The organism is Hydrogenophaga palleronii NBRC 102513 (assembly GCF_001571225.1).
Lineage (GTDB): Bacteria > Pseudomonadota > Gammaproteobacteria > Burkholderiales > Burkholderiaceae_C > Hydrogenophaga > Hydrogenophaga palleronii.
Genome location: NZ_BCTJ01000015.1, coordinates 54529 through 111015, shown reverse-complemented (window position 1 = coordinate 111015; position 56487 = coordinate 54529). Strand labels below are relative to the sequence as shown.

General features: G+C 67.3%; 50 protein-coding genes and 1 tRNA gene (2 of these 51 cut by a window edge). 33 read left to right on the top strand and 18 right to left on the bottom strand.

All coding sequences use genetic code 11. The features are described from left to right. Positions 1-1964 carry part of the coding region annotated (locus tag HPA01S_RS23355; RefSeq protein ID WP_245638637.1) for a YDG domain-containing protein on the top strand (this coding region is incomplete at its 5' end). 714 nt of the annotated region lie to the left of the window's left edge, so 1964 of the 2678 annotated nt are shown. Positions 1965-2179: 215 nt separating this feature from the next. On the opposite strand, the gene HPA01S_RS12570 is transcribed toward HPA01S_RS23355, so the two are convergent. From HPA01S_RS12570 to HPA01S_RS12510, 13 genes are all read right to left on the bottom strand, one after another. Next, positions 2180-2626, bottom strand: a complete 447-nt coding sequence (locus tag HPA01S_RS12570; protein WP_066270422.1) for a GatB/YqeY domain-containing protein — start codon at positions 2624-2626, stop codon at positions 2180-2182. 101 nt (positions 2627-2727) lie between these two features. Next, positions 2728-2940, bottom strand: coding sequence for a 30S ribosomal protein S21 (gene rpsU, locus HPA01S_RS12565; protein ID WP_056273869.1), 213 nt, complete (start codon positions 2938-2940; stop codon positions 2728-2730). A 187-nt stretch (positions 2941-3127) separates the two neighbouring features. Then, a complete protein-coding gene (locus HPA01S_RS12560; protein ID WP_066270420.1) occupies positions 3128-4330 on the bottom strand; it encodes a BaiN/RdsA family NAD(P)/FAD-dependent oxidoreductase in 1203 nt (400 codons plus the stop codon). Between the two features lie 55 nt (positions 4331-4385). Then, the gene (locus HPA01S_RS12555; RefSeq protein ID WP_066270419.1) at positions 4386-5513 is read right to left on the bottom strand and encodes a sterol desaturase family protein; all 1128 of its coding nucleotides are present in this window, start codon (positions 5511-5513) and stop codon (positions 4386-4388) included. A gap of 56 nt (positions 5514-5569) precedes the next feature. After that, positions 5570-6358, bottom strand: coding sequence for a uroporphyrinogen-III C-methyltransferase (gene cobA, locus HPA01S_RS12550; RefSeq protein WP_066270418.1), 789 nt, complete (start codon positions 6356-6358; stop codon positions 5570-5572). Next, positions 6342-7274, bottom strand: a complete 933-nt coding sequence (gene ybiB, locus HPA01S_RS12545; RefSeq protein ID WP_066270417.1) for a DNA-binding protein YbiB — start codon at positions 7272-7274, stop codon at positions 6342-6344. Before ybiB ends, cobA begins: the two co-directional genes overlap by 17 nt. A gap of 66 nt (positions 7275-7340) precedes the next feature. Next, positions 7341-10208, bottom strand: coding sequence for a nitrate reductase (locus tag HPA01S_RS12540; protein ID WP_066270415.1), 2868 nt, complete (start codon positions 10206-10208; stop codon positions 7341-7343). Between the two features lie 22 nt (positions 10209-10230). Then, the gene (gene nirD / locus HPA01S_RS12535) at positions 10231-10644 is read right to left on the bottom strand and encodes a nitrite reductase small subunit NirD (RefSeq protein WP_066270412.1); all 414 of its coding nucleotides are present in this window, start codon (positions 10642-10644) and stop codon (positions 10231-10233) included. Continuing rightward, complete coding sequence (gene nirB, locus HPA01S_RS12530; RefSeq protein ID WP_066270410.1) at positions 10641-13130, bottom strand: nitrite reductase large subunit NirB; 2490 nt, start codon at positions 13128-13130, stop codon at positions 10641-10643. Before nirB ends, nirD begins: the two co-directional genes overlap by 4 nt. Position 13131: 1 nt before the next feature. Then, positions 13132-13938, bottom strand: a complete 807-nt coding sequence (locus HPA01S_RS12525; protein WP_066270409.1) for an ABC transporter ATP-binding protein — start codon at positions 13936-13938, stop codon at positions 13132-13134. Beyond that, complete coding sequence (gene ntrB, locus HPA01S_RS12520; protein WP_066270407.1) at positions 13935-14870, bottom strand: nitrate ABC transporter permease; 936 nt, start codon at positions 14868-14870, stop codon at positions 13935-13937. Before ntrB ends, HPA01S_RS12525 begins: the two co-directional genes overlap by 4 nt. A 26-nt stretch (positions 14871-14896) precedes the next feature. Continuing rightward, positions 14897-16198 (bottom strand): CmpA/NrtA family ABC transporter substrate-binding protein, encoded by a 1302-nt coding sequence (locus HPA01S_RS12515; RefSeq protein ID WP_084360654.1) that lies wholly within the window; start codon positions 16196-16198, stop codon positions 14897-14899. Positions 16199-16549: 351 nt separating this feature from the next. Next, complete coding sequence (locus HPA01S_RS12510) at positions 16550-17830, bottom strand: nitrate regulatory protein (protein ID WP_066270405.1); 1281 nt, start codon at positions 17828-17830, stop codon at positions 16550-16552. Positions 17831-17897: 67 nt separating this feature from the next. Here HPA01S_RS12510 and tsaD point away from each other — a divergent pair, with 67 nt between their 5' ends. The 28 genes from tsaD to HPA01S_RS12370 all read left to right on the top strand — a co-directional run bounded on the left by tsaD (position 17898) and on the right by HPA01S_RS12370 (position 44121). Beyond that, positions 17898-18998 (top strand): tRNA (adenosine(37)-N6)-threonylcarbamoyltransferase complex transferase subunit TsaD, encoded by a 1101-nt coding sequence (gene tsaD / locus HPA01S_RS12505; RefSeq protein WP_066270458.1) that lies wholly within the window; start codon positions 17898-17900, stop codon positions 18996-18998. A 132-nt stretch (positions 18999-19130) separates the two neighbouring features. Continuing rightward, the gene (locus tag HPA01S_RS12500; protein ID WP_066270403.1) at positions 19131-20441 is read left to right on the top strand and encodes a branched-chain amino acid ABC transporter substrate-binding protein; all 1311 of its coding nucleotides are present in this window, start codon (positions 19131-19133) and stop codon (positions 20439-20441) included. A gap of 22 nt (positions 20442-20463) precedes the next feature. After that, the gene (locus HPA01S_RS12495; RefSeq protein ID WP_066270401.1) at positions 20464-21666 is read left to right on the top strand and encodes a pyridoxal phosphate-dependent aminotransferase; all 1203 of its coding nucleotides are present in this window, start codon (positions 20464-20466) and stop codon (positions 21664-21666) included. 148 nt (positions 21667-21814) lie between these two features. After that, positions 21815-22081 carry a 30S ribosomal protein S15 gene (gene rpsO / locus HPA01S_RS12490; RefSeq protein ID WP_066270399.1) on the top strand — a complete coding sequence of 89 codons (267 nt, stop codon included), beginning with the start codon at positions 21815-21817 and terminating at the stop codon, positions 22079-22081. Positions 22082-22339: 258 nt separating this feature from the next. Beyond that, positions 22340-24472, top strand: coding sequence for a polyribonucleotide nucleotidyltransferase (pnp, locus tag HPA01S_RS12485; protein WP_066270397.1), 2133 nt, complete (start codon positions 22340-22342; stop codon positions 24470-24472). Between the two features lie 20 nt (positions 24473-24492). Next, the gene (locus HPA01S_RS12480) at positions 24493-25482 is read left to right on the top strand and encodes an NAD(P)H-quinone oxidoreductase (protein ID WP_066270395.1); all 990 of its coding nucleotides are present in this window, start codon (positions 24493-24495) and stop codon (positions 25480-25482) included. 21 nt (positions 25483-25503) lie between these two features. Continuing rightward, positions 25504-26250: a triose-phosphate isomerase gene (tpiA, locus tag HPA01S_RS12475; protein ID WP_066270393.1), complete on the top strand. Its 747-nt coding sequence runs from the start codon at positions 25504-25506 to the stop codon at positions 26248-26250. A 55-nt stretch (positions 26251-26305) separates the two neighbouring features. After that, on the top strand, positions 26306-26743 hold the full coding sequence (secG, locus tag HPA01S_RS12470; protein ID WP_066270391.1) for a preprotein translocase subunit SecG: 438 nt from the start codon (positions 26306-26308) through the stop codon (positions 26741-26743). A 183-nt stretch (positions 26744-26926) separates the two neighbouring features. Beyond that, positions 26927-27011, top strand: a tRNA-Leu gene (locus HPA01S_RS12465). A gap of 46 nt (positions 27012-27057) precedes the next feature. Further along, positions 27058-27417 (top strand): NADH-quinone oxidoreductase subunit A, encoded by a 360-nt coding sequence (locus HPA01S_RS12460; RefSeq protein ID WP_066270390.1) that lies wholly within the window; start codon positions 27058-27060, stop codon positions 27415-27417. Positions 27418-27453: 36 nt separating this feature from the next. Next, positions 27454-27933 (top strand): NuoB/complex I 20 kDa subunit family protein, encoded by a 480-nt coding sequence (locus HPA01S_RS12455; RefSeq protein ID WP_066270388.1) that lies wholly within the window; start codon positions 27454-27456, stop codon positions 27931-27933. Between the two features lie 52 nt (positions 27934-27985). Then, positions 27986-28609, top strand: coding sequence for an NADH-quinone oxidoreductase subunit C (locus HPA01S_RS12450; protein WP_066270456.1), 624 nt, complete (start codon positions 27986-27988; stop codon positions 28607-28609). Positions 28610-28635: 26 nt separating this feature from the next. Next, positions 28636-29889 (top strand): NADH-quinone oxidoreductase subunit D, encoded by a 1254-nt coding sequence (locus tag HPA01S_RS12445; RefSeq protein ID WP_066270386.1) that lies wholly within the window; start codon positions 28636-28638, stop codon positions 29887-29889. Beyond that, positions 29886-30410 carry an NADH-quinone oxidoreductase subunit NuoE gene (gene nuoE, locus HPA01S_RS12440; protein ID WP_066270384.1) on the top strand — a complete coding sequence of 175 codons (525 nt, stop codon included), beginning with the start codon at positions 29886-29888 and terminating at the stop codon, positions 30408-30410. The genes HPA01S_RS12445 and nuoE overlap by 4 nt, the downstream gene beginning before the upstream one ends. Beyond that, positions 30407-31780, top strand: a complete 1374-nt coding sequence (nuoF, locus tag HPA01S_RS12435; RefSeq protein WP_066270383.1) for an NADH-quinone oxidoreductase subunit NuoF — start codon at positions 30407-30409, stop codon at positions 31778-31780. The genes nuoE and nuoF overlap by 4 nt, the downstream gene beginning before the upstream one ends. A 14-nt stretch (positions 31781-31794) precedes the next feature. Further along, on the top strand, positions 31795-33942 hold the full coding sequence (gene nuoG / locus HPA01S_RS12430) for an NADH-quinone oxidoreductase subunit NuoG (RefSeq protein WP_066270382.1): 2148 nt from the start codon (positions 31795-31797) through the stop codon (positions 33940-33942). Continuing rightward, on the top strand, positions 33939-35015 hold the full coding sequence (nuoH, locus tag HPA01S_RS12425) for an NADH-quinone oxidoreductase subunit NuoH (protein ID WP_066270380.1): 1077 nt from the start codon (positions 33939-33941) through the stop codon (positions 35013-35015). Before nuoG ends, nuoH begins: the two co-directional genes overlap by 4 nt. A 15-nt stretch (positions 35016-35030) precedes the next feature. Next, complete coding sequence (gene nuoI, locus HPA01S_RS12420; protein ID WP_066270378.1) at positions 35031-35567, top strand: NADH-quinone oxidoreductase subunit NuoI; 537 nt, start codon at positions 35031-35033, stop codon at positions 35565-35567. A gap of 51 nt (positions 35568-35618) precedes the next feature. Then, complete coding sequence (locus HPA01S_RS12415) at positions 35619-36281, top strand: NADH-quinone oxidoreductase subunit J (protein WP_066270377.1); 663 nt, start codon at positions 35619-35621, stop codon at positions 36279-36281. Further along, positions 36278-36586, top strand: coding sequence for an NADH-quinone oxidoreductase subunit NuoK (gene nuoK, locus HPA01S_RS12410; RefSeq protein WP_066270376.1), 309 nt, complete (start codon positions 36278-36280; stop codon positions 36584-36586). The genes HPA01S_RS12415 and nuoK overlap by 4 nt, the downstream gene beginning before the upstream one ends. A gap of 40 nt (positions 36587-36626) precedes the next feature. Continuing rightward, entirely contained in the window at positions 36627-38660 is a 2034-nt protein-coding gene (nuoL, locus tag HPA01S_RS12405; RefSeq protein WP_066270374.1) for an NADH-quinone oxidoreductase subunit L, read from the top strand. A gap of 16 nt (positions 38661-38676) precedes the next feature. Then, on the top strand, positions 38677-40152 hold the full coding sequence (locus tag HPA01S_RS12400) for an NADH-quinone oxidoreductase subunit M (protein ID WP_066270372.1): 1476 nt from the start codon (positions 38677-38679) through the stop codon (positions 40150-40152). A gap of 40 nt (positions 40153-40192) precedes the next feature. Further along, positions 40193-41701: an NADH-quinone oxidoreductase subunit NuoN gene (gene nuoN / locus HPA01S_RS12395; protein ID WP_066270370.1), complete on the top strand. Its 1509-nt coding sequence runs from the start codon at positions 40193-40195 to the stop codon at positions 41699-41701. A 55-nt stretch (positions 41702-41756) separates the two neighbouring features. Then, on the top strand, positions 41757-42059 hold the full coding sequence (locus HPA01S_RS12390) for a DUF2818 family protein (RefSeq protein WP_066270368.1): 303 nt from the start codon (positions 41757-41759) through the stop codon (positions 42057-42059). A 7-nt stretch (positions 42060-42066) separates the two neighbouring features. Next, positions 42067-42675, top strand: a complete 609-nt coding sequence (locus tag HPA01S_RS12385) for an NUDIX domain-containing protein (protein WP_066270366.1) — start codon at positions 42067-42069, stop codon at positions 42673-42675. After that, a complete protein-coding gene (locus HPA01S_RS12380; RefSeq protein WP_066270364.1) occupies positions 42672-43160 on the top strand; it encodes a DUF1178 family protein in 489 nt (162 codons plus the stop codon). The genes HPA01S_RS12385 and HPA01S_RS12380 overlap by 4 nt, the downstream gene beginning before the upstream one ends. A gap of 168 nt (positions 43161-43328) precedes the next feature. Next, complete coding sequence (locus HPA01S_RS12375; RefSeq protein WP_066270363.1) at positions 43329-43790, top strand: MerR family transcriptional regulator; 462 nt, start codon at positions 43329-43331, stop codon at positions 43788-43790. Next, entirely contained in the window at positions 43732-44121 is a 390-nt protein-coding gene (locus HPA01S_RS12370; protein WP_066270362.1) for a carboxymuconolactone decarboxylase family protein, read from the top strand. The genes HPA01S_RS12375 and HPA01S_RS12370 overlap by 59 nt, the downstream gene beginning before the upstream one ends. Positions 44122-44217: 96 nt before the next feature. Here HPA01S_RS12370 and HPA01S_RS12365 read toward each other — a convergent pair whose 3' ends face one another. Next, entirely contained in the window at positions 44218-45549 is a 1332-nt protein-coding gene (locus HPA01S_RS12365) for a Glu/Leu/Phe/Val family dehydrogenase (protein ID WP_066270361.1), read from the bottom strand. Between the two features lie 274 nt (positions 45550-45823). Continuing rightward, on the bottom strand, positions 45824-47614 hold the full coding sequence (locus HPA01S_RS12360; RefSeq protein ID WP_066270359.1) for an ABC transporter transmembrane domain-containing protein: 1791 nt from the start codon (positions 47612-47614) through the stop codon (positions 45824-45826). A gap of 91 nt (positions 47615-47705) precedes the next feature. Here HPA01S_RS12360 and HPA01S_RS12355 point away from each other — a divergent pair, with 91 nt between their 5' ends. Together HPA01S_RS12355 and HPA01S_RS12350 are read left to right on the top strand one after the other, a co-directional pair. Then, positions 47706-48926, top strand: coding sequence for a YjgN family protein (locus HPA01S_RS12355; protein ID WP_066270357.1), 1221 nt, complete (start codon positions 47706-47708; stop codon positions 48924-48926). Then, complete coding sequence (locus HPA01S_RS12350; protein ID WP_066270356.1) at positions 48926-50059, top strand: M48 family metallopeptidase; 1134 nt, start codon at positions 48926-48928, stop codon at positions 50057-50059. Before HPA01S_RS12355 ends, HPA01S_RS12350 begins: the two co-directional genes overlap by 1 nt. Before the next feature lie 3 nt (positions 50060-50062). Here the strand turns inward: HPA01S_RS12350 and HPA01S_RS12345 are convergent, their stop codons facing one another. Genes HPA01S_RS12345 through HPA01S_RS12335 form a run of 3 tightly spaced genes read right to left on the bottom strand, consistent with a single transcriptional unit; the run spans position 50063 to position 54892 of the window. Continuing rightward, entirely contained in the window at positions 50063-51211 is a 1149-nt protein-coding gene (locus tag HPA01S_RS12345) for a lipocalin-like domain-containing protein (RefSeq protein ID WP_084360653.1), read from the bottom strand. 7 nt (positions 51212-51218) lie between these two features. Next, on the bottom strand, positions 51219-52277 hold the full coding sequence (locus HPA01S_RS12340; RefSeq protein ID WP_066270354.1) for a PLP-dependent cysteine synthase family protein: 1059 nt from the start codon (positions 52275-52277) through the stop codon (positions 51219-51221). A 53-nt stretch (positions 52278-52330) separates the two neighbouring features. Continuing rightward, positions 52331-54892 carry an ABC transporter permease gene (locus HPA01S_RS12335; RefSeq protein WP_066270353.1) on the bottom strand — a complete coding sequence of 854 codons (2562 nt, stop codon included), beginning with the start codon at positions 54890-54892 and terminating at the stop codon, positions 52331-52333. Between the two features lie 189 nt (positions 54893-55081). On the opposite strand from HPA01S_RS12335, the gene HPA01S_RS12330 reads away from it, so the two are divergent. Both HPA01S_RS12330 and HPA01S_RS12325 read left to right on the top strand, forming a co-directional pair. Continuing rightward, complete coding sequence (locus HPA01S_RS12330; protein ID WP_066270349.1) at positions 55082-55963, top strand: transglutaminase-like domain-containing protein; 882 nt, start codon at positions 55082-55084, stop codon at positions 55961-55963. 293 nt (positions 55964-56256) lie between these two features. Then, positions 56257-56487: the start of a VOC family protein gene (locus HPA01S_RS12325; protein ID WP_066270347.1), read on the top strand. It continues 744 nt past the right edge of the window; 231 of the gene's 975 nt are visible here — the first part of the coding sequence; its start codon is at positions 56257-56259; the stop codon falls past the right edge of the window.

Genomic DNA, 56487 nt, shown 5'->3' with positions numbered 1-56487 from the left:
AGTCGGTCTATGGCAGCGCCGCCGGCTACGCCATCGCCAGTGCCGAGTACCTTGCCAGCGACGGCAGCACCATCGTCACGCTCTCGCCGACCAGCCTGGGCGCCAATCGCTTCTCTCTCAGCGACGGCGCGGGCGGCACGGCCAGCTTCACGCTGGACACCACCGGCGCGGCCACCAGCAGCGCCGGCCATCTGGTGACCGGGCTCCACACCATGGGTGCCACCCAGGTCAACCAGGTCGGCAGCAACTTCAGCGACCAGTTCGTGGTGGTGGGCCAGCACACGGTGACGCCCAAGGCCCTGACCGCCAGCGCCAGCGGTGGCATCAGCAAGGTGTACGACGGCACCACGGCCATGAATGGCGTGACGCTGAGCCTGGCGGGCCTTGAAGCCGGGGACCATGTGGCGGTGGATGGTGCGGGCAGCTTCGCCAGCCGTAACGCCGGCAACAACGTGGCTTACACCATCAGCGGGCTGCTGCTCTCCGGCAGCGACGCCGCCAACTACCAGTTGCCCGCGGGCAGCAGCTTCACCGGGACGGACGGCCAGATCACGCCGCGCGCGCTGCAGGTGGGCTACACCGGTGTGAACAAGACCTACGACGGCAACACGGTGGCCACCGTGACCACCAGCGACAACCGCATCGGCGGCGACACGCTGGTCGTGACATGGGGCTCGGCCAGCTTCGCGGACAAGAACGTGGGTACCGGCAAGACCGTGACGCTGAGCGGCGTCACCCTGGATGGCGCCGACGCAGCCAACTACAGCGTGGCCGCCAGCGGCACCACCAGCGCGGACATCACCCGGCGCGACACCGCCACCTGGATCGGCGGCAGCGACGGCAACTGGTTCGACCCCGCCAACTGGGCCGACGGCGCCATTCCCGACCTGGCCAACGTGGCCCACGTCATCATCCCCAACGGTGTCACCGTGCGCTTCGACACCACGGGCGCCGTCGCACCCGCGGAGGCCTCAGCCCCGGTGGTGATCGACAGCCTGGGCCAGGGCGGCCACCTGGTGCAGGCCGATGGCACGCTGAACGTCGGTCCTGGTGGTGTGCGGCTGGACAGCCTCACGCAGAACGGCGGCCGCCTGGACAGCCAGGGCGGCATCGATCTTGGAAGCTTCACCCAGACCGGCGGCGACACCCGCACCGATGGCGACTTCACGGTCAGCGATGGCTACAGCCAGGGCGGCAGCGGAAGCGTGAGCGCTGGCGGCAACGTCAGCATCACCGACACCACCGGCGGCATCACCCTGGGCAACCTCCAGGCCGGCGGCGATCTGCATGTGGTCAGCACGGGCGGCGACGTCACCCAGGCCGCAGGCACGGCCATCCACGCGAGTGGACAAACCCATGTGAACGCGGGGGGCAGCAACATCCTGCTGAACAACGGGGGCAACCAGTTTGCAGGCCCCTTCAGCGCCAGCGGGCACGACATCCAGGTGGCCAGCAACGGCGTGCTCACACTCGGCCAGGTGCAAGCCAGCGGTCAGGCCAGGTTCAGTGGCATCGTGATCGACCCGGTGTCCAGCGTGCTGCGGGCGATGCCGCTTGCGCAGCCATCCCTGGTGCTGCCCGTGCGCGAAGCGGCGCTGGCGACGCAAGTCCGGACTGGTTCTTCCGAGCGCACGGCGGACGGCATTGTCGTCGCGCTGCTCAGGGTGCCGACCGAGGGAAGCGAAGGGCAATTCAACGTGTGGGTGCCCGAGGAGATGGCGGCCAGCGGCTTCCAGGTTGCGCTGTCGCCGGCCCTCACCGAAGGCCTGGTGCGCGAAACACCCATCACCGCCACCTTGCCGAACGGCGCACCGCTGCCGGCGTGGCTGCGCTTCCTGCCCGAGACACGCTCCTTCGTGGCCTCGGCCATGCCACCCGCGGCCTTGCCATTGGATGTGATCGTGACCATTGGCGCGCAGCGCACGCGCGTCCGCATCATTCCGGGGAGCCTGTCTCGTTCATGATCCGGCCCCGGTCGTGATGCGCCTTCAAGCCCTGGGGGCGGCGCTGGTCTTCTGCCGATACGGTGCTCGGCGGTGCCGGTGCCGGTGCCGGTGCCGGTGCCGGTGCCGGTGCCGCCACGCCGCTGACGCCGGTTGGCCTGCGCGCTCTGCGGTTTCAGGGCGTGCAGCGCTTCCGGGTGCTTGGCCCAAGCGGAGGGCAGCGCTGGCGTTGAGCCTCAGCCTGCCAGAGCGGCCTTCACGGCGGCCGAGACCTGGCCCATGTCGGCCTTGCCGGCCAGGCGGGCTTTCACCGCGCCCATGACCTTGCCCATGTCGCCCGGGCCCTTGGCACCCAGCTCGGCGACGATGGCTTTGACTTCGGCCGTCACCTCGTCGGCCGACAGGCGCGCCGGCAGGTAGGGCTGCAGGATGGCGATCTCGGCCGCTTCCTGGGCCGCCAGATCGGCGCGGTTGCCTTGCTCGAAGGCCGCGATCGAGTCCTTGCGCTGCTTGAGCATCTTGTCGAGCACCGCGATCACCGCCGCGTCGTCGAGCTCGATGCGCTCGTCCACTTCCTTCTGCTTCACGGCGGCCTGCAGCAGGCGCAGGGTGTCGCGGCGCGGCGCGTCCTTGGCCAGCATGGCGGCTTTGATGTCCTGGGCGATCTGTTCTTTGATCGACATGGCGGGAGTCCTTGTGAAATGGGGAATCGGAAATCAAAAAAGCCCGCTTGAGCGTCCTCCAGCGGGCTTTGGCGCGACCGGGACGGGCCCGGTGGCTACGCTCAGTACAGCTTCTTCGGCAGCTGCATCGAACGCACACGCTTGTAGTGGCGTTTGACGGCGGCGGCCTTCTTGCGCTTGCGCTCGGCGGTCGGCTTTTCGTAGAACTCGCGGGCGCGCAGGTCGGTCAGCAGGCCGAGCTTTTCGATGGTGCGCTTGAAACGGCGCAGAGCGACGTCAAAGGGTTCGTTGTCTTTTACACGGATGGTCGTCATTGGCGAAAGATATCCAGAATGCGCGGAAAGAGGATGTACGGGAAGATCGGGCCCGGGCGTCGTTTCCGCAAAATGTCCCGTCATTAACTAGTATTGGCAGACGGGGATTTGCCAGCAAAGCCAGGGATTATAGCCATTTCCCCGCGCACAGCCACCGTTTTTGCAGCCACAGCGGTGCGCGGGAGGCTCAAAGCGCCTGGGCGCAGGCGTGGGCGCTGGCCCAGGCCCACTGGAAGTTATAGCCGCCCAGCCAGCCGGTCACGTCGACCACCTCACCGATGAAATACAGGCCGGGCTGTTTCGATTCCAGGGTCTGCGAGGAGAGTTCTCGCGTGTCCACCCCACCCAGGGTGACCTCGGCTTTTTTGTAGCCCTCGGTGCCGGTGGGGGCGATCTCCCAGCGCGACAGGCGCTCGGCCAGCCGGGCCAGCGCCTTGTCGGTGGTGTCCGCCACCGGGCGCTGCCAGTCGGCGTCCTGCTGCACCCAGGCGTCGGCCAGGCGGCTGGGCACCAGGGCGGCGAGTTCGTTGGCCAGCAGCTTGCGTGAGCTGGCCTTGGCGCGTGCCAGCGCGGTGGGCAGTTCGGTGTCGGGGGCCAGGTTGAGCCGGATCGGGGTGCCTTCGCGCCAGTAGCTGGAGATCTGCAGCACCGCCGGGCCGGACAGGCCGCGGTGGGTGAACAGCAGGTCTTCCAGAAACGCCATGCGGTTTTTCTTGTCGCCGGTCTCGATGCGCACCGGCAGCGCCAGCCCGGCCAGGCCGGCGTAGGGCGCCCAGCCGTCGCCGTCGAAGGTGAGTGGCACCAGCCCTGGTTGCCGCTCCACCAGGCGCAGGCCGAACTGGCTGGCGATGCGGTAACCGAAATCGCTGGCGCCGATTTTCGGAATCGACAGGCCGCCGGTGGCCACCACCAGCTTGCGGCCACGCACCGGGCCGCGTTCGGTGTCGAGTTCGTAGAGTCCGTCACCGCCCTGGCGCACCGCTTTCACGCCGCAGGGCTGCCAGCGCTGCACGCCGCCGGCATCGCATTCGCGCAGCAGCATCTGGATCAGGTCGTCGGCCGAGTGGTCGCAGAACAGCTGGCCCTTGTGCTTCTCGTGGAAAGGGATGCCGTGGCGCTGCACCAGCGCGATGAAGTCGGCCGGCGTGTAGCGCGACAGTGCCGAGCGGCAGAAGTGCGGGTTGGCGCTCAGGAAGTGCTTGTGCGGCGCTTGCGGATCGAGTTCGCGGTTGGTGAAGTTGGCGCGGCCGCCGCCCGAGATACGGATTTTCTCGGCGACCTTCTCGCTGTGGTCCAGCACCAGCACGCGCTGGCCGCGCTGTCCTGCGACACCGGCACAGAACAGACCGGCCGCGCCGGCGCCGATGACGATGGCGTCAAATTCTTGCATGGCGCGCAGTGTAGGCGCACCGGGGAACCGGGCTGCTGTGCTTGGCGCGCGAGCCTCAGCCTTTCCAGGTGAAAGGGAAGGCGAGTTGCTTCAGAAAACCCTTGGGCACGTAGTCGCCCAGCACGCCGTAGCGCTCGGGCCACATCCGCGGGCTGTTGACCGCGGTGCCGAAGAGGTGGTCGAGGAAAGCGTAGTGCGCGGCGTAGTTCCTGTCCAGCGCTTCCTGGTCCTGGCTGTGGTGCCAGTGGTGGAAGTTGGGCGTGACGATGAGGTAACGCAGCGGCCCCAGGCGCACGCTCACGTTGGCGTGGTTGAACACCGCCTGGAAGCCGACCACGATGATGTAGGCGTCGATCACTTCCTTGGAAAAGCCCAGCAGGTAGATCGGGCCCAGCACCAGGGTGCGCGTGATGATGGTCTCCAGGATGTGCTGGCGCGAGCCGGCCATCCAGTCCATGTGTTTGGTGCTGTGGTGCACCGCGTGCAGGCGCCAGAGCAGCGGCACCTCGTGGTAGGCGCGGTGCGTCCAGTACTGGGCCAGGTCGGCCACCAGGATGATGAGCGGCAGCGCGGCCCAGAACGGCAGGGTGGCGATCCAGCCGCGCACGCCATCCACCGGCACCCAGCCGAAGATGTTGTGCACCAGCAGGTTGGTGGCCAGCAGCATGAAGCCGATCACCATGTGGTTGACGATGAAGTGGTGGAAGTCGGTCTGCCACTCGGGCCGGAACACCGGCTGGTCCTTGCGCAGGGCGAACAGCTTCTCGATGAAGATGAAGATCAGCGACGAACCCAGCAGGTCGAGGATGAACCAGTCCATGCCGATGTAGGGCGTGTGGTCGGGGAAGTTCGGGTCCACCTCCACCTGGTGCCCGCCCAGCAGCGCGCCGAGCACCACCAGCCCGAAGGCGAAGGCCGAGAGCCAGCGCGCGCGGTTGAACAGCACGTTCACCAGGCTCAGGCCGCCGGCCACCACCATCGCGACGAACAACAGCTGGCGCATCAGCGCCACGTCGTACTGCTTGCGCAGCTCGGGCGTGGTGAGGTACTGCGGGAAATGAAAGGCCATCACGCCCAGGAAACACAGGATGGCCAGCGTGAGCGCAATGACACCGGTGACCAGGCCGCGCCCCGGGCGCAGCGCACCGTGGCTTTCGGTGAATTGATTGAGTTTTTTCAGCATGTTTTCCCCCTCTTTGCATGCGCCCATGGGCGCCCCGGGCGGGAGTGTAGCGGCGCTCAGGCGCTGCGGGGGACGGCCTGCGGGGCCTGCTGCATGGCGGCGATGCCGCTCACCACATCACCGACCACGATCACGGCCGGGCTGCCCAGGCCCTCGGATTCGATGGTGGCGTGCAGCTGCGCCAGCGTGGTCACCGCATGGCGTTGCTGCGGCAGGCTGGCGTGCTGGATCACCGCCAGCGGCGTGTGTGCCGGCAGGCCGGTCAGCAGGTCTTGCTGGATCTGCGCCGCGCTGGACACGCCCATGTAGATCACCAGCGTGAGCTTGGCGTCGCGCGCGGTGGCGGCGAGGGCCTGCCAGTCGGTGCCGCTGTCACCCGGCTTGGCGTGGCCGGTGACGAAGACCACGCCGTGCGCGTGCTCGCGGTGCGTGAGCGGCACGCCCAGCGAGGTCAGCCCGGCCAGGCCGGCGGTGATGCCGTTGACCACCTGCACCTGAATGCCGGCGGCGCGCAGGTGTTCCACCTCTTCACCGCCGCGGCCGAAGATGAAGGGATCACCACCCTTGAGGCGCACCACCATTTCGCCTTCGCGGGCCGCCATCACCATGAGTTTTTCGATGAAGGCCTGCGGCGTGCTCTTGCAACCGCCGCGTTTGCCCACGTGCACGATGCGCGCCTTGGGCGAAGCATGGTCCAGCACGGCGTCGCTCACCAGGTCGTCCACCAGCAGCACGGTGGCCGCCGCAATGGCCTTGACGGCCTTGAGCGTGAGCAGCTCGGGGTCGCCAGGGCCGGCGCCCACCAGTGCGACGGTGCCGGGCAGGAATTCAGACGGAGAGGGCATGGTGGCTAAGGGGTTCATGTTGCGCCAGCGCCTGCAAGATGTGTTCCACCTGCAGGGCGATCGGCGTGGGAATGGCCTGGCTGCCGTCGAGCACGGCGCGGATGTAGGCGGCGGTGGACGCGGCATCCACCGCCGGCAGCGATGGCAGCTTGGCGAGTGGTCCGTCCTGCTGCGCCTGCACCTCGGTGCGCTGGCCGTCGCGGAACACCTCCATGCGGGGCGTGCGGCGCGCATCGGCCACGCACTCGCCTTCGGTGCCTCGCAGCAGCAGCGCGTGTGCGCCGGTGAGCGACCAGGTGGCCGCCATGGAGGTGGCGTACTCGGGGTGCGTGTAGCTGCCGACCAGGAAGGCGCGGCCGGCGCACGGGTTCATGAGCTTCACCAGACTGTGCGCCGGGTTGCGCAGGCCGACCACACGGCGCACATCCAGCAGGCGCTTCAGGCCCGGGAGCAGCACCTCGGTCGGCACGTAGGCAACGTCGCCGGCGCGCAGCGTCGGCACCTCGGTGGCGCTCGGTATGTCAAGCATCTCCAGCACCTGGGGCGCGATCACGCGCTGCGTTTCGGTGGCGGTGCCGTGCACCAGCACCGCCGCACCACGCTGCGCCAGCAGCAGGGCCAGCAAGGGTGTGAGCACCGGCAGCTTGCGCGCGCCGTTGTAGCTGGGCAGCACCACGGTGGTGAGGCCGTTGTCGGGCAGGCGGTGCAGGCGGGCGTGTGTCGCGTCCAGGAAGCCGGCCATCTCTTCGGGCGTTTCGCCCTTGATGCGCATGGCCAGGCAGAAGCCGCCGACTTCGAGGTCGGTCACGGCGCCGTCCAGCACCTGGCCGAACAGGTCTGTGGCCTGCTCGCGCGTGAGCGGACGCGCGCCGTCCTTGCCGCGGCCGATTTCCTTGATGTAGTGGCTGATGCCCATGGCGCGCGATTGTGAGGGAAAGTTGATGACTTCGAGTTATATGCTCATTGCGCCAAGACACAGGCCTCAGGCGGTCTGCAGCGCCGGCACCGCGCGCACCAGGCGCTTGAGTTCGGGCACGCAGGAGCCGCAGTTGGTGCCGCAGCGCAGCGCCGCCTGCAGGCTGGTCAGGCGTTGGTCGTCATTGCCTTCGCATTTCTGCAGTTTGGCCCGGATGGCGTCTTCGGTCACGTTGAAGCAGGTGCAGACCTGCCGGCCCTTGGCCACCACCGCCACCGGTGCCTTGGCGCCGGGCATCAGCAACAGGCGGCCGTAGGCGCCGGCGGGCAGTTCGTCCTGCAGCAGGGGTTTGATCCACACCTCCGCGCGTGTGTCGCCGCCGAGCAGAAAGGCGTCGAGCCGCGTGAGCTCGCCCTCGCGCACCAGGCGCGCGGTGCGGCGCTGGCCAAGGCGCTTGTCGGCGTAGCGCAGCACGTCGGTGCCGTTGAGGCCGAGCAGGGCTTCGATGCGTTCGATCAGCGCCGGCTCGGGCGCCTCGTGCGCGGCGGCGCGGAACAGCACGCCGGTGCGTTCCCGGTCGGCCGCCTCGGCCAGTGGCACACCGTTGGAGAACGGCACGCAGCTCGCAAACGAAAACTCGGCCATCAGCGAGCGCAGCGCTTCGCGCGTGGCCAGTGCGCTGTGTTGCGGCAGCCAGGCCAGGGCCAGCAGTGTCCACGGCAGTTCGGCCTTGAGCACCTTCACCGCCGCGTGCTTGAGCTCGGGTTGTTTGGACGTGGGGCAGTAGGCCGAGGTGGTGAGCGCGTTGATGCCGGCCAGCGGTTCGCCGGTGCTGCTGCGCCCGCTCAGGTACTCGGGGCCCCAGTGCATGGCGACGAAGGCTTGCGACAGGCCGATTTCGTCCGAGCCCCATGCGGGCACCAGGATGGAGCCGCGTTTGCTGGTGATGTGCACCAGGTCGCCGTCCTTCAGGCCGCGGCGCTCCATGTCTTGCGGGTGCAGTTGCACCAGCGGTTCAGCCACGTGGCCGAACAGGCGGCCCAGCGTGCCGGTGCGTGTCATGCCGTGCCACTGGTCGCGCAGGCGGCCGGTGGTGAGCGAGAACGGGTACCGCGATTCGCGCGGCTCGGCCAGCGGCACGAAGGGCAGGGCGGCGAAGCGCGCGCGGCCGTCGGGCGTGGGGAACACGCCGTCTTCGTACAGGCGTTGTCGGCCCTGCGTGTCGCCGGGCATGAAGGGCCACTGCTGCGGGCCGTGCTGCTCCAGCAGCGCGTAGCTCAGGCCGCCGATGTCGAGGTCGCGCCCGCGGGTGGACTCGCGGTGTTCGAGCCAGATGCTTTCGGCGTCGCGGTAGGGGAACAGCGTGGGCTGGTCCGGACGCAGCCGGGCTTCGAGCCGTTGTGCGAAATCAACCACGATGCGCCAGTCGTGCCGCGCCTGGCCGGGTGCGGGCACGGCCGGGCGCACGCGGCTGATGCGCCGCTCGCTGTTGGTGACGGTGCCGTCCTTCTCGCCCCAGGTGGTGGCGGGCAGCAGCAGGTCGGCGTGGTCGCAGGTGGCGGCGCTGGCATAGGCTTCCTGCACCACGACGAACTCGGCACGCTGCAGCGCGCGGCGCACCGTGGCCTGGTCGGGCATGGACTGGGCCGGGTTGGTGCAGGCGATCCACAGCGCTTTCACCTGCCCGTCGGCCGCGGCCTGGAACAGCTCCACCGCGCTCAGGCCCGGTTCCTCAGGTACCGAAGGCAGGCCCCAGAGCGCCGCCACTTCGGCGCGGTGCTGGGGGTTGGACAGGTCGCGGTGCGCGCTCAGCAGGTTGGCCAGCCCGCCCACTTCGCGCCCGCCCATGGCGTTGGGCTGGCCGGTGAGGCTGAACGGGCCGGCGCCGGGTTTGCCGATCTGGCCGGTGGCCAGATGCAGGTTGATCAGCGTGGCGTTCTTCGCCGTGCCGCTGCTGCTCTGGTTCAGGCCCTGGCAGTAGAGGCTGAGGGTGGGCCGCCGCGCGCCCTGGCCCTCCACACCGGCAAACCATCTGGCGGCGGTGAACAGGTCTTCTTGCTGGAGGCCACAGGCCTGTGCCACGCGTTCGGGCGTGTGGTCGCGCACCAGCGCCTTGAGGGCGTCGAAGCCGCTGGTGTGGTTGGCGATGTAGGCGGCGTCGGTCCAGCCCTCCCACAGCATGATGTGCAGCAGGCCGTGGAACAGCAGCACGTCGCTGCCCGGTTGCAGCGGCAGGTAGAGGTCGGCGAAGCCGGCGGTGTCGGTGCGGCGCGGGTCGGCCACGATCACCTTCATGGCGGGGTTGGCCTGCTTCGCGGCTTCGATGCGCCGGAACAGCACCGGGTGCGCAAAGGCCGCGTTGCTGCCGACGAAGAACAGGCATTGCGCGTGGTTCACGTCGTCGTAGCAGGCCGGTGGTGCGTCGGCACCCAGCGTGGCCTTGTAGCCGGCCACCGCGCTGCTCATGCACAGGCGCGAGTTGGTGTCGACGTTGTTGGTGCCGATCAGGCCCTTGGCCAGTTTGTTGAAAGCGTAGTAGTCCTCGGTGAGCAGCTGGCCGCTGATGTAGAAGCCGACCGCGTCGGGGCCGTGGCGTTGGATGACCGAGGCAAAACGTTCGCTCGCCAGATCCAGCGCCGCATTCCAGGCCAGCGCCTCGGGCGCTGCGCTGCGCTGCAGGCGCTGCATGGGTTGCAGCAGGCGGGTCTGCTGCGCCAGGGCGGGCGCGGCGGTGAGGTGCAACGTCTGGCCCTTGGTGCAGAGCTTGCCGAAGTTGGCCGGGTGTAGCGGGTCACCGCGCACGCCGGTGATCTGGCTGCCCTCGGTCTCGATGATGACGCCGCAGCCCACGCCGCAATACGGGCAGGTGGAGCGCGTGAGCTGTCTTGCTCCCTTTTCCTCCTCCTCTGAGAGAGGGCCGCCTCCGGAGCGCACTGGCACGGGGAAGGCCCTCACCCTAGCCCTCTCCCAGCGGGAGAGGGGACAAGGCACGCCGCGCCGGGCCGGCGACGGGGCGGGTGAGGTCGATGGCCTGTGTGGCGAGTTCGTGCGCGTCGAGGTGCACCACGCCGCCCTTCACGTCCACCGCAAAACGCGGCGTGCAACCCTCGTCCGGTTCGCGCGCGCAGCCGCTGTCCAGGCCGATGGTCCAGTTGTGCAGCGGGCAGGCAACCTGGGTGCCGAAGACGATGCCCTGGCTCAGCGGGCCGCCCTTGTGCGGGCAGCGGTCGAGCAGGGCAAACACCTCGTTCTGTGCGTTGCGGAACACCGCCACATCCAGCCCGTGTTCGCGTTGCACGCAGCGCGAGCCGAGCACGGGGATGTCGTCCACGCGGGCGATCGGAATCCAGCTGGGGGTATGGGTTCTCATGCCGCACTCCCTTCGAGCGAAACCGCCTTGATCGGAATGAACTGGCGCGTGTCCACCGCCGCCTTCTGGTGTTCGAACCACGGGTCGGGTTCACCGTCGAGCGCGAACTGCAGCTGTTCCCACAGCGCCTTGCGGCCATCGGCGTCGTCGAGGATTTTTCTCTTCACGTAGTCGAGGCCGACGCGGTGCACGTAGTGCACGGTGCGCTCCAGGTACCAGCCCTCCAGGCGGTAGAGCTGCATGAAGGCGCCCGTGTACTCCAGCACTTCTTCGGCGGTCTTGAGCTTGACGAAGAACTCGGCCACCTCGGTCTTGATGCCGCCGTTGCCGGCCACGTACATCTCCCAGCCCGAGTCGACGCCGATGATGCCCACGTCCTTGATGCCGGCCTCGGCGCAGTTGCGCGGGCAGCCGCTCACCGCGAACTTCACCTTGTGCGGCGCGTACATGCGCCACATGGCGCGCTCCAGGTCTTTGCCCATCTGCGTGCTGTCCTGCGTGCCCATGCGGCACCACTCGCTGCCCACGCAGGTCTTCACCGTGCGCAGGGCCTTGGCGTAGGCGTGGCCGCTGGGCATTCCGATGTCGTTCCACACCGCCTGCAGGTCTTCCTTCTTCACGCCCAGCAGATCGATGCGCTGGCCGCCGGTGACCTTCACGGTGGGGATCTTGTACTTGTCCACCGCGTCGGCGATGCGGCGCAGTTCGTCGGCGGTGGTCTCGCCGCCCCACATGCGCGGGATCACGCTGTAGGTGCCGTCCTTCTGGATGTTGGCGTGTGCGCGTTCGTTGATGTAGCGGCTCTGCGGGTCGTCCTTCGCCTCTTTCGGCCAGGTGCTGATGAGGTAGTAGTTCACGGCCGGGCGGCAGGTGGCGCAGCCGTTGGGCGTGCGCCAGCCCAGGCCTTTGAACACCGCGCCGATGCTCAGCAGCTTGCTGTCGCGGATGGCGTCGCGCACCGCCTGGTGGCCGTGGTCGGTGCAGGCGCACATGGCCTTGAGTTTGGGTGTGGCCGAGTAGTCGCCGCCGGCAGTGAACATCAGGATCTGTTCCACCAGACCCGTGCACGAACCGCAGGACGCGCTGGCCTTGGTCTGCTTGCGCACCTCTTCCAGCGTGAAAAGGCCCTTGTCCTTGATGGCCTTGCAGATGCTGCCCTTGGTGACGCCGTTGCAGCCGCAGACCTCGTCGCTGTCGGCCATGGCGGCGGCCTTGCTATGGCCCTGGTGGCCGACGTCGCCGATGTTCGATTCACCGAACATCAGGCGGTCGCGGATGTCGGCCACGCTGCGGCCGTCGCGCAGCAGCTTGAAGTACCAGCTGCCGTCCACCGTATCGCCGTAGAGGCAGGCGCCCACCAGCTTGTCGCCCTGGATCACCAGCTTCTTGTAGACGCCGCCCGAGGGGTCGCTCATGACGATCTCCTCGGTGTCGCTGCCGCCGGTGAAGTTGCCGGCGCTGAACAGGTCGATGCCGGTGACCTTGAGCTTGGTTGATGTGAGAGAGCCGACGTAACGGCCGATGCCGAACTCGGCCAGGTGCGTGGCCAGCACCTTGCCCTGTTCGAACAGCGGTGCCACCAGGCCGTAGGCGATGCCGCGGTGCGCCGCGCATTCGCCCACCGCGTAGATGCGCGGGTCGGTCACGGTCTGTAGCGTGTCGCTCACCACGATGCCCTTGTTCACATGCAGGCGCATGGCTTCGGCCAGCGCGGTGTTGGGGCGGATGCCCACCGCCATCACCACCAGGTCGGCGGCTCGTTCGCTGCCGTCCTTGAAGCGGATCGCTTTCACCCGGCCCGCTTCGTTGCCCACCAGCGCCTGCGTCTGCGCGCCCATCAGGAACTGCATGCCGCGCTGTTCCAGCGACTGCTGCAACAGCTTGCCGGCCACGTCGTCGAGCTGGCGCTCCATCAGCCAGGGCGCGACGTGCACCACGCTCACCGTCATGCCGCGCTTCATCAGACCGTTGGCCGCTTCCAGGCCGAGCAGGCCGCCGCCGATGACCACCGCATGCTTGTATTGCGTGGCCGCGTCGATCATGGCCTGGGTGTCGGCGATGTCGCGGTAGGCCAGCACGCCCTGCAGATCGCGGCCCGGGATCGGCAGCATGAAGGGGTTGGAGCCGGTCGCCATGATGAGGCGGTCGTAGGGCGCTTCGATCACGCCGCCCAGGCCGTCGCTGGCGCGCACGATGCGCCTGACGCGGTCGACCTCGGTCACGGTCTTGCCGGCGTGCAGGGTGATGCCGTGCCCGCTGTACCAGGCCCAGTCGTTGAGCACGATCTCGTCCAGCGTCTGCTCGCCCGCCAGCACCGGCGAGAGCAGGATGCGGTTGTAGTTCGGGTGCGGCTCGGCGCCGAACACCGTGATGTCGTACAGGTCGGGCGCGATCTTGATCAGCTCTTCGAGCGTGCGCACGCCGGCCATGCCGTTGCCGACCATGACCAGCTTCATCTTTTGTGGGGTGGTGACGCGTTTGTCCATGTCAGGCCACCTTTTCCACATGCGCCTGGCGCGTGTACAGGAAGTCGATCACCGCCTTGCGCGCGCTCTGGTAGGCCGGGTCGTCGGCCAGGGCGACGCGGTAACGCGGGCGCGGCAGCTCCACGCTGAGCACCTCGCCGATGGTGGCGGCCGGGCCGTTGGTCAGCATCACGATGCGGTCGGAGAGCAGCACGGCTTCGTCCACGTCGTGCGTCACCATCACCACTGTGCTGCGCGTGCGCGCCACGATCTCCAGCAGTTCGTCCTGCAGCTTGGCGCGGGTGAGCGCGTCGAGCGCACCAAAGGGTTCGTCCATGAGCAGCACCTTGGGTTCCATCGACAGCGCACGCGCAATGCCCACGCGCTGCTTCATGCCGCCGGAGATTTCGCCGGGGCGTTTCTGGGCGGCGGGCGTGAGGCCGACCAGGGCCAGCGCGGCCTCGGTGCGGGCCTTGAGTTGCGCCTTGTTTTCGTTCGCACCAAACACGCGCTCGACCGCGAGGTAGACGTTTTCGAAGCAGGTCAGCCAGGGCAGCAGCGAGTGGTTCTGGAACACCACCGCGCGCTCCGGGCCGGGGCCGGCGATTTCGCGGTCGGCACACAGCAGCACACCGGCGGTGGGCGTGGTCAGGCCGGCGATCAGGTTGAGCAAGGTGGACTTGCCGCAGCCCGAGTGGCCGATGAGCGTGATGAACTCGCCTTTGGCCACGTTGAGGTGGATGTCGCGCAGCGCCGGGAAGTTGCCCTTGCGGGTCTTGAAGGTCTGCTCGACGCCCTGGATCTCGATGTACTTCGTGGGCTCGCTCATGACTTCACCTCGTCGAACGTGAACAGGGTGGCCAGCTTGATCAGGCCGAACTCCAGCACCAGGCCCACGATGCCGATCACGAAGATGGCGATGATGATGCTGGCGACGTTGAGGTTGTTCCACTCGTCCCAGATCCAGAAGCCGATGCCGACGCCGCCGGTCAGCATCTCGGCGGCCACGATCACCAGCCAGGCCGTGCCGACTGCGAGGCGCACACCGGTCAGCAGGTAGGGCAGCACGGCGGGGAACAGGATCTTGGTGAAGATCTTCCACTCGCTCAGGTTGAGCACGCGCGCCACGTTCATGTAGTCCTGCGGCACACGTTGCACGCCCACCGCGGTGTTGATGACCATGGGCCAGATGGAGCAGATGAAGATGGTCCAGATGGCGGCCGGGTTTGCGCCCTTGAAGACCAGCAGGCCGATCGGCAGCCAGGCCAGCGGCGAGACCGGGCGCAGCAGGCTGATGAGCGGGTTGAACATGCGGCTGAGGAACTCGAAGCGGCCGATGGCAAAACCCGCCGGAATGCCGACCAGCGCGGCCAGGCCGAAGCCGATGGCCACGCGCTGCAGCGACATCAGCACGTTCCAGCCCACGCCCTGGTCGTTCGGGCCGGCGCGGTAGAACGGGTCGGAGAACACGCTGACCGCCTGCGTCCAGGTGGCCAGCGGCGTGGGGATGCCGCTCTCGCCCGTGCCCGCCACCAGCGCCCAGACGATCACCAGGAAGACCAGGCCGAAGAGCGGCGGCAGCACCGCGCGAAAGAAACCACCGAAGTGATCGCGCCAGGGGGTGGGTGGGGCGCTGCGCGGCGCCACGGCAGCAGGCGTTGGCGCAGGGGCGGTGGCAGCAACGGTTGCGGCCGGTTTGTGGACCGGCACGGCGGCAGGCGCCACTGGCTCCAGCGGGGTGTGAAAGACGGCACTGACCATGGTGTTCCTCCGTTGCTGCAACGTGCTCAGGCCGCCGCGTTGATCTTGAAGCTGTCGGCGTACTTGGCCGGGTCCTTGCCGTCCCACACCACGCCGTCGATGAACTTCGCGCTGCGCAGCTCCGACTTGGGCAGCGCCGTCTTGCTGGCGGTGGCGGCCTGTTTGAAGATGTCGATGCGGTTGACCTGTTTGGCCACGGCCAGGTAGTCGGGGTGCGACTTGAGCAGGCCCCAGCGCTTGTGCTGGGTGAGGAACCACATGCCGTCGCTCAGGTAGGGGAAGTTCGCCGCGCCGTCGTTGTAGAACTTCATGTGGTTGGGGTCGTCCCAGGTCTTGCCCAGGCCGTTTTGGTAGCGCCCCAGGATGCGCTGGTTGATCGCGTCCACGCTGGTGTTCACGTAAGAGCGCTGCGCGATGGTCTCGGCCATCCTGTTCTTGTTCTGCAGGCCGGCGTCGATCCACTTGCCCGCTTCAAGAATCGCGGCGGTCACGGCGCGCGCGGTGTTCGGGTTCTTCTGCACGAACTCGGCCGTGGTGCCGAGCACCTTCTCGGGGTGGTCCTTCCAGATGTCCTGCGTGGTGTTGGCGGTGATGCCGATGCCGTCCATGATGGCGCGGTGGTTCCAGGGTTCACCGACGCAGAAGCCGTCCATGTTGCCCACGCGCATGTTGGCCACCATCTGCGGTGGCGGCACCACGATGGCGCGCGTGTCCTTCATCGGGTCGATGCCGGCGGCGGCCAGCCAGTAGTAGAGCCACATGGCGTGGGTGCCGGTGGGGAAGGTCTGCGCGAAGGTGTATTCGCGCTTCTCGGTCGCCATCAGTTTGGCCAGCGACGGGCCGTCCACCGCGCCTTTGTCGGCGAGCTTCTTCGACAGCGTGATGGCCTGGCCGTTCTGGTTCAGGTTCATCAGCACCGCCATGTCCTTCTTCGGGCCGGCGGTGCCGAGCTGCAGGCCGTAGACCAGGCCGTAGAGCACGTGCGCCATGTCCAGCTCGCCGTTGACGAGCTTGTCGCGCACACCCGCCCAGCTGGCTTCCTTGGTGGGCACGATCTTCACGCCGTACTTCTTGTCGAGGCCGAGCTCGGCCGCCATCACCACGCTGGCGCAGTCGGTCAATGGAATGAAGCCGATCTTCACCTCGGTCTTCTCCGGCGCGTCCGAGCCCGCGGCCCAGGCCCCGTGGTGGCCCAGCGTGGAGAAGAGGGCGGTGGTGCCGATGGCACTGCCCTGTTTGATGAACTGCCGGCGCGAGGCGCCCGTGGTCTCGGCGCTCGCTGCGCTGGCCGGGGTGTCGTCGGCCGGGGTGGGGGTGCCTGCGTTCATGTCCAACTCCTTGCTGATAAAAAAACGGTGCCCAAAAGCACAACGGCGCCCATCTCCGAGCTGCAAAACGCAAACTGGAGATGGACGCCGTTGTCCGTGTGTCTGGGAAGACGATGGAAAGCCGGACCGCCATTGGCCCGGTTTCCCTTGCCTGCTTCAAAGCAGCTACCGTGCCAGCTTCAGGCTTGTGCCGCGCCTGGGTGTCAGAAGTTGGATTTCAGAGGGCAAGCGCCGCGGCCGGGCCGACCCGTTGGGCGCTGAAGCGGTGGCGTCAGGGCTTCAAACTGGTGCGGCGGCGGGCGGAGGCACGTTATTTGTGCACCGCAGCACCGCAGGCATCGCTAAGGGCTTTCAGCGCGGGCGGGCCGGCAACACGTCGGCCATGGCCAGCACCGCCTCGGCCACTTCGATCAACCGGCGGTTCTGGTTCATGGCCATCTGGCGCATGGTCTTGTGCGCTTCTTCTTCGCTGAGCTGGCGGTGCGCCATCAGCAGGCCCTTGGCGCGTTCGATCAGCTTGCGCTCGTTCAGGCTGGCGCGCACCGTGTCCAGCTCTTCGCCCATCGTCTGCAGGCGGCGCGCCTGTTCCTGCACCAGTTCAAGGATGGAGCGCTCCAGCTGCAGGCCAAAGGGCTGGGTGGCGGTGCCATAACCGTTGGGTTCCACCACCGCGCTGCTGGCCGGCGTGTCCTGGAAGAAAGACATGTCATCGGCCTCGCGCGTGGCGCTGGCGCTGAGCGACTGGTAGGCGTCGAGCTCGGCTTGCGCGATGGCGATCTTGTCCCTGCAGGCGCGCAGCAGGTCGAGCGCGAGGCGGTCTTCCACCAGCTTCATGCCGTCCATGCGCTGGCTGCAGCAGTCGAACCAGGGCTGGCAGAGCTGCACCCTCAGCGGCGCCTGGGGTGCCGCGGTGCAGAGCACGCGGCGCAGGCGTTCCAGCTCGGCCAGCGTGGCACTGGCCTGGCTGGCCACCCAGAGCGCTTCGGCCTCGGGGCGCGCGAACTCGACGAAGACCTGCAGGCAACGCTCCTGCGATTCGATCAGGTGCAGCAGGCGCTGCTGCTCGCCCGCGTCGGCCAGGCCGCTGGCGAACAGGACCGCGCCGGTGGCGCGCTCCTGGCCGGCGAACTCCTTGCCCTGCATGAAGTTGAACAGCGCCACCAGCAGGCGCGAAATCTCGGGGTTGCTGGCGCTGTCGGCGGCTTCGAACACCAGCGCCAGCAGGCCGGCGATCAGGCGCACGTAGGCGTCGGTGGATTGGCGCGCACTCCATTGCAGCGTGCCGACGCGCTCGCGCAGGCCGGGCAGGGCGTCCAGCCCGTGCAGCACGTAGGCGATGCGGCTGAACAGGCGTGCGCCATGGCCGATGCCGGTGGCGTCGGTGTCCAGGCTGTCAAAGCAGGCGCGCAGCTCGGCCTCGATGGCCACGCACTGTTCGATCTGCTGCTCGCGCTGCGCGCTGAACTGGCTCCCCCGCGAGCCGATGTGCAGGTTGGACAGGCCGCGCTCGCGCTGCAGGCCGTGGATCAGCCGTGCGGTCACGTTGACCAGGGCGCTGGTGAGCGAGAGCTGCTGCAGCTCGGCGATTTCGCAGCGTTTGGCGGCGACCAGGAAATGCAGGCCGGTGGTCATGGAGCAGGGCGTGGGGTGGATGAACCCACGGGACGAGCAACAAGCGTGCCGCCCGTACACTTCCGGCATGCGGATTTTGGGAATCGAATCGTCCTGCGACGAAACCGGCGTGGCCCTGGTGGATGCCAGCGGCAGCGCCACACCCCGGCTGCTGGGCCATGCCCTGCACAGCCAGATTGAAATGCACCAGGCCTATGGTGGCGTGGTGCCCGAGCTCGCCAGCCGCGACCACATCCGCCGCGTCCTGCCACTCACCGACGCCGTGCTGGCGCAGGCCGGCCTGCCGCTGTCGGCGGTGGACGCGGTGGCCTACACGCGCGGCCCCGGCCTGGCCGGCGCGCTGCTGGTCGGCTCGGGCGTGGCCTGTGCCCTGGGGTTTGCGCTCGACAAGCCGGTGATCGGCGTGCACCACCTGGAGGGCCACCTGCTGTCGCCCTTCCTGAGTGCCGACCCACCCGAGTTTCCTTTTGTCGCGCTGCTGGTCTCGGGCGGCCACAGCCAGCTGATGCGCGTGGACGGCGTGGGCCGCTACGAGCTGCTGGGCGAAACCATCGACGACGCCGCCGGCGAAGCCTTCGACAAGTCGGCCAAGCTGCTCGGCCTGCCGTACCCGGGTGGCCCGGCGCTCTCGCGCCTGGCTGTGCAGGGCGATGCCCAGGCCTACAAGTTCCCGCGCCCGCTGCTGCACAGCGGCGACCTCGACTTTTCCTTTGCCGGCCTGAAGACGGCGGTGCTGACCCAGGTGAAACGCCTGGCCCATGCCAGCCTGGATGGCCCGGCCACCCTGCACCTGGCCGACCCGCTGAGCGCGCAGCAGAAGGCCGACGTGGCGGCCAGCGTGCAGGCCGCCATCGTCGAGGTGCTGGTGAAAAAATCCTTCATGGCGATCCGCCAGACCGGTTTGCGCCGTCTGGTGGTGGCCGGCGGTGTCGGTGCCAACGCCCTGCTGCGCGAGCAGCTGGGTGCCGCCTGCGCCAAGGCCGGTGTGCGCGTGCACTACCCCGAACTGCACCTGTGCACCGACAACGGCGCCATGATCGCGCTGGCCGGCGGCATGCGGGTGCAGGCCGGCCTGGCCGATGGTGATGCCTTCGACGGCGCCTACCGCTTCGACGTGAAGCCACGCTGGCCGCTGTCCGAACTCGGGCCGGCCGTGTTGCCGGCCTGATGGCCGCGGCGGGGATGCACGGCAACCCCGTCCAGTAGACTGCGCGCCTGTCACCCGGGCGACACCTTTGCGCAGACTGTCGTCCCTGCCCACTCTTCCTGTGCGCTTTCGCTCTCACGAGCCCTTTCCCGTATGAACCACCTGCTTCAAACCCTTTCGTCCGTGCGCCGCCGTGCGCTCGTGGTCACGCTCGCCGGTGCCCTGGGCGGCGTACTGTTGCCGGCCATGGCCGCCACACCGCCCACGGGCGCGCCGATCCGCATCGGCATGATCGAAGGCCTGTCCGGCCCCTTCGCCAACACCGGCGAGGCGGTGTTCCGCAACCTGGTCTGGGCCACGGAACGCGTCAATGCGCGCGGCGGCGTGAAGCTGCCGGGTGGCAACCGGCCGCTGGTGATCGAGCGTTTCGACAGCAAGGGCCAGACCGAAGAATCGCTGTCGGCCCTGCGCTCGGCGCTGGACCGCGGCATCACCATCGTGACCCAGGGCAACTCCTCGGCCGCGGCCAGCGCACTGCTGGAAGCCATCAACAAACACAACGAGCGCGACACCGCGCGCCAGGTGCTGTTTCTCAACTACTCGGCCGGTGACCCGGTGCTCACCAACGAGAAGTGCAGCTTCTGGCACTTCCGTTTCGACCCGCATGCCGACATGCGCATGGGCGCGCTGATGAACGTGCTGCGCGAAGACAAGCAGCTCAAGAAGGTGTACCTGATCGGCCAGGACTACAGCTTTGGCCAGGCCGTGTTGCGCGAGGCGCGCAGCCAGCTGGCCGAGCAGCGGCCCGACATCAGCATCGTGGGCGAAGAGCTGCACCCGGTCGGGCGCGTGAAGGAGTTCCTGCCCTACGCCGCCAAGATCAAGGCCAGCGGCGCCCAGGCCGTGCTCACCGGCAACTGGGGCAACGACCTCACGCTGCTGGTCAAGGCCGCGCGCGAAGCCGGCTACGAGGGCAGCTTCTACACCTTCTATGGCAACGCCCTGGGTGCACCCGCCGCCATGGGCGACGCCGGCATCGGCAAGGTGATCGCGGTGGCCGACTGGTTCCCCAACGTGCCCACGGCCGAGTCCGAGGCCTTCTACCGCTCGTTCCGCGAACGTTTTCCCAAGCCCGCCGACGACTACGTGCACATGCGCATGCAGCTGATGATCGAATCGCTGGCGCAGGCGATCGAGCGCGCCGGTGCGGCCGGCCCCATCAACGCCGCCAGCATCGCCGCGCAACTGGAAAAAGCCGACGTCACCCTGGCCGGGCAACGCGCCCGCATGCGCGCCGCCGACCACCAGTTTCAGCAGTCGCTGGCGGTGGCGGTGATGGACCGCCAGGGCGCGCCCGGCGTGCAGTTCGACGTCGAGGGCTCGGGCTACGGCTTCCGGGTGATCCGCAACCTGTCTGCACAGCAGGCCGAACAGCGCCACAGCTGTAACATGCAGCGACCCTGACCAACCCGACAAGCGAGTGCCGATGAGACCTGTGGTGGAGCAACTGGAAGCCTCGCGCATCCGCGAGGTGGCGAACGAAGGCCTGGGACGGGCCGACGTGCTCAAGTTCTGGTTCGGCGAGAGCGACGAGGTCACGCCGGCCTTCATCCGCGACGCGGCCGTGGCCTCGCTGCACGCCGGCGAAACCTTCTACGCCCACAATCTCGGTCTGCCGGAGCTGCGCGAGGCCCTGGCCGCCTACACCGACGGCCTGCACCCGGGCCGCGGCACGGCGCACTGGCAGGACCGGCTGGCCGTCACCTCCGGCGGCGTGAACGGCCTGATGCTGGCGTCACAGGTGCTGCTGGAAGCGGGTGACGAGGTGGTGGTGGTCACGCCGGCCTGGCCCAACCTGGTGGCGCAGCCGCGCATCATGGGCGCGCGCGTCACCTGCATGCCCTTGCGCGTGCAGGCCGATGGCCCACGTGCCGGCGCCTGGGTGCTGGACCTGGACGCCTTGCTGGCCGCCATCACGCCGGCCACGCGCCTGCTGGTCGTCAACGCGCCGAACAACCCCACCGGCTGGACCCTGAGCCGCGCCGAACAGGCCGCCATCCTGGCCCATTGCCGGCGCACTGGCACCTGGATCCTGGCCGACGAGGTCTACGAGCGCCTGTATTTCGCGGGCGACACGCCCAACGGAGCGGCCCCCAGTTTTCTGGACGTGGCCGATGCGGACGACCGCGTCATCGTCGCCCACAGCTTCTCCAAGAGTTTTCTCATGACAGGCTGGCGCCTGGGCTGGCTCGTGCTGCCGCCGGCGCTGACCAACCCGGTGGGCAAGCTGATCGAATACAACACCTCCTGCGCGCCGGTGTTCGTGCAGCGCGCCGCCACGGTGGCGCTGCAGCGCGGTGCCGAGGTGACCCCGGCCCTGGTGGAGCACCTGCGCCGCTGCCGCGACACCCTGGTGCCGCTGCTGCGCGAACTGCCGGGCGTCACGCTGGCCGAGCCGCAGGGTGGCATGTACGCCTTCTTCCGCCTGGCCGGCCAGGACGACTGCCTGGACGTGGCCAAGCGCCTGGTGCGTGAGGTCGGCCTCGGCCTGGCGCCGGGCAGCGCCTTCGGCCCCGAGGCCGCCGGCTGGCTGCGCTGGTGTTTCGCCAGCCGCGACACCGACCGGCTGGTGCAGGGCGTGAACCGCCTGCGGGGCTGGCTGGCCGCCGGGGAAGCACGCGCGGCCTGAGCCGCCGCCTGGTCTATAATCCGCGGTTGCTGTCTTCACGGACGGCAAATTCACGCCCATTGCGGCGGCAGGCGCTGGACCCGGTCCCGCCCTTGCGCGCTGCGACGGGACGCATGTCACGCCAGGCAACTGGCCTCAGGAAATCAACATGATCGCTCAATCCATCAAAGCCGAAGTGGTCGCGGCCAACGCCCGCGCCGCCAACGACACCGGCAGCCCTGAAGTGCAAGTCGCACTGCTGACCGCCCGCATCAACGAACTCACCCCTCACTTCAAGACCCACGCCAAGGACCACCACGGCCGCCGCGGTCTGCTGCGCATGGTGAGCCGTCGCCGCAAGCTGCTCGACTACCTCAAGTCCAAGGACGCAGAGCGTTACCTCGCCCTGATCAAGAAACTGGGCCTGCGCAAGTAATTGGACACGCCGTGACGCACGAAACGCCTGAGTTGGTTCGCTGGCTCGGGCGTTTTTTGCTTGTCGACGGCACTTTTTGATTCCGGAGCCCCGATTACAGAGCGAAGCTGTGTCATTCCAAACAGGTTGTGCGCCATGCGTCGCGCGCACTGCCGGTCTGGAATGGCATCGTGTTCTGGGTTGAGTCTCCGGGTTTTGTGCAGCCAGCCTGCATGCTCGGCCCCTGCCACTGGCGGGGGCGCTTAACGGAGAGACAACATGAGCTTGTTCAACAAAGTCACCAAGACCTTCCAATGGGGGCCGCACCAGGTCACGATGGAAACCGGCGAGATCGCACGCCAGGCCACCGGTGCCGTGCTGGTCAACATCGACGACACCGTGGTGCTCGCCACCGTGGTCGCCAAGACCGAAGCCAAGGCCGGCCAGGACTTCTTCCCGCTGACCGTGGACTACACCGAGAAGTCCTACGCCGCCGGCAAGATCCCCGGCAGCTTCTTCAAGCGTGAAGGCCGCCCGAGCGAACTCGAAACGCTGACCTGCCGCCTGATCGACCGCCCGATCCGCCCGCTGTTCCCCGAAGGTTTCTACAACGAAGTGCAGGTCATCGTGCACGTCGTCAGCCTGAACCCTGAAGTGCAGGCCGACATCGCTGCGATGATCGCCACCTCGGCCGCCCTGGCCGTCAGCGGCATCCCGTTCAACGGCCCGATCGGCGCTGCCCGCGTGGGTTACGTCAACGGCGCCTACGTGCTGAACCCGGGCCAGACCCAGCTGAAAGACAGCCAGCTCGACCTCGTCGTCGCCGGCACTGAATCCGCTGTGCTGATGGTGGAATCCGAAGCCGACCAGCTGTCCGAAGACATCATGCTGGGTGCCGTGGTGTTCGGCCATGAGCAGGGCAACATCGCCATCGCCGCCATCAACGACCTGGTGCGCGAAGCCGGCAAGCCGGCCTGGGACTGGCAGCCGCCCGCCAAGGACGAGCCGCTGATCGCCAAGATCGACGGCCTGGCCAAAGCCAAGCTCGAAGCCGCTTACCAGATTCGCAACAAGCAGGCCCGCACCCAGGCCTGCCGCACCGCTTACGCCGACGTCATGGCCGCGCTGAAGGCCGAAGGTGTTGAGTTCGACAGCGTGGCCGTTGAAGCCCTGCTGTTCGAAATCGAAGCCAAGATCGTGCGTGGCCAGATCCTGGCCGGCGAGCCGCGCATCGACGGTCGCGACACGCGCACCGTGCGCGCCATCGAAATCCGCAACGGCGTGCTGCCGCGCACTCACGGCTCGGCCCTGTTCACCCGTGGTGAAACGCAGGCGCTGGTGGTGGCCACGCTCGGTACCGATCGCGACGCGCAGCGCATCGACGCGCTGGCCGGCGAGTTCGAAGACCGCTTCATGCTGCACTACAACATGCCTCCCTTCGCCACTGGCGAAGCCGGCCGCTTCGGCACGCCCAAGCGCCGCGAAATCGGCCACGGCCGCCTGGCCAAGCGCGCGCTGATCGCCGCCCTGCCGAGCAAGGAAGACTTCCCTTACACCATGCGTGTGGTGTCGGAAATCACCGAGTCCAACGGCTCCTCGTCGATGGCATCGGTGTGCGGCGGCTGCCTGGCGCTGATGGACGCCGGTGTGCCGATGAAGGCCCACGTGGCCGGCATCGCCATGGGCCTGATCAAGGACGGCAACCGTTTTGCCGTGCTGACCGACATCCTGGGCGATGAAGATCACCTGGGCGACATGGACTTCAAGGTCGCCGGCACCACCAACGGCATCTCGGCGCTGCAGATGGACATCAAGATCCAGGGCATCACCAAGGAAATCATGCAGGTCGCACTGGCCCAGGCCAAGGAAGCGCGCATGCACATCCTGGGCAAGATGCAGGAAGCCATGGGCGAAGCCAAGACCGAAGTGTCGAACTTCGCGCCCAAGCTGTTCACGATGAAGATCAACCCAGAGAAGATCCGCGACGTGATCGGCAAGGGCGGCGCCGTCATCCGCGCGCTGACCGAAGAAACCGGCACGCAGATCAACATCGACGAAGACGGCACCATCACCATCGCTTCGACCGACTCGGCCAAGGCCGACGAAGCCAAGCGCCGCATCGAGCAGATCACTGCCGAAGTGGAAGTGGGCAAGGTCTACGAAGGCCCGGTCACCAAGATCCTGGACTTCGGTGCCCTGATCAACCTGCTGCCCGGCAAGGACGGCCTGCTGCACATCAGCCAGATCGCGCACGAACGTGTCGAGAAGGTCACCGACTACCTGACCGAAGGCCAGGTGGTGCGCGTGAAGGTGCTCGAGACCGACGAAAAGGGCCGCGTCAAGCTGTCGATGAAGGCCCTGGCCGACCGCAACAGCGGCGAGCAGCAGCCTGCGCAACAGCCGCAAGCCTGAGTCCCTGGGCCGTGCCGGTGATGCAAGCGGTTGAAATCAGCGCCTTTGGCGCACCCGAAGTGCTGCGCCTGGGCGAACGCCCGGTGCCGGTGGCGGGTGCGGGCGAGGTGCTGATCCGTGTCAGCGCGTCGGGCGTGAACCGCCCCGACGTGTTGCAGCGCACCGGCAACTACCCGGTGCCACCGGGCGCGTCCGACATCCCGGGTCTGGAAGTGGCGGGCGTCATCGAGTCCGGCGACACGGCGGCCATGGCCGCCGCCGGTTTCAAACTGGGTGACCGCGTCTGCGCCCTGGTGGCCGGTGGTGGTTACGCCGCCTGGTGCGTGGCGCCGGTGGGCCAGTGTCTGCCGGTGCCCGAGGGTCTGGACGACATCGCCGCGGCTTCGCTGCCCGAGACCTTCTTCACCGTCTGGAGCAACGTGTTTGACCGCGGCCGTCTGCAGGCCGGTGAAACCCTGCTGATCCAGGGCGGCACCAGCGGCATCGGCGTGACCGCGATCCAGATGGCCAAGGCCCTCGGCGCGCGCGTGATCGCCACCGCCGGCAGCGACGAGAAGTGCGCCGCCTGCCTGCGGCTCGGTGCCGACCACGCGATCAACTACAAGACGCAGGACTTCGTGGCCGCGGTGAAGGAGATCACGGCCGGGCAGGGCGTCGACGTCATCCTCGACATGGTGGCGGGCGCCTACGTGGCGCGTGAAATCGAATGCCTGGCCGAAGACGGCCGGCTGGTGATCATCGCGGTGCAGGGCGGCATCAAGGCCGAGATCAACGCCGGCCTGGTGTTGCGCAAGCGCCTGACCATCACCGGCTCGACGCTGCGGCCACGGCCGCTGGCCTTCAAGTCGGCGATCGCCGCATCCTTGCGCGAACGTGTCTGGCCGCTGCTGGCCAGTGGCCGTATCCAGCCCGTGATCCACCAGGTGTTCCCCGCCGGCCAGGCCGCGCAGGCGCACACGCTGATGGAGTCCAACCAGCATGTGGGCAAACTGGTGTTGAGCTGGGCCTGAGCGCCCTTCAGAGAATCGAACATGAGAAAACTGATCGCAGGCAACTGGAAGATGAACGGCTCGCTGGCGGCCAACGCAGCGCTGCTCCAGGCCATGCTCGACGGCCTGGGTGGCAAGACGCCGGCCGCCGACATGGCGCTGTGCGCGCCCGCGCCGTACCTGGCTCAGCTGCAATCGCTGCTGCAGGGCAGCGCCATCGCATGGGGCGCGCAAGACGTGTCGAGCCACGAGCAGGGCGCCTACACCGGCGAAGTGTCGGTGGCCATGCTCAAGGAGCTGGGTTGCCGCTACGCCATCGTCGGCCATTCCGAGCGCCGCCAATACCACGGCGAGACCGATGCCCTGGTGGCCGCCAAGGCCCAGCGCGCGCTGGCCGGCGGCGTGACGCCCATCGTCTGCGTGGGCGAAACCTTGGCCGAACGCGATGCCGGTGAGACCGAGCGGGTGGTCAAACGCCAGCTGGCGGCCGTGATCCACGCCGTGGCGCACTGCACCAGCGAAATCGTGGTGGCCTACGAACCCGTCTGGGCGATCGGCACCGGCAAGACCGCTTCGCCCGAACAGGCGCAGCAGGTGCATGCGGTGTTGCGCGCGCAACTGGCCGCGGCCACCGAACATCCCGAGCGGGTGCACATCCTCTACGGCGGCAGCATGAACGCGGCCAATGCCGCCAGCCTGCTGGCCCAGCCCGACATCGACGGCGGCCTGATCGGTGGCGCTTCGCTCAAGGCGGCCGACTTCCTTCAGATCGTGGCTTCGGCCGCTTGAACAAACTTTCGTGCCCGTGCCGGGCGCGGTGACCACAGATACTCCGGAGAAAAAGATGAATGCTTTGTTGACCATCCTGCTGGCGGTTCAGATCCTGTCTGCGCTGGGCATGATCGGCCTGATCCTCATGCAGCACGGCAAGGGCGCCGATGCCGGCGCAGCCTTTGGTGGTGGCGCGGGCTCGGCCAGCCTGTTCGGTGCTTCGGGCGGTGCGAACTTCCTGTCGCGCACCACCGCCGTGCTGGCGGCGGTGTTCCTGAGTTGCACCCTGGGCTTGGCCTATTTCGGCAACCTGCGCACCGTGGCCCCGAGCGCGGGCAGCGTGCTCGAAGGTACCGCACCGGTGCCGACCCAGCCGGCCGAAGCCGCACACCAGATTCCTGGCGCCAGCCCGGCTCCCGCGACCAGCGCACCTGCTGCGGCACCGGCCGCCAGCGATGTGCCCGCTGCCGGTGGTGCTGGTGCTGGTGCAGGCCAGATCCCGGCCAAATAAAATGCCTGGCGCGAACCACCCCGGGGGTTGCACCCGAGGTGGATCCTCCAGCGCCTGAAGACCCGCCCCGCGCAGAGTGAAAAAGCGGGGCCACACCCGGAAACAGCGGGTGTTTCAGGGTAAACTCTATGAGTTGTCAGCAGGGCTCGCACCATTCCTCGCGAGCCCATCAATGCAGACCCAGCCGACGTGGTGAAATTGGTAGACACGCTATCTTGAGGGGGTAGTGGCGAAAGCTGTGCGAGTTCGAGTCTCGCCGTCGGCACCAATCATAGGAAAAGCACGGCCCCACGCCGTGTCAGCGGAATCCCCAGATGAGTCTCGAACAATACCTTCCTGTTCTCCTGTTTATCTTGGTGGGTATCGCTGTCGGGATCATCCCGCAGGTGCTCGGCTACATCCTCGGCCCCAACCTGCCGGACGCCGAAAAGAACTCCCCTTACGAGTGCGGCTTCGAGGCGTTTGAAGATGCCCGCATGAAGTTCGATGTGCGCTACTACCTGGTGGCCATCCTCTTCATCCTGTTCGATCTCGAAATCGCTTTTCTCATCCCCTGGGCTGTGGCCTTTGGCGACATCGGTACCACCGGCTTCGTTGCCGGCGTGATCTTCCTCACCATCCTCACCGTGGGTTTTGCCTACGAGTGGAAGAAGGGCGCACTGGATTGGGAATGACCATGGCACACACCCGCGCACGCACTGGAGCGGCTCATGATTGAAGGCGTATTCAAGGAAGGCTTTGTCACCACCAGCTACGACTCGGTGGTGAACTGGGCCAAGACCGGCTCGCTCTGGCCCATGACTTTCGGTCTGGCCTGCTGCGCGGTGGAAATGATGCATGCGGCCGCCGCGCGTTACGACATCGGACGCTTCGGCTCCGAGGTGTTCCGTGCCAGCCCGCGCCAGTCCGATCTGATGATCGTGGCCGGCACCCTGTGCAACAAGATGGCGCCGGCACTGCGCAAGGTCTACGACCAGATGGCCGAGCCGCGCTGGGTGTTGTCCATGGGCTCGTGTGCCAATGGCGGTGGCTATTACCACTACAGCTATTCGGTGGTGCGTGGCTGCGACCGCATCGTGCCGGTGGACGTGTACGTGCCGGGCTGCCCGCCCACCGCCGAAGCCCTGCTGTACGGAATCATCCAGCTGCAGCAGAAGATCCGTCGTACCCACACCATCGCCCGTGCCTGAGCGCGCCGTGTCCGGCACCCGCGCACGCCACTGGCCCTGAAAGAGCTTGTTCATGACCGACACCGTCACGACCGCCCACGCCGTCGAGCCCGAGGCGCTCAAGAGCACCCTTGCCACCTTGCTGGGCGCCCAGGCGCGGTCCATTGAGGTGGTGCGCGAAGAGGTCACGCTGACCGTTGCGGCGGCCGACTATTTCGCGGTGATGCAGACCCTGCGCGATGCGCCGGCATCGCGCTTCGAGCAGCTCATCGACCTCTGCGGCATGGACTACCAGACCTACGGCGATGGCCGCTGGGAAGGTCAGCGTTTTGCCGCTGTCGTGCACCTGCTGTCGGTCAGCCACAACCACCGCTTGCGCGTGCGCGTGTTCTGCGACGAAGACGACTTCCCGGTGCTGGCCTCGGTCACGCCGCTGTGGGCTGGTGCCAACTGGTTCGAGCGCGAAGCGTTTGACCTGTACGGCATCGTGTTCGAAGGGCACGACGACCTGCGTCGCATCCTGACCGACTACGGTTTCATCGGCCACCCGTTCCGCAAGGACTTCCCGCTGTCGGGCCATGTCGAGATGCGTTACGACGCCGAGCGCCAGCGCGTGATCTACGAGCCGGTGACCATCGAGCCGCGTGAAATCACGCCGCGCATCATCCGCGAAGACAACTACGGGGGCCTGCACTGAGGCCTAGGCCCGTCGTGTGAATCGTCATGGCAGAGATCAAGAATTACACCCTGAACTTCGGTCCGCAGCACCCGGCTGCGCACGGCGTGCTGCGCCTCGTGCTCGAGCTCGACGGCGAAGTCGTGCAGCGTGCCGACCCGCACATCGGCCTGCTGCATCGCGCCACCGAAAAGCTGGCCGAGCACAAGACCTACATCCAGTCGCTGCCGTACATGGACCGGCTGGACTACGTGTCGATGATGTGCAACGAGCACGCCTACTGCCTGGCAATTGAAAAGCTGCTCGGCATCGAGGTGCCGATCCGCGCGCAGTACATCCGTGTGATGTTCAGCGAGATCACGCGCCTGCTCAACCACCTGATGTGGCTGGGTTCGCACGGCAACGACTGCGGCAGCTCGACCATCCTGATCTACGCTTTCCGTGAGCGCGAAGATCTGTTCGACATGTACGAGGCGGTGTCGGGCGCGCGCATGCACGCGGCCTACTTCCGTCCGGGCGGTGTCTACCGCGACCTGCCGGAAACCATGCCGCAATACAAGGCCAACAAGCTGCGCAATGCGCGCGCGCTGGCGGACATGAACACCAACCGCCAGGGTTCGTTGCTCGACTTCATCGACGATTTCACGAAGCGCTTCCCGACCTACCTGGCCGAGTACCACACGCTGCTGACCGACAACCGCATCTGGAAACAGCGCACCGTCGGCATCGGCGTGGTCACGCCCGAGCGCGCGCTCAATCTGGGCATGACCGGCCCCATGCTGCGTGGCTCCGGCATCGCCTGGGATCTGCGCAAGAAGCAGCCCTACGACGTCTACGGCCAGATGGACTTCGACATCCCGGTCGGCAAGACCGGCGACTGCTATGACCGTTACCTCGTCCGCATGGAAGAAATGGCGCAGTCCAACCGCATCATCGAGCAGTGCTCGAAGTGGTTGCGCGCCAACCCGGGCCCGGTGATCACCGACAACCACAAGGTGGCAGCGCCTGCCCGTGAAGCCATGAAGGCCAACATGGAAGAGCTGATCCACCACTTCAAGCTGTTCACCGAAGGCATGCACGTGCCCGAAGGCGAGGCTTACGCAGCGGTCGAGCACCCCAAGGGTGAGTTCGGCATCTACCTGGTGAGCGACGGCGCCAACAAGCCCTACCGCCTGAAGATCCGTGCGCCCGGTTTTGCGCACCTTGCCACCATGGACGAAATGGCGCGCGGCCACATGCTGGCCGATGCCGTGGCCATCATCGGCACCATGGACATCGTTTTCGGAGAGATCGATCGATGAGCACCACCGCCGCCACGACGCCCGTGAGCTTTTCCGACGCCACCATCGGGCGTTTTGACCGCGAGGTCGCCAAGTACCCCGACGAGCAGCGCCAGTCTGCCGTGATGGCCTGCCTGGCCATCATCCAGCAGGAGCAGGGCCACGTGAGCACGGCCGCAGAGGCGGCGCTGGCCACGTACCTGCGCATGGAGCCGATCGCGGTGCACGAGGTCACCACCTTCTACAACATGTACAACCAGCAGCCGCTGGGCAAGTTCAAGCTCAACGTCTGCACCAACCTGCCTTGCCAGCTGCGCGATGGCAACAAGGCCTTGCACCACCTGGAGCAGAAACTGGGCATCACCATGGGCGAGACCACGGCCGATGGCCTGTTCACGCTGCAGCAGAGCGAATGCCTGGGTGCTTGTGCCGATTCGCCTGTGATGCTGGTCAACGACCGCCACATGTGCAGCTTCATGAGCAACGACAAGCTCGACCAGCTCATCGAAGGCCTGCGCGCTTCCGAAGGACAGCAGCCATGAACGCCGAGCAGATCCTCTTGCAGTTCCGCGCCACCGGCGTGCAGACCTGCTTCCACGACCGCCACATCGAGCCACAGATCTACGCCGGCCTGAACGGCAACAACTGGTCGCTGCAAGACTACGTGGCGCGTGGTGGTTACCAGGCCCTGCGCAAGGTGCTGGGCCAGGACGGTTCACCACCGGCAGGTGATCCGCCGGTGGTCGGCATGACGCAGGACCAGGTCATCGCCACCCTGAAAGAGTCCGTGCTGCGCGGCCGTGGTGGCGCCGGTTTCCCGACCGGCCTGAAGTGGAGCTTCATGCCGCGCCAGTTTCCGGGCCAGAAGTACCTGGTCTGCAACTCGGACGAAGGCGAGCCGGGCACCTGCAAGGACCGCGACATCCTGCTCTACAACCCGCACATCGTGATCGAAGGCATGGCCATCGCCGCGTATGCGATGGGCATCAGCGTGGGCTACAACTACATCCACGGTGAAATCTTCGAGGCCTACGAACGCTTCGAAGCGGCGCTGGAAGAGGCGCGTGCCGCCGGCTTCCTGGGCGACGGCATCATGGGCAGCGGCTTCAACTTCCAACTGCATGCGGCGCACGGCTTCGGCGCCTACATCTGCGGCGAAGAAACCGCGCTGCTCGAATCGCTCGAAGGCAAGAAGGGCCAGCCGCGCTTCAAGCCGCCGTTCCCGGCCAGCTTCGGCCTGTACGGCAAACCGACCACCATCAACAACACCGAGACCTTCGCCGCGGTGCCCTGGATCATCCGCAACGGCGGCGCGGCCTACCTGGCCTGCGGCAAGCCGAACAACGGCGGCACCAAGATCTATTCGGTGTCGGGTGACGTGGAGCTGCCGGGCAACTACGAAGTGCCGCTGGGCACGCCGTTCAGCAAGCTGCTTGAGCTCGCCGGTGGCGTGCGCAAGGGCCGCAAGCTCAAGGCCGTGATCCCCGGTGGTTCATCGGCGCCGGTGCTGCCCGCGCACATCATGATGGAGTGCACGATGGACTACGACTCCATCGCCAAGGCCGGCTCCATGCTGGGCTCGGGCGCCGTCATCGTGATGGACGACTCGCGCGACATGGTCGAGTCGCTCAAGCGCCTGTCCTATTTCTACATGCACGAATCCTGCGGCCAGTGCACGCCCTGCCGCGAAGGCACGGGCTGGCTCTGGCGCATGGTTGACCGCATCGACCGCGGCCTGGGCAAACCGGCCGACATGGCGCTGCTCGACAACGTGGCCGAGAACATCATGGGCCGCACCATCTGCGCCCTGGGTGATGCAGCGGCCATGCCGGTGCGCGCCATGATCAAACATTTCCGGCATGAGTTCGAGGCCAAGATCGCGGCCGCTCAGTCGCCAGCCAAGGCTGCTTAAGAGAAGAAACTCCCATGGTTGAAATCGAACTCGACGGCAAGAAGGTGGAAGTGCCCCCGGGCAGCATGGTGATGCATGCGGCCGAGAAGGCCGGCACCTACATTCCGCACTTCTGCTATCACAAGAAGCTGTCCATCGCGGCCAACTGCCGCATGTGCCTGGTCGACGTGGAGAAGGCGCCCAAGCCCATGCCGGCCTGCGCCACGCCCGTCACGCAGGGCATGATCGTGCGCACCAAGAGCGACAAGGCGATCAAGGCTCAGCAGTCGGTGATGGAGTTCCTGCTCATCAACCACCCGCTGGACTGCCCGATCTGCGACCAGGGCGGCGAATGCCAACTGCAGGATCTGGCCGTGGGTTATGGCAGCTCCGGTTCGCGTTACGAAGAAGAAAAACGCGTGGTGTTCCACAAGGACGTGGGCCCGCTGATCTCGATGGAAGAGATGAGCCGCTGCATCCACTGCACCCGCTGCGTGCGCTTCGGCCAGGAAGTGGCCGGCGTGATGGAGCTGGGCATGTCGCACCGCGGCGAACACGCCGAGATCGAAACCTTCATCGGTGACACGGTGGACTCCGAGCTGTCGGGCAACATGATCGACATCTGCCCGGTCGGCGCGCTCACCAGCAAGCCCTTCCGCTACAGCGCCCGCACCTGGGAACTGTCGCGTCGCAAGAGCGTGAGTCCGCACGATTCCACCGGAGCCAACCTGATCGTGCAGGTGAAGAACCACAAGGTCATGCGCGTGGTGCCGCTGGAGAACGAAGCCGTCAACGAGTGCTGGATCGCCGACCGCGACCGCTTTTCGTACGAAGCCGTCAACAGCGAAGAACGCCTGACCTCACCCATGCTCAAGCAGGGCGGTGAGTGGAAGACGGTTGACTGGCAGACCGCCCTGGAATACGTGGCCAACGGCCTGCGCCAGATCAAGACCGAACGCGGCGCCGCCGCCATCGGCCTGCTGGCCAGCCCGCACAGCACGCTGGAAGAACTGGCCCTGGCCGGTGCCCTGGTGCGTGGTCTGGGCAGCCAGAACATCGACAGCCGCCTGCGCCACGCCGACTTCTCCAACACCGCTGCCGCCGGCACGGCGCGCTGGCTCGGCCAGCCGATCGCCAGCCTGTCCAGCCTGCAGCGCGTGCTGGTGGTGGGTTCCAACCTGCGCAAGGACCACCCGCTGTTCGCGCAGCGCATCCGCCAGGCACAACGCAAGGGCGGCCAGGTCAACGTGCTCAACGCCGTGGCGCAAGACTGGGCCATGCCGGTGAAGAACACCGTGCTGGCCGACAGCCGCCAATGGGTGTCGGCACTGGCCGGCATTGCCGCGGCCGTGGCCGCCGAAGCTGGCGTTGCCGCACCGGCCCAGGCCGAGGTGAACGACGCCCAGCGCGCCATCGCCAAGTCCCTGCTTGGTGGTGAACAGAAAGCCATCCTGCTCGGCAACGCCGCCGCGCACCACGCACAGGCGAGCAGCCTGCTGTCGCTGGCCAACTGGATCGGCCAGCAGACCGGCGCCAGCGTCGGTTACCTGAGCGAAGCGGCCAACACCGTCGGCGCCCAGCTCGTCAACGCCGTGCCAGGGCAGGGCGGCCTGAACGCCGGCCAGATGCTGTCTGGCGGCCTGCATGCCGCGCTGCTGCTCAACACCGAACCCGGCCACGACTCCGCCGCTGGTGCACTGAACGTTGCACCGGCCGGCATGGTGGTCACGCTGAGCCCGTTCAAGACCAACCTGGACGTGAGCGACGTGCTGCTGCCGATCGCCCCGTTCACCGAAACCTCGGGTTCCTTCGTGAACGCCGAAGGCCGCCTGCAAGGCTTCCACGCCGTCGTGCGCCCGCTGGGTGATACGCGTCCGGCCTGGAAAGTGCTGCGCGTGCTCGGCAACCTGCTCGAACTGCCGGGCTTTGACGCAGACTCTTCGCAAGCCGTGTTGGCCGCCGCCTTGCCGGGCGTCGCCAACGGCAGCCTGGTGGATGCCGCGCGCCTGTCCAATGCCGGCAGCGCCACCATCGACACCACGCTGGCCAACACCGAGCCCTGCGTGGCCAGCATCTACCAGCTCGATGGTCTGGTGCGACGCTCGCCTGCGTTGCAGCTGACCGCCGATGCGCGCGCCGCTGCAGCCGCAGCTGCGCCAGCCGTGGAAGGAGTCTCCGCGTGATCGATGCGATGTACAACGGCGGCCTCGGCCTGATTGCCGCCGACTGGTGGGTTACCGGTGCCTGGCCCGTCATCTGGAACCTGCTCAAGATCGTGCTGGTGCTCGCACCGCTGATGGGTGCAGTGGCTTACCTCACGCTGTGGGAGCGCAAGCTGCTCGGCTGGATCCAGGTGCGCCACGGACCCAACCGCGTGGGCCCCTTCGGCCTGCTGCAGCCGATCGCCGACGCGCTCAAGCTGCTGACCAAGGAAATGATCCGCCCCAGCGCGGCGAGCAACGGCCTGTTCCGCCTCGGCCCCATCATGGCGATCATGCCGGCACTGGCGGCTTGGGTGGCAATCCCCTTCGGCCCCGAAGCCATCATTGCCAACGTGAACGCCGGCCTGCTGGTGATCCTGGCGATCACCTCGATCGAGGTCTATGGCGTGATCATCGCGGGCTGGGCGTCCAACTCCAAGTACGCCTTCCTGGGCGCGCTGCGCGCCTCGGCACAGATGGTGAGCTACGAAATCGCCATCGGTTTCTGCTTCCTGGTGGTGGTGATGGTCTCGGGCAGCCTGCACCTGGGTGAGATCGTGGCCTCGCAGGGCCGCGGCATGGCCGCCGCGCATGGCGTGGGCATCCTGTCGTGGAACTGGCTGCCGCTGCTGCCGATCTTCTTCGTCTACCTGATCTCCGGCGTGGCCGAAACCAACCGCCACCCGTTCGACGTGGTTGAAGGTGAAGCCGAAATCGTGGCCGGCCACATGGTCGAGTACTCGGGCATGGGCTTCGCGATCTTCTTCCTGGCCGAATACGCCAGCATGTGGCTGGTCTCGGTGCTGGCCGTGTTGATGTTCCTGGGTGGATGGCTGTCGCCGTTCGCCGTGCTCGACTTCATCCCGGGCTGGATCTGGCTGGGTCTCAAGACCTTCGTCGTGGTGTCCATGTTCATCTGGATCCGCGCCACTTTCCCGCGCTTCCGCTACGACCAGATCATGCGTCTGGGCTGGAAGATCTTCATCCCCGTCACGCTGATCTGGCTGCTCCTGGTGGGCGCGTTCATGCAGACGCCATGGAACATCTGGAAATAAGCCAGGCGCAAGACCATGTCCACGACCACCGTTTCCCCCGCCGCCACGCCCGCCAGCGTGGCCCCGTTCTCCTTCCGCGACTTCTTCAACAGCTTCCTGCTGGTGGAGCTGTTCAAGGGCATGGCCCTGACCGGCCGCTACGCTTTCAAGCGCAAGGTGACGGTGCAGTTCCCGGAAGAAAAGACGCCGCTGTCGCCGCGTTTCCGTGGCCTGCACGCGCTGCGCCGTTATGAAAACGGCGAAGAGCGCTGCATCGCCTGCAAGCTGTGCGAAGCCGTCTGCCCTGCGATGGCCATCACCATCGAGTCGGACGTGCGCGACGACGGTTCGCGCCGCACCACGCGCTACGACATCGATCTGACCAAGTGCATCTTCTGCGGCTTCTGCGAAGAGAGCTGCCCGGTCGATTCCATCGTCGAGACGCACGTTTTCGAGTACCACGGCGAGAAGCGCGGTGACCTGTACTTCACCAAGGAAATGCTGCTGGCCGTGGGTGACCGCTACGAGACCGAGATCGCCGCCGCCCGGGCGTCCGACGCCCCTTACCGCTGAGCACGGCCGACCCGTTTCGGCCGGACCCGACGACACAAGAACCACGACGCCATGGATTACCAGACCGGCTTTTTTTACCTGTTCGCTGCGGTGCTGCTTTTTGCAGGCTACCGCGTGATCACCGCGCGCAACCCGGTGCATGCCGTGCTGTTCCTGATGCTTGCGTTCTCGCAGGCCGCGGCGCTCTGGCTGCTGCTGAAGGCCGAGTTCCTGGGCATCACCCTGGTGCTGGTGTACCTGGGGGCGGTGATGGTGCTGTTCCTGTTCGTGGTCATGATGCTCGACATCAATCTCGACACCGTGCGCCTGGGTTTCTGGAAACACTTTCCGCTGGCGGCCCTGCTGGGTGGCCTGGTGGCGGCCGAGCTGATCGCCGTGCTGTGGGCCGGTTTCCCCTCGCTGGAAGCCGCGGCGGACGTAGCCGGTGTCGGCACCAATGCCGCCAACTACTCCAATACGCGTGAGCTGGGCGTGCTGCTCTACACCGAATACCTGTACCCGATTGAAGTGGCCGCGGTGATCCTGCTGGTGGCGATGATCGCCGCCATCGCCCTGACCCTGCGCCACCGCAAGGACAGCAAGGCCATCAACCCCGCCCTGCAGGTGCACGTGCGCGCCCACCAACGCCTGGTGGTGGTGCCCATGGCACCCACCCGCAAGGCGCCACCTGCCGTCGTTGAAGCTGCACCGGTCGAGGAGGCCAAGAAGCCATGAGCGTCACCCTGGGCCATTTCCTCGCCGTCGGCGCGATCCTGTTCGCGATCTCCGTCGTGGGCATCTTCCTCAACCGCAAGAACCTGATCGTTCTGCTGATGGCCATCGAGCTGATGCTGCTGGCCGTCAACATGAACTTCGTGGCCTTCTCGCACTTCCTGGGCGACATGAACGGCCAGGTCTTCGTGTTTTTCATCCTGACCGTGGCTGCCGCCGAATCGGCGATCGGTCTGGCCATTCTGGTGCTGCTGTTCCGCAACAAACCGTCGATCAGCGTCGAAGAACTCAACACCCTCAAGGGTTGAGGCCAGAGCCACCCCACACGAGAACTCAGGCAAGAACCCCATGAGCACCACCCTTTCTGCAAGCACCCTGCTCGCCGTTCCGCTGGCTCCCCTGGTGGGCGCTGCGATCGCCGGCATTCTGGGCACCACCTTCGGCGGCAACGTCATCGGCCGCCGCGCCTCGCACACCTTCACCATCCTGGGCGTGCTGGTGGCTTTCATCCTGTCGGCCATGACGCTCAAGAGCGTGGCCGTGGATGGCGCGCGTTTCAATGAAACCCTCTACACCTGGATGGTGGTGGGTGGCCTGAAGATGGAGATCGGTTTCCTGGTCGACGGCCTGACCGCGATGATGATGGTGGTCGTCACCTTCGTCTCGCTCATGGTGCACATCTACACCATCGGCTACATGGAAGAGGACGAGGGCTACAACCGCTTCTTCGCCTACATCTCGCTGTTCACCTTCTCCATGCTGATGCTGGTGATGGCCAACAACCTGCTTCAGCTGTTCTTCGGCTGGGAAGCTGTGGGCCTGGTGTCCTACCTGCTGATCGGTTTCTGGTTCAACAAGCCAACGGCGATCTTCGCCAACATGAAGGCCTTCCTGGTCAACCGCGTGGGTGACTTCGGCTTCATCCTCGGCATCGGCCTGATCGTGGCCTATGCCGGCACGCTGAACTACACCGAGGTGTTCGCCAAGGCGCCCGAACTCGGCACGCTCGGCTTCCCCGGCACCGAATGGATGCTGATCACCGTGATCTGCATCTGCCTGTTCATCGGCGCCATGGGCAAGAGCGCGCAGTTCCCGCTGCACGTCTGGCTGCCCGACTCCATGGAAGGCCCGACCCCGATCTCGGCGCTGATCCACGCGGCAACCATGGTGACCGCCGGCATCTTCATGGTGGCGCGCATGTCGCCGCTGTTCGAACTGTCGGACACGGCGCTCAACTTCATCCTGGTCATCGGCGCCATCACCGCGCTGTTCATGGGCTTCCTGGGCATCATCCAGAACGACATCAAGCGCGTGGTCGCGTACTCCACGCTCTCGCAGCTGGGCTACATGACGGTGGCGCTGGGTGCCTCGGCCTACTCCGTGGCGGTGTTCCACCTGATGACGCACGCCTTCTTCAAGGCGCTGCTGTTCCTCGCCGCCGGCTCGGTCATCATGGGCCTGCACCACAACCAGGACATCCGCTGGATGGGCAACGTGCGCAAGTACATGCCCATCACCTGGATCACCTCGCTGCTGGGCACGCTGGCACTGGTCGGCACGCCGCTGTTCGCCGGGTTCTACTCCAAGGACAGCATCATCGAAGTGGTGCACGCCAGCAACCTGCCGGGCGCGGGCTTCGCCTACTTCGCCGTGATGGCCGGTGTCTTCGTCACCTCTTTCTATTCGTTCCGCCTGTACTTCCTGGTGTTCCATGGCAAGGAGCGCTACGACCAGAACCCGGACGCGCACCACGACCACCACCACGCGCATGGCGACGACCACGGCCACCATGGCGACGGCAAGCCGCACGAGTCGCCCTGGGTGGTGACGGTGCCGCTGCTGCTGCTGGCAATTCCGTCGGTGGTGATCGGCTTCATCACCATCGAACCGATGCTGTTCGGTGACTTCCTGACGGACGCCATCACCCTCAACAGCGCCGCGCACCCGGCCTTTGCCGAGTTCGCGGAAAGCTTCCACGGCCCGGTGGCCATGGCGTTGCACTCGCTGTACACGCCGGTGCTGTACCTGGTGGTCGCCGGTGCGGTGGCGGCCTGGTACATGTACCTGGTCAACCCGGCGGTGCCGGCGGCCATTGCGCGCGCACTGCGCCCGCTGGTGGTGGTGCTGGAGAACAAGTACTACCTGGACTGGTTCAACGAAAACGTGCTGGCCCGCGGCGCGCGCGCCCTGGGCACCGGCCTCTGGAAGGGTGGCGACCGTGGCGTGATCGAAGGCGGCGTGGTCAACGCCAGCTGGAAGCTGGTCGGCCTGGTCTCGGGCTGGGTGCGCCGCGCCCAGACCGGTTACCTGTACCACTACGCGCTGATGATGATCGTGGGCGTGTTGCTGTTCATGACGTATTTCGTCTGGCTCGCCAAATAAGAAGAGGGATAACAAGATGGGTTTGCTGAGCCTTGCAATCTGGACGCCGATCTTCTTCGGCGTCGTGCTGCTGGCGCTGGGCCGTGACGATCAGGCCCAGGCGGTGCGCTGGATCGCCCTGGTGGGTGCCATCGTCAGCCTGGCGGTCACGGTGCCGCTGTACACCGGCTTCGAACTCGGCACGGCTGCGCTGCAGTTCGTCGAGAAGAGCGCCTGGATCGACCGCTTCAACATCCACTACCACCTGGGCGTGGACGGCATCTCGCTCTGGCTGGTGCTGCTGACCGCCTTCATCAACGTGGTGGTGGTGGTGGCCAGCTGGGAGTCGATCACCTCGCGCGTGAACCAGTACATGGGCGCCTTCATGATCCTCTCGGGTCTGATGATCGGTGTCTTCAGCGCGCAGGACGCGATGCTGTTCTACGTCTTCTTCGAAGCCACGCTGATCCCGATGTACCTCATCATCGGCATCTGGGGCGGCCCGAACAAGATCTACGCCGCCTTCAAGTTCTTCCTCTACACGCTGCTCGGCTCGCTGCTGATGCTGGTGGCGCTGATCTACCTGTACACCCAGTCCGGCGGCAGCTTCGCGCTGGCCGACTGGTACAAGCTGCCGCTGGGCAGCACCGAACAGACGCTGCTCTTCTTCGCCTTCTTCGCCGCCTTCGCGGTCAAGGTGCCGATGTGGCCGGTGCACACCTGGCTGCCCGACGTGCACGTGGAAGCGCCCACCGGCGGCTCGGCGGTGCTGGCGGCCATCATGCTCAAGCTCGGCGCCTACGGTTTCCTGCGCTTCTCGCTGCCCATCCTCCCTGACGCCTCGCAAGAGTGGGCCTGGCTGATGATCACGCTGTCGCTGGTGGCGGTGATCTATGTCGGCCTGGTGGCCATGGTGCAGCAGGACATGAAGAAGCTGGTGGCCTATTCGTCGGTCGCCCACATGGGCTTCGTCACGCTCGGCTTCTTCGTCTTCAGCGACCTCGGCGTGTCCGGCGCCATCGTGCAGATGATCGCCCACGGTTTCGTCTCGGCTGCCATGTTCCTGGGCATCGGCGTGCTGTACGACCGCGTGCACTCGCGTGAAATTGCCGACTACGGCGGCGTGGTCAACACCATGCCCAAGTTCGCCGCCTTTGCGCTGCTGTTCACCATGGCCAACTGCGGCCTGCCGGGCACCGCCGGTTTCGTTGGTGAGTGGATGGTGATCCTGGCCGCGGTCAAGGCCAACTTCTGGATCGGCCTGCTGGCCGCCACCGCGCTGATCTTCGGCGCCGCCTATTCGCTCTGGATGTTCAAGCGCGTGTACCTGGGTGCGGTCGGCAACGACAACGTCAAGGCACTGCTCGACATCAACAAGCGCGAGTTCCTGGTGCTGGGCGTGCTGGCTTTCGCGGTGCTCTACATGGGCGTCTACCCCAAGCCCTTCACCGACGTGATGGACGCTTCCGTGGCCGAGCTGCTGCGCCACGTCGCCATCTCCAAACTGAACTGATGAGCCTGCCGGGCACCACGCTACACAAGAGAACGCTCACATGATTGACAAGCTCAGCTGGGTCGCGGCTTACCCAGAAATCCTTTTGCTGACCATGGCCTGCGTGATCGCGCTGGTCGATCTGGCGGTAAAGACGCCGCTGCGCGGCGTCACCTACGGCCTGACGATGGCCACGCTCGCCGTGGTCGCGGCGCTGCAGGGCCTGGCCGCGAGCTCGGGCAACACCGTCTACGGCTTCGGCGGCATGATCGTCAGCGACCCCATGGGCAACTGGCTCAAGTGTTTCGCCGCCATCGCCATGATGGTCACGCTGGTCTACTCCCGCGCCTACTCCGGCCAGCGCGACATGATGCGTGGCGGCGAGCTGTTCACGCTGGGCATGTTCGCGCTGCTGGGCATGTTCGTCATGATCTCGGGCCACCACTTCCTGGTGATCTATCTCGGCCTGGAACTGCTTACGCTGTCCAGCTACGCCCTGGTGGCGCTGCGCCGCGACGACGTGAACGCCATCGAGGCGGCCATGAAGTACTTCGTGCTGGGCGCACTGGCCAGCGGTTTCCTGCTCTACGGCCTGTCCATGGTCTACGGCGCCACCGGTTCGCTGAACCTGACCGAGGTGATGCTCACCATCGCCGGCGGCGACGATGCCCTCAAGGGTTCGCCGCAGGTGCTCACGCTGGGCCTGGTGTTCGTGGTGGCCGGCCTGGCCTTCAAGCTTGGCGTGGTGCCATTCCACATGTGGGTGCCCGACGTCTACCACGGCGCTCCCACGGCGATCACGCTGATGATCGGTGGTGCGCCCAAGCTGGCCGCGTTTGCGATCGTGATCCGCCTGCTGGTCGAAGGCCTGCAGCCGCTGGCGGTGGACTGGCAGCAGATGCTGGCGGTGCTCGCCGTCATGTCGCTGCTGGTGGGCAACCTGGCCGCCATCGCGCAGACCAACATCAAGCGCATGCTGGCCTTCTCCACCATCGCGCAGATGGGCTTCATGCTGCTGGGCCTGCTGGCCGGCGTGGTGCAGGGCGCAGATGGCCTGAACAGCGGCAACATGGCCAACGCCTACGGCTCGTCGATGTTCTATGTGGTCACCTATGTGCTGACCACGCTGGGCACCTTCGGCGTCATCCTGCTGCTCTCGCGCAGCGGCTTCGAGTCCGACAACATCAGCGACCTCGCCGGCCTGAACCAGCGCAGCCCGCTGTACGCCGGTGTGATGGCAATCTGCATGTTCTCGCTGGCCGGCGTGCCGCCGCTGGTGGGCTTCTACGCCAAACTCTCGGTGCTGCAGGCCTTGCTGGCCTCCAGCGGCGCGTTCTACGTCGGCCTGGCGGTGTTCGCCGTGGTGATGTCGCTGATCGGCGCCTTCTACTACCTGCGCTTGGTCAAGGTCATGTACTTCGACGCGCCGACGCAGACCGCCGGCATCGAAGGCGGCCTGGACGCGCGTTCGGTGCTGTCCGTCAACGGCCTGCTGGTGCTGGTGCTGGGCATCGTGCCCGGTGGCCTGATGACGCTCTGCGCCCAGGCCGTGGCCAAGCTGCTCGGCTGAAGACCGTGGTGCTGCCGGTGAACTTGCCGGCGGCCACCGGCTCACACACCGTTCCATGACCCATACCTCTTCTGTCTGGCTGGTGCTGATCGCCGCCTTCATCGCGGCCAACCTGCCGTTCATCAACGAGCGCTGGCTGGCCGTGTGGCCGCGGCGCGCACCCAAGACGCTGTGGATGCGTGTGGGTGAGCTGCTGGTCTGGTACGCGCTGGTGGGCGCGCTCGGCGTGGCGCTGGAGCACTATGCCGGCCAGGTCGCGCCGCAGGGCTGGGAGTTCTACGCCGTCACCGGCTCGCTCTTCCTCACCCTGGCCTTCCCCGGTTTCGTCTACCGTTACCTCTACCACCGCCGCGGTTGAGCCCGACATGAGCGACGACAGCCACCTGCGAGAAACCCCGCTGTCGCGCACCGAGCTGTTGCGTGGCCATTTCCTGCACGTGGTGCGCGACGCCGTGCGTCTGCCCGATGGCTCGGAAGCCACCCGCGAATACGTGCTGCACCCCGGTGCGGTGATGGTGATCGGCCTGCTCGACGACGGCCGCGTGGTGCTCGAACGGCAGTACCGCCACCCGATGCAGAAGGTGATGATCGAATTCCCCGCCGGCAAGCTCGACGCCGGTGAAGGCAGCTTGGCCTGCGCGCAGCGTGAGCTGCTGGAAGAAACCGGCTACAGAGCGCAGGAGTGGGCCTTTGCCGGCCGGCTTGCACCGACCATCGCCTACTCCGACGAAGTCATCGACATCTGGTTCGCGCGTGGCCTGAGCCTGGGCGAGCGCCGGCTCGACGACGGTGAATTCCTCGACGTGTTCGCCGCCACCCCGGCCGAACTGCAGGCCTGGTGTTTCCAGGGCGACGTGATCGATTGCAAGACCCTGATCGGCGCCATGTGGCTGCAGAACGTGCAACGCGGCGAATGGTCTCTGGTCTGGCGTGCCGGCGAGGCCGCGCTGGATGCGGGAGAATCTGCCGCATGAAGGTGCTCAACCTGCAATGTGCACACCAGCATGCTTTTGAAGGCTGGTTCGGCTCGGAAGAAGACTTCACGAGCCAGCTCGCCCGTGGCCTGGTGTCCTGCCCGATGTGCGGCGACGTGAACATCCAGAAGAAACTCTCGGCGCCGCGGCTGAACCTGCGCGCCGGCCGCCAGGATCCGGACGCGAATGCGTCGGCAGCGCCCGCCCAGGGCGAGCGCACGGTGGCGATGAGCAACCAGACGCAGCACCCCGAACTCGCCGCCATGCAGGCCCGCGTGCTGCAGGCCCTGCGTGAGGTGATGGCGCAGACCGAAGACGTGGGCGAACGTTTTGCCGACCAGGCCCGCGCCATGCACCACGGCGAAATCGAACCGCGCCAGATCCGCGGCCAGGCCAGCCCGCAGGAAGCGCTGGAACTGATGGAAGAGGGCGTGGAGGTGATCGCCCTGCCCATGGTGCCGGCGATCAAGGAAACCCTGCAGTAGGGGTGGGCCGCTGGCGGCCTGGGCGCGCAGTCCCGCCTGGCCATGCGCGCCGGATTCCGCGCGCAGCGGGAGCAGGGGTGATCCGTTTCGCCATTCCTGCTGCTTCACTTGTTTCCCGGTGCAGAAAGTGATTGACTTGGAGCGCGCTCCAACCTTCAGGATCACGCCATGGAATTCCCTCTGAGCATTGAAGCGGTCGCGCGGCGCACCGGGCTCACGCCCGACACCCTGCGCTACTACGAACGCATCGGACTGATTGCGCCGATTGCCCGTGCGAGCGGTGGGCAGCGCCGCTACGCCGCCGCGGACATTGCGTGGATCGAATTCCTGCTGCGCCTGAGGACGACGCACATGCCCATCGGCAAGATGTTGGCGTTCGCCAGGCTGCGTGGCGCCGGAGACTCCACGGTGTCTGATCGACGTGCCTTGCTGGAAACGCATCTGACGGATGTGCTGGCCGAGATGGAGGCCATGCGCCTGTCCGTTGCAGCCTTGCAGGACAAGATCACACACTACCGCTCGCTGGAACGGTCCCCGGTGCCGGTTTCTCAATCTGCCGGAGCACCCCCACATGAACACACCGACCTTGAACCGCTACGAACGCGGGCTGGCCAAACTGCACGAGATTGACGGCGATGCCGGCCAACGTGTGCTGGACAGCCTGAGCGACATTGCGCCCGACTTCGCGCGGTACCTGATTGAATTTCCCTTCGGCGACATCTACTCGCGCCCCGGGCTGGACCTGCGGAGCCGCGAGATCGCCGTGGTGGCCGCACTCACCGCGCTGGGCAATGCCGCCCCACAACTGCAGGTGCACATCCAGGGTGCGTTGAACGTGGGGGTGTCGCGCGAGGAGATTGTCGAGACCATCATGCAGATGGCGGTGTATGCCGGCTTCCCCGCCGCCTTGAACGGCCTGAGCGCCGCCAGGGCCGTGTTCAGCCGGATCGAGGCGGCGTAGCCGGGAGGTCTGGTCTCGCGCGCTGCACAGGCGGAAAAAAGCCCCGGCCAGCGGGGCTTTCTGTCGGGCGCTGTCAGGCCACGGGGCCGGCGCGCATCACGGGTACAACCCGCGCAAGTCGCGTGCGTGCAGGATGCGTTTGCAGGCCACGATGAAGGTCGCCGTGCGCAGGCTCACCTTGTTCTCGTCGGCCACCTGCCAGACCGCCGCGAAGGCGTCTTTCATGATCTTCACCAGGCGGGCGTTGATCTCGTCCTCGCTCCAGAAGAAGCTGGAGAAATCCTGCACCCACTCGAAGTAGCTCACCGTCACACCGCCGGCGTTGGCGATCACGTCGGGCAGCACCAGCACGTTGCGCTCGTGCAGGATGTCGTCGGCCTGCGGCGTGGTCGGGCCGTTGGCGCCTTCGATCACCATGCGGGCCTGGATGCGGCCCGCGTTGCTTTCGTTGATCTGCGATTCCAGCGCGGCGGGAATCAGGATGTCGCAGGGCACGCCCCAGAAGTCGTCGTTGGGCAGCACCTCGGCGCCGGTGAAGCCGGCCACCGAGCCGGCCTGCTTCACGTGTGCCAGCAAGGCCGGCACGTCCAGCCCGGCTTCGCGGTAGATGGTGCCGCCGTGGTCCTGCACCGCAACCACTCTTGCACCGGCCTCCGAGAACAGCTTGCCGGCCACACCACCCACGTTGCCAAAACCCTGCACCGCCACGCGCGCGGTGGACACGTCCAGGCCGATGCGGCGTGCCGCTTCCACGCCCACGGTGAACACGCCGCGGCCGGTGGCTTCGCGGCGGCCGAGCGATCCGCCCAGATCCACCGGCTTGCCGGTGACCACGCCGGTGGCGGTGGCCCCTTCGTTCATCGAGTAGGTGTCCATCATCCAGGCCATGATCTGCTCGTTGGTGTTCACGTCCGGCGCCGGGATGTCCTTGGACGGGCCGATGATGATGCCGATCTCGCTGGTGTAGCGGCGCGTCACACGTTCGAGTTCACCGCGCGTGAGCTGGCGCGGGTCGACGCGCACGCCACCCTTGGCGCCGCCGTAGGGCACGTTCACCGCCGCGTTCTTGATCGACATCCAGGCCGACAGCGCCATCACCTCCGACAGCGTCACGTCCTGGTGGAAACGCACACCGCCCTTGCCCGGGCCGCGCGAGGTGTTGTGCTGCACGCGGTAGCCCTCGAAGTGGGCGACGGTGCCGTTGTCGAGCTGGATCGGCACGTCCACGATCAGTGTGCGTTTGGGCCGCTTGAGCGTCTCCACCCAGCGCGCCAGCGGGCCGAGGTACGGCGTGACGCGGTCCACCTGCTGCAGGTAGACGCCCCACGGGCCGAGGTGCTTCGGATCGAGGTACGAGGGCAGGGCTTGCGTGAAAACGGCCGGAGCGCTGGATGCGCTGCCGGCCGGGCGGGGCGGTGTTTGTGACATGGAATAGTCCTTTGGGGTGTGTGGCGCATGCACTGCTGCGCCAACACCCCGCAGCTTACGGAGCCGGTCCACGAATGTCCAAGGCTTGCTTGCCATTGCGTCATGCATTCGATGCATAGTTGGGTTTCGCCTTCAGGCGCAGAACAAGGAGGGACGCCGCCCCGTCCAGGGGCATCAAGGGTCCGGCTCAGCCGGCCCGAGATGCCGTCCCCCCTCGAAGCGCCGAAGGCGAGCTACTGAGGGAGGGAGGCCGCGTCAGCGGCGCAGGGGGGCCTCAAGCCTGAAACTGCAGCGCCGCCAGCCCGGCGTACAGGCCGCCGTGCGCCACCAGTTCGGTGTGGGTGCCCTGTTCCACCAGGCGGCCATGGTCGAGCACCACGATGCGGTCGGCCTTCTGCACGGTGGCCAGGCGGTGGGCAATCACCAGTGTCGTGCGGTCTTTCATGGCCGATTCCAGCGCCGCCTGCACCATGCGCTCGCTCTGCGCGTCCAGCGCGCTGGTGGCTTCGTCGAGCAGCAGCAGGGGCGGGTTCTTCAACATGGCTCGTGCGATGGCAATGCGCTGGCGTTGCCCGCCCGAGAGGCGCACGCCGCGCTCGCCCAGGAAGGTGTCGTAGCCCTCGGGCAACTGGTCGATGAACTCGTCGGCAAACGCCGCCGCTGCCGCGGCGCGCACCTCGGCGTCGCTCGCACCCGGCTTGCCGTAGCGGATGTTCTCCAGCGCGCTGCTGGAGAAGATCACCGGGTCCTGCGGCACGATGCCGATGCGCTGGCGCAGCGCGTGCAGGTCGAGCTGGTCGATCGGCACGCCGTCGAGGCGGATGCTGCCCAGCGCAGGGTCGTAATAACGCAGCAGCAGGCCGAACACCGTGGTCTTGCCGGCGCCGCTGGGGCCGACCAGCGCCACCGTCTGCCCGGGCGCCACGTCCAGCGTGAAGCCGCTCAACGCCGCCTGCGTGGGGCGCGAGGGGTAGTGGAAGCTGACGTCGTCGAAGAGCAGGGCGCTGCCGCCTTGCGGTGCCGGCGCCTGCAGCGGCCGTGCCGGTGACTGCACCGGCGACTCGCTGGCCAGCAGTTCCATCAGGCGCTCGCTCGCGCCGGCCGCGCGCAGCAGGTCGCCATACACCTCGCCCAGCACACCCACCGCACCGGCCAGGATGATGATGTAGACCACCGTCTGCCCCAGGTGACCGGGCGTGATGGTGCCGGCCAGCACCGCCTGCGTGCCCTGGTACAGGCCCCAGAGCAGCAGGGCGGCGGTGCTGATGATGATGAAGGCCACCATGCCGGCGCGCGCCTTGGTGCGGCGGATGGCGGTGACGAAAGCGCTTTCGGTGGCGTCGCGGAAGCGCACCGCCTCGCGCTCTTCGGCGGTGTAGCTCTGCACGATGGGAATGGCGTTGAGCACCTCGGCCGCGATGGCGCTGGAGTCGGCCACGCGGTCCTGGCTGGCGCGCGAGAGCTTGCGCACGCGCCGCCCGAACCACATGCTGGGCAGCACCACCAGCAGGATGATCAGCAGCACCTGCAGCATCACATACGGGTTGGTCCACACCAGCATGATCAGCGCGCCGATGCCCATCACCGCGTTGCGCAGGCCCATGGAGAGCGACGAGCCCACCACGGTCTGCACCAGCGTGGTGTCGGTCGTCAGGCGCGACAGTACTTCTCCGGTCTGCGTGGTCTCGAAGAACTGCGGGCTCTGGCGCAGCACATGGCGGTAGACCGCGCTGCGCAGGTCGGCCGTGATGCGTTCACCCAGCCAGCTCACGAGGTAGAAGCGCGCCGCTGAAAACAGACCCAGCGCCACCGCCACGGCAAAGAGTTCAACGAAGTGGCCACGCAGCCCCATGGCCTGCGCGCTGCGGTCGCCTCCCGGCACCAGGCCGCTGTCGATCAGGCCGCGCAGCGCCACCGGAAACACCAGCGTGGCCACCGCGGCCAGCACCAGGAAGAGCATCGCCAGCGCGATCTGGGAGCGGTAGGGCCGCATGAACGGCAACAGGCCGCTGAGCGAAGTGGGGGAGCTGGCCTTGGGGCGTTCGGATGGCGTGGTCACGGGCATGGGCCACAGTGTGCCGGGTTTTTCCAAGGCAGGGGGCGCAGGCCGGGGTGCTAGGATGCGCGCAAAATTTTCAACTTCGAGAGGGATGGGGATGGCACAACAGGACGACTTCGCGCCCACCGTGGCGCAGGACCAGCTGCACGACCAGGTGCATGCACGGGGCACCGCGCAGGCGATGGACATCCGGTTCACCGGTTCGGGCAGCGAGTATTTCCGCATCTGGATCGTCAACCTGCTGCTCACCCTCGTCACGCTCACGCTGTACCTGCCGTTTGCTCGTGCACGCCGCATCGCCTATTTCCAGAACAACACCCTGGTCGGCGGCGACCCGCTCGGTTTCCATGCCGACCCCTGGAAGATGTTCCGCGGTTACCTGCTGATGGTGGTGCTGGGCCTGGCGTACTGGGGGGTGTCGCACTTCCTGCCGGGCCTGGCCTGGATCGCGTTGCTGGTCTTCATGGTGCTGTGGCCCGCGCTCTGGCGCGCCTCGTTGCAGTTCCGGCTGCGCAATACCAGCTGGCGCGGCGTGCGCCTGTCGTTTGCCGGAGACCTCAAGGGCGCCTACCTGAGCATGCTGCCGTTTTTCCTGCCGGCGTTGTTGTTCGTGCTGCTGCTGCCCGAGGTACCGGAGGGCGATGACATGCTGCCCGGCGAGGCACGGCGCGCGATGATCATCGTCGGTGCCGTGGCGATCGGCTTCACGCTGCTGATGCCCTGGCTGTTCGCGCGCATGAAGCGTTACCAGCACGGCGGTTACGCGTTTGCGCAGGAGCGCACGCAGCTGCACGCCGGCACCGGCCGCTTCTACACCCTGTTCCTCAAGACCAGCGGCGTGAGCCTGCTGGTGGGCCTGGCCGGTGCGGCCGTGGTGGCGGCGGGCGTGTTCCTGCTGGCCAGCAGTGTGTTCAGCGGCGTTGGTGATGGCAACCGGCGCGCGCTGGTGGCCTTGCTGGTGCCGGTGGCGCTGGCGGTGTTCTACCTGCTGATCCCGCTGGTGTCGGCACCGTACTTCGGTGCCCGCTTCCAGAACCTGCTCTGGGGCGGCACGCGCAGCGAGCGCATCCGCTTTGGCAGCACGCTGCGTTTTCGCAGCCTGTTCCGCGTCACCCTGGTCAACTGGTTGTTGATCGTGCTCACGCTGGGCCTGTTCTGGCCTTTCGCCAAGGTGCGTGCCGCGCGCCTGAAGCTCGAAGCCATGTCGCTGGAAGTGGACGGCCCGGTGGACGGCTGGCTCGCGCAGGCGCAGCGTTCGCAGCAAGGCGTGCTGGGCGATGCCGCGGGCGATTTCTTCGGCATGGACATGGGGCTTTGATGGCCGAGGCAGCGGCCCCGCTGGCCTCGTTGTGGTTCGACGGCCAGTCGCCGCGGCCGCACCCGGTGCTGCTGCAGGTGCAGGGCGGTGAGCTGCTGTTGCAGGTGGCGGACGAGGTGCGCCGTTACCCGCTGGCAGGTGTGCGCTGGCCCGAGCGCCGCACCCACGGCCAGCGCCAGGCCGAGCTGCCCGACGGCGGCCTGATCCAGCACGCCAACGCCGCCGAATGGGACGCCTGGGCCCAGGCCAGCGGCCTGCGGGACAGCCGCGTGGTCGGCTGGATGCAGAGCTGGCGCGCCACCGGCGTGGCGCTGGCCGGTTCGGTGCTGTTCCTCACCGTGGCCTGGCTCTGGGGCGTGCCCTGGCTGAGCCAGACGCTGGCGCAGCAGGTGCCGCTGGGCCTGGAACAACGCATCGGCCAACAAAGCCTGCAGCAATTGGACCGCCTCTTCCTGCGCCCGAGCGAGTTGCCGCAGGCGCAGCAGGACGCCATGCGCCAGCGCTTCGCCGCGCTGGTGGACAGCGCCCACCCGCAGGGTGATGCGCCCGGCTGGCAGCTCAGCTTTCATGCCTCGCCCATGCTCGGCCCCAACGCCTTTGCCTTGCCGGGGGGCTACATCGTCATGACCGACGAGCTGGTGGAGTTGCTGGAAGACCAGCCCGACGCGATCACCGGCGTGCTGGCGCACGAGCTCGGCCATGTGCAGTACCGCGACGGGCTCGACATGGTGGTGCGCGCCAGCCTCATCAGCGCCATGGTGGGTGTGGTGCTGGGTGATGCCAGCGGCTTCCTCGCCACCGTGCCGGCCACGCTGGCCACACAGGCCTATTCGCGCGACGCCGAACGCCGCGCCGACGCGCACGCGGCCCGCCTGCTGCACGCCAACGGCATCCGGCCGGCGGTGATGGCGACCTTCTTCGAACGCATCCGCGACGAGGTGGAGAACAAGGGCCGGCGGCGCAACAAGCCGGGGGCAGAAGTGGGCGGCAAGGACGACGACGAAGACCGCGAAGAGAGCGGCGACAAGGACAAAGAACGCGTGTCCCTGCCGATTGCCATCGGCAGCCACCCCGAGCACGCGGAACGCATCCGCTTCTTCCGCGAGTGGCAGTCGGACGGCGCCGCGCCCTGAGCCTCAGAGCACCAGGCGCTGCGCGTAACCCGTCATCTCCAGGTAACCGCGGCCCACGCTGCGGCCCTGCGCGTCGTGCAGGTCGGACAGGCCTTCCCAGTACACCGTGCCGGTGCTGGCGCGGCTGTCGAGCTCCTGCGGGTCGATCACCGCCTTCACCGTGTGTTCGCCGGCCGGTGTGTGTACCCGCCATTCCACCGGGTAGGCCGCACGCGTGAGCGGGCTGGTCCAGTGGCGCAGCGGTGTCCATGACACCTCTCCGGGCTGGAAGGCGCGCGCGGCGGTGGCACTCTGCGCATCGGCGGCGCGGCGAAACGAGCCACCGGTCCACAGCGCGCTGCCATCGGCGCGGCGCAGCTGGAAGGCGGTGAGGCTGCTGCCGTCGAGCAGGTTCATGCCGATCCAGTCCCAGCCCACCGCCTCGGGGTGCAGGATGGCCTCGCTCCATTCGTGGTCCAGCCAGGCCGTGCCCTGCACCTCGAAGCGCTCGCCTTTCACGCCCAGCGTGCCCTGCACCTGCAGCTGCGGCTGGCTGACGTAGAAGCTGGCCTGCGACGGGTCCGGCCCCTTGCGTGAGAAACCCTGGGCGCCTTGCAGCAGCCAGGCCTGTGTGGCCTGCGCGCGCAGGACGATCGCCAGCTCACTGCTGCCCGCCACACGCGTGCTGTAGCCGCCGTCGGCGTGGCGCTGCAGCGACCAGTCGCGCAACACCACATGGGTGTCTTCGGTGCTGGCGAACACGCCACGTTCGCGCACCTCGGGTGGCTCGCCGTTCCAGCGTGCGATGCGCTGGTCGTGCCGCAGTTCGCCACTCTGCACGTCGGTGATGGCGGCGTGCGCAAACAGCAGCTGGCGCGCGGCCAGGCGGCTGCGCAGGTCTTGCGCTTCGTCGACACGGCTGCGGAAGAAGGTCACCTGAAAACCGAAGCGCCGGCCTTGCGCGGTGCTGGCCTGGCCGGTCAGGTACCACCACTCGGTGCGTGTCTGGTTGTGGCTGCCGTGGTCACGCGGGAACACCAGCGGGCGCGGCTGCAGAGTATCGCCGGGGCGGTGTGAGGGCTGGGCCTGCAGCGCCGGCAGCACCAGCCAGCCGGCCATGCCCAGCACCGCATCGCGCCGCGTGGGGAGGAGGCCGGGCCGCAGCGGTGCCATGGTGTTGTCAGCCTTCCAGCAGTGCCTGCACGCGCTGGCGTGCGGCCGTACCGTCACCAAAACGTTCCAGTGCCCAGGCGGTGTCGAAGTAGGTCTGGAGGTAGCGCTCGCCGCTGTCGCACAGCAGCGAGAGGATGGCGCCTGGTTCGCCACGTGCCTTCATCTCCTGCGCCAGCGCGAGCATGGCCACCAGGTTGGTGCCGGTGGACGGCCCCACGCGGCGGCCCAGCAGATCGGAGAGGGCGTGCATGGCGGCCAGCGAATCGGCATCGGGCACCTCAACCATGCGGTCCACCAGGGCGGGAATGAAGCTGGGCTCCACGCGCGGGCGGCCGATGCCTTCGATGCGCGAGCCCGCGGCGGTGAGTGCGGGATCGCGCAGGCGGTGGTAGGCGCTGAACACCGAACCGGCCGGGTCGGCCACGCAGAGCTGGCTGGCATGGCGCCGGTAACGAAGGAAGCGGCCGATGGTGGCGCTGGTGCCGCCGGTGCCCGCACCCACCACGATCCAGCGCGGCACCGGGTGCCGCTCGTGCGCCATCTGCTCGAACATGCTTTGCGCGATGTTGTTGTTGCCGCGCCAGTCGGTGGCGCGCTCGGCGTTGGTGAACTGGTCCATGTAGTGGCCACCGGTTTCGTGGGCGAGCGATTGCGCGGCGGCGTACACCTCGCCGGCCTTGTCCACGAAATGGCAATGGCCACCGTAGTGGGTGATCTGCTCAAGTTTTTCCTGCGAGGTGCCACGCGGCACCACGGCAATGAACGGCAGGCCGAGCAGGCGCGCAAAGTAGGCCTCGCTCACGGCGGTGGAGCCGCTGGACGCTTCCACCACGGTGGTGCCTTCGCGCACCCAGCCGTTGCACAGCGCGTACAGGAACAGCGAGCGCGCCAGCCGGTGCTTGAGGCTGCCGGTGGGGTGGGTCGATTCGTCCTTGAGATAGAAGTCGATGCCGTGCGCGTGCCAGGTCGGCAGGGGCAGGTCGATGAGGTGGGTGTCGGCGCTGCGGCAGAAGTCGGCTTCGATGCGGGCGATGGCCTGGTGCACCCATTGAATGGAATCGGTCATGTGGAGGTGTCGGGCAGTAGAAGCGTGCGGGGCGGGCTTGCCGGCATTGTGGGTCACCAGTCTTCCTTCACCGCGCGCACCGCGTCGCGGCTGGCCGCGGCCTGGCCGGCCAGCCATGCGGTGAGCGTGCCCGCAACCACCACCGCAGCGCACAGCGCCAGCAGGCGGGCCCAGGGCAGCACGAGGTCCATGGTCCAGTGGAAGCTCTGCGGGTTGACCACGTGCACCAGCACCAGGCTCACCGCCAGGCCGAGTGCGAGCCCGGCGATGGCGCCCAGCACCGTCCAGGCCAGGCCTTCGAGCGCCACCACGCCGAGGATCTGCGCCCGCGTCAGGCCCAGGTGCGCCAGCAGGCCGAACTCGCGCCGCCGCGCCAGCACCTGCGCGCTGAAGCTGGCGGCCACGCCGAACAGGCCGATGCCGATGGCCACCGCCTGCAGCCAGACGGTGACGGCGAAGCTGCGGTCGAAGATGCGCAGCGAGGTGGCGCGGATCTGGCCGACCGAGGCGAACTCGATCTGCTCGGCCACACCCTGTGCCTGCGCCAGTGCGCGCACGCGTTCGCGCACCGTGTTCTCGTCGGCGCCTTCGGCCAGGTGCAGGGCGAGGTCGTTCACGCGTGTGTCGCCCGAGAGGCGCACGAAGTCGGCCCGGTCCATCACCACGCTGCCGTGCTGGCGCGCGTAGTCGCGCCAGACCCCGGCAACGAAGAAATGCACGCCGCGCACCTGCGGCTCGGCAAAGGCCAGCGCCATTGCGGGCAACCAGCTGCCCGGCTCGGCGCCGTACAGGTCGACCATGGCCTCGCTGGCGTACACCGTCACCACCCGTTCGCCTTCGGGCACGGCGGGCGCGGGCAGGGGGTTGCCAACCAGGGGCAGGCTGGGCACGGCGCCGGCTTGCCGCTCCAGCGGGCGCGTCAGCAGCATCACCGCGGGGCGGTCGGGTGCGAGTTGCACCGGCGTGGCGCGCAGCGTGTCGGCGCGTGCCACACCGTCCACGCGCGCGACCGCGTTCACGAACGGCTCGGGCAGGTGGCTGCTGTCGCCGCCCGCGCCGATGCTGCGCACGTAGAGCTGCGCCGGCAGCACCGCGTCCAGCCACTGCGTGACCGAGTCGCGAAAGCTCGCCACCATCACCGTGAGCGCCACCGACAGCGCCAGGCTCGCCACCACGCCGCTGGTGGCCACGGCCGCGGTCTCGCGCAGGCGGCGTGCGCGTTCCACCGCCAGCACGGGCAAGGCTTGGCGTGTGAGGTGCGGAGCAATGCGGTCGAGCAACCAGCCCACGCCCAGCGGCAGCGCCGCAATGCCGCCCACCAGCAGCAGTCCGACCGAGGCATAGGCCGCGAGCGGAATGCCCATCACCGGCGGTGCCCAGGCCAGCGCGCCGGCCAGCAGCACCAGGCCGAGCGCAAGCGTGTGGCGGCGCGCGCCGGGCCGGGGCGGTGCGCCCAGGCCCTTGAGCGCGAGCGCCGGCGCCAGCCGCGCGGTGGCACGCGCTGGCCACCAGCCGCCCACCAGCGCCGCCAGCACACCCAGCAGCAAATAGACGCCGGCCGCGAGCGGGCTCCACAACAGCGGCGGTGTGTCGCCGGAGAAATAACCACCGCCCAGGTCACCCCCGAGCAGGCGCAGCGCCAGCGCGGCCAGTGCCGTGCCCAGGGCAATGCCGAGCACGCTGCCCAGCAGGCCGAGCAAGGCCGATTCGGCCAGCACCAGGCGCAGGCGCTCCCGGCCCGACAGGCCCAGCACGCCGAGCAGCGCGAACTGCGGCTGGCGCCGCGCCACCGACAGCGACAACACCGAGAACACCAGGAAGGCGCCGGTGAACAGCGCCACCAGCGCCAGCACGGTGAGGTTGACGCGGTAGGCGCGCGAGAGGTTGCTGACGCGTTCACCCGCCTGTTCGGGCCGCTGCGCGATCACGTTGGCGGGCAGGGCGAGTGCGGACAGCACCTCGCTGGCGCGTGCGCCCGGGTTCAGGCGCAGGTCGATGCGGCTGAGTTCACCGATCCGCCCGGTGGCGGCCTGCGCCGCCGCCACGTCCATCACCAGCAGCGGTGCGCCGGGGGCGTTCACGCGGCCGGCCACGCGCAGCGCCTTGTGGGTGCCGGGCAGCGTGAGCGTGCCTTGCCCGGCAAAGGCCTGTTGTGCGGCGGCGTTGAGAAACACCGCGTCGGGTGCGAACAGGTCGAGGCGGCGCGCGCCGGCGGCACTGCCCGTGGCATCGGGCACCGGCATCAGCGCGGGCGAGAGGCCGGCCACCACCAGCGCGTCCACGCCGAGCAGGGTCACGCCGATGCGGGTGCCGCCCGCGTCCGGCAGTTGCAGTGGCTGTTCCAGCACCGGGCTGGCCAGCGCCACGCCGGGTTGTGCAGCAATGCGTTCGAGCAAGGCGTCGTCCAGTGCGCCCTGCCTGGCGCGCAGTTCCAGATCGGGCTGGCCGTTGACCGAACTCACCGCGCTGGAGAACTCGGCCAGCGCCGACGCGTTGATGAGGTGCACCGCAAACGCCAGCGCCACGCCCAGCATCACCGCCACCACGGCCGAGGCGTTGCGCCAGGGGTGATGGCGCAACTCTTGCTTGGAGAACGTGGTGAGCAGCGCGCGCATGTGGCAGGAGCTTAAGCCCTTTGAAGCCTTTGAATCCCATGGCCTTGGGTGAGCCAGCGCACCGACAGCGCACGCGGCGCACGCCTACGATGAATCGTCACTTTCTCGGCACCACCACAACACCCACAGCGGCCCGTGCCGCTGCCACCCGCCCTCAAGGCGGGCTCACCTTTTTTCCGGTGTCCCCACATGGTTCGTCTCCACATCGCCATCGATCTGCAGTACGAAGTCCACGCACCCGGTGCGGACTTCATCTTCAACGTGCAGGCCGCGCATTCGCCACAACAGACCGTGGCGTGGGAAGAGCTGCAGATCAGCCAGACCGTGCCGCTGGTGATGCACACCGACGCGCCCACGCGCACCCGCATCCTGCGCCTGACGGCCGTGCCCGGCCCGTTGTCGCTGCGTTACCGCGCCACGCTGGACATTGCCCACCACGTGGAGCAACCCGACGACATCCGCGAGACCCCGGTGGCGCAGCTGCCGCCGGAGGCACTGGCCTATATCTACCCGAGCCGCTACTGCCAGTCCGACTGTGTGACGGCCATGGCCAACGATCTGTTCGGCCAGGTGCCGCAGGGTTACCGCCGCGTGCAGGCGATCCAGAAGTGGGTGCAGAGCCAGGTGACTTTCGAGTCGGGCACCAGCAACTCCATGACCTCGGCGCTGGACACCATGAACGACCACAAGGGCGTGTGCCGCGACTTCGCGCACCTGATGATCACCCTGTGCCGCGCGCTCAACATTCCCGCGCGCTTCACCACCGCGATCGACTTCGGCGCCGACCCGGCCCTGGGCCCGACCGACTTCCACGCCTATGTGGAGGCCTACATCGGGCACCGCTGGTACATCTTCGACCCCTCGGGCACGGCGATCCCGATGGGCTTTCTGCGCATCGGCACTGGGCGCGACGCGGCCGACGTCTCGTTCGCCACCATCTTCGGCAGTGTGTTTGCGCAGCCCCCGCGCATCGACATCTCGGCCCAGGTCAGCCCGCAGCATGGCTGGCTGATGCCGGTGCACCGCGAAGAAGCCCTGTCCACCGACGGTGGCTGGCAGGCGGTGGCCTGAAGAGGCGCTTCTCCCTGCGCCGCTTTGCGGCTCCCCCTTTTTCTCTCTCTATCTCTATCGCCCTCTCTGTGGCGCACCTTCCGGCGCAGCCGGACCCTGGTTGCTTCTGCAAGCGGCGCGCTTCACGCGTTGCGGCGCATGGCCGGGCAACGCATAGCCGAGCAAATTACTCTGCGGTCCTCTTCACACGCTGGAGGTTTGTCGGTAAAATTCAGGTCGTTTCAAGAAAGAAACAGCGATTTACTAAAGAAACGCTCGGGCGCCGCGGCGACCAGGCACTTCAAGGACAGCAGATGAGCGTGTTGGGCATTGATCAAATCACCTACGGCGCTGCCGATCTGCCGCGTTGCCGGCAGTTCTTCCTGGACTGGGGCCTCACGTTGGTGAGCGAGGCCGCGCAAGAGCTGGTGTTCGAGTCGCTCAATGGCTGCCGCGTGGTGGTGGCCCATTCCGACAAGCCCGGCCTGCCGGCGGGTGTCGAGCCCGATCCGACGCTGCGCGAAGTGGTCTGGGGCGTGGACTCG

What these genes read in the sequence shown, in the direction of transcription:
- HPA01S_RS12570 (WP_066270422.1), bottom strand. Translation starts at nt 2,626, where the DNA reads ATGTCGATCAAAGAACAGATCGCCCAGGACATCAAAGCCGCCATGCTG.
- rpsU (WP_056273869.1), bottom strand. Translation starts at nt 2,940, where the DNA reads ATGACGACCATCCGTGTAAAAGACAACGAACCCTTTGACGTCGCTCTG.
- HPA01S_RS12560 (WP_066270420.1), bottom strand. Translation starts at nt 4,330, where the DNA reads ATGCAAGAATTTGACGCCATCGTCATCGGCGCCGGCGCGGCCGGTCTG.
- HPA01S_RS12555 (WP_066270419.1), bottom strand. Translation starts at nt 5,513, where the DNA reads ATGCTGAAAAAACTCAATCAATTCACCGAAAGCCACGGTGCGCTGCGC.
- cobA (WP_066270418.1), bottom strand. Translation starts at nt 6,358, where the DNA reads ATGCCCTCTCCGTCTGAATTCCTGCCCGGCACCGTCGCACTGGTGGGC.
- ybiB (WP_066270417.1), bottom strand. Translation starts at nt 7,274, where the DNA reads ATGGGCATCAGCCACTACATCAAGGAAATCGGCCGCGGCAAGGACGGC.
- nirD (WP_066270412.1), bottom strand. Translation starts at nt 10,644, where the DNA reads ATGAGAACCCATACCCCCAGCTGGATTCCGATCGCCCGCGTGGACGAC.
- nirB (WP_066270410.1), bottom strand. Translation starts at nt 13,130, where the DNA reads ATGGACAAACGCGTCACCACCCCACAAAAGATGAAGCTGGTCATGGTC.
- HPA01S_RS12525 (WP_066270409.1), bottom strand. Translation starts at nt 13,938, where the DNA reads ATGAGCGAGCCCACGAAGTACATCGAGATCCAGGGCGTCGAGCAGACC.
- ntrB (WP_066270407.1), bottom strand. Translation starts at nt 14,870, where the DNA reads ATGGTCAGTGCCGTCTTTCACACCCCGCTGGAGCCAGTGGCGCCTGCC.
- HPA01S_RS12515 (WP_084360654.1), bottom strand. Translation starts at nt 16,198, where the DNA reads ATGAACGCAGGCACCCCCACCCCGGCCGACGACACCCCGGCCAGCGCA.
- HPA01S_RS12510 (WP_066270405.1), bottom strand. Translation starts at nt 17,830, where the DNA reads ATGACCACCGGCCTGCATTTCCTGGTCGCCGCCAAACGCTGCGAAATC.
- tsaD (WP_066270458.1), top strand. Translation starts at nt 17,898, where the DNA reads ATGCGGATTTTGGGAATCGAATCGTCCTGCGACGAAACCGGCGTGGCC.
- HPA01S_RS12500 (WP_066270403.1), top strand. Translation starts at nt 19,131, where the DNA reads ATGAACCACCTGCTTCAAACCCTTTCGTCCGTGCGCCGCCGTGCGCTC.
- HPA01S_RS12495 (WP_066270401.1), top strand. Translation starts at nt 20,464, where the DNA reads ATGAGACCTGTGGTGGAGCAACTGGAAGCCTCGCGCATCCGCGAGGTG.
- rpsO (WP_066270399.1), top strand. Translation starts at nt 21,815, where the DNA reads ATGATCGCTCAATCCATCAAAGCCGAAGTGGTCGCGGCCAACGCCCGC.
- pnp (WP_066270397.1), top strand. Translation starts at nt 22,340, where the DNA reads ATGAGCTTGTTCAACAAAGTCACCAAGACCTTCCAATGGGGGCCGCAC.
- HPA01S_RS12480 (WP_066270395.1), top strand. Translation starts at nt 24,493, where the DNA reads ATGCAAGCGGTTGAAATCAGCGCCTTTGGCGCACCCGAAGTGCTGCGC.
- tpiA (WP_066270393.1), top strand. Translation starts at nt 25,504, where the DNA reads ATGAGAAAACTGATCGCAGGCAACTGGAAGATGAACGGCTCGCTGGCG.
- secG (WP_066270391.1), top strand. Translation starts at nt 26,306, where the DNA reads ATGAATGCTTTGTTGACCATCCTGCTGGCGGTTCAGATCCTGTCTGCG.
- HPA01S_RS12460 (WP_066270390.1), top strand. Translation starts at nt 27,058, where the DNA reads ATGAGTCTCGAACAATACCTTCCTGTTCTCCTGTTTATCTTGGTGGGT.
- HPA01S_RS12455 (WP_066270388.1), top strand. Translation starts at nt 27,454, where the DNA reads ATGATTGAAGGCGTATTCAAGGAAGGCTTTGTCACCACCAGCTACGAC.
- HPA01S_RS12450 (WP_066270456.1), top strand. Translation starts at nt 27,986, where the DNA reads ATGACCGACACCGTCACGACCGCCCACGCCGTCGAGCCCGAGGCGCTC.
- HPA01S_RS12445 (WP_066270386.1), top strand. Translation starts at nt 28,636, where the DNA reads ATGGCAGAGATCAAGAATTACACCCTGAACTTCGGTCCGCAGCACCCG.
- nuoE (WP_066270384.1), top strand. Translation starts at nt 29,886, where the DNA reads ATGAGCACCACCGCCGCCACGACGCCCGTGAGCTTTTCCGACGCCACC.
- nuoF (WP_066270383.1), top strand. Translation starts at nt 30,407, where the DNA reads ATGAACGCCGAGCAGATCCTCTTGCAGTTCCGCGCCACCGGCGTGCAG.
- nuoG (WP_066270382.1), top strand. Translation starts at nt 31,795, where the DNA reads ATGGTTGAAATCGAACTCGACGGCAAGAAGGTGGAAGTGCCCCCGGGC.
- nuoI (WP_066270378.1), top strand. Translation starts at nt 35,031, where the DNA reads ATGTCCACGACCACCGTTTCCCCCGCCGCCACGCCCGCCAGCGTGGCC.
- HPA01S_RS12415 (WP_066270377.1), top strand. Translation starts at nt 35,619, where the DNA reads ATGGATTACCAGACCGGCTTTTTTTACCTGTTCGCTGCGGTGCTGCTT.
- nuoK (WP_066270376.1), top strand. Translation starts at nt 36,278, where the DNA reads ATGAGCGTCACCCTGGGCCATTTCCTCGCCGTCGGCGCGATCCTGTTC.
- nuoL (WP_066270374.1), top strand. Translation starts at nt 36,627, where the DNA reads ATGAGCACCACCCTTTCTGCAAGCACCCTGCTCGCCGTTCCGCTGGCT.
- HPA01S_RS12400 (WP_066270372.1), top strand. Translation starts at nt 38,677, where the DNA reads ATGGGTTTGCTGAGCCTTGCAATCTGGACGCCGATCTTCTTCGGCGTC.
- nuoN (WP_066270370.1), top strand. Translation starts at nt 40,193, where the DNA reads ATGATTGACAAGCTCAGCTGGGTCGCGGCTTACCCAGAAATCCTTTTG.
- HPA01S_RS12390 (WP_066270368.1), top strand. Translation starts at nt 41,757, where the DNA reads ATGACCCATACCTCTTCTGTCTGGCTGGTGCTGATCGCCGCCTTCATC.
- HPA01S_RS12385 (WP_066270366.1), top strand. Translation starts at nt 42,067, where the DNA reads ATGAGCGACGACAGCCACCTGCGAGAAACCCCGCTGTCGCGCACCGAG.
- HPA01S_RS12380 (WP_066270364.1), top strand. Translation starts at nt 42,672, where the DNA reads ATGAAGGTGCTCAACCTGCAATGTGCACACCAGCATGCTTTTGAAGGC.
- HPA01S_RS12375 (WP_066270363.1), top strand. Translation starts at nt 43,329, where the DNA reads ATGGAATTCCCTCTGAGCATTGAAGCGGTCGCGCGGCGCACCGGGCTC.
- HPA01S_RS12370 (WP_066270362.1), top strand. Translation starts at nt 43,732, where the DNA reads ATGAACACACCGACCTTGAACCGCTACGAACGCGGGCTGGCCAAACTG.
- HPA01S_RS12365 (WP_066270361.1), bottom strand. Translation starts at nt 45,549, where the DNA reads ATGTCACAAACACCGCCCCGCCCGGCCGGCAGCGCATCCAGCGCTCCG.
- HPA01S_RS12360 (WP_066270359.1), bottom strand. Translation starts at nt 47,614, where the DNA reads ATGCCCGTGACCACGCCATCCGAACGCCCCAAGGCCAGCTCCCCCACT.
- HPA01S_RS12355 (WP_066270357.1), top strand. Translation starts at nt 47,706, where the DNA reads ATGGCACAACAGGACGACTTCGCGCCCACCGTGGCGCAGGACCAGCTG.
- HPA01S_RS12350 (WP_066270356.1), top strand. Translation starts at nt 48,926, where the DNA reads ATGGCCGAGGCAGCGGCCCCGCTGGCCTCGTTGTGGTTCGACGGCCAG.
- HPA01S_RS12345 (WP_084360653.1), bottom strand. Translation starts at nt 51,211, where the DNA reads ATGGCACCGCTGCGGCCCGGCCTCCTCCCCACGCGGCGCGATGCGGTG.
- HPA01S_RS12340 (WP_066270354.1), bottom strand. Translation starts at nt 52,277, where the DNA reads ATGACCGATTCCATTCAATGGGTGCACCAGGCCATCGCCCGCATCGAA.
- HPA01S_RS12335 (WP_066270353.1), bottom strand. Translation starts at nt 54,892, where the DNA reads ATGCGCGCGCTGCTCACCACGTTCTCCAAGCAAGAGTTGCGCCATCAC.
- HPA01S_RS12330 (WP_066270349.1), top strand. Translation starts at nt 55,082, where the DNA reads ATGGTTCGTCTCCACATCGCCATCGATCTGCAGTACGAAGTCCACGCA.